Here is a 44,525-nt window from a genome sequence, read left to right as displayed (position 1 = left end):
ACGAGGGAATCGTCGAGCGCGTGAAGCACGACACGGGCCCGTACTTCCAGGCGCTGATGCGCGAAACCTTCGCGCGTCACCCGATCGTCGGCGAAGTGCACGGCCACGGGATGGTCGCGAGCCTGCAGCTCGCCGAATCGCCGGCCGAACGCCGCCGCTTCGCGAACGGCGGCGAGGTCGGCACGATCTGCCGCGACTTCTGCTTCAACGGCAACCTGATCATGCGCGCGACCGGCGACCGGATGCTGCTGTCGCCACCGCTCGTGATTTCGCGTCGGGAAATCGATGAACTCGTATCGAAGGCGAAGAAGGCCGTCGATGCGACCGCCCAGCAACTGGGCCTTTCGTAACGACTTTGCCTACAGGCGTGCGGCGGGTGCCGCGCGCCGCCATAACCCAGGGGAATTCCACCATGCGTGCCTGCTTTCTTCGCCAAGCCTGTTCCATTGCGGCCCTTGCCGCGGTGGCCGCGTTCACGTCGGTCGCCAGCCCGTCGGCGCATGCCGACGAGCTGAACGTCTACAACTGGTCCGACTACATCGCACCCGACACGATCCCGAACTTCCAGAAGCAGACGGGCATCCACGTCAAGTACGACAACTACGACAGCGACGACACGCTGCAGGCGAAGCTGCTGGCGGGCAGCTCGGGCTACGACATCGTCGTGCCGACCTCGAACTACATGGCCAAGCAGATCCAGGCCGGCGTGTACCAGAAGCTCGACAAGTCGAAGATCCCGAACCTCGCGAACCTCGACCCGCTGCTGATGAAGATGATCTCGGACGCCGATCCGGGCAACCAGTACGGCGTTCCCTGGGCCTACGGCACCGACGGCATTGGCTACAACGCGCAGGCGGTGAAGAAGGCGCTCGGCGACAAGGCGCCCGTCGACAGCTGGGCGCTGGTGTTCGACCCGGCCAACATGGAAAAGCTGAAGAGCTGCGGCGTGTCGTTCCTCGACCAGGCCGTCGACGTGTTCGCGGCCACGCTGCAGTACATGGGCAAGGATCCGAACAGCAAGAACCCCGGCGACTACCAGGCTGCGTTCGAAGTCCTGAAGAAAGTCCGCCCGTACATCACCCAGTTCAACTCGTCCGGCTACATCAACGACCTCGCGAACAACGACGTGTGCGTCGTGCTCGGCTGGTCGGGCGACGTCGGCATCGCGCACCGCCGCTCGTCGGAGGCGAAGCGCCCGTACGACATCAAGTTCTCGAATCCGAAGGAAGGCGGCCTGCTGTGGTTCGACGTGATGGTGATCCCGAAGGATGCACCGCACCCCGAGGCCGCGCTGAAGTGGATCAACTACGTGTCCGACCCGAAGGTCAACGCGGCGATCACCAACACGGTGTTCTACCCGACCGCGAACAAGGCCGCGCACCCGTTCGTCACGCCGGCCGTCGCGCAGGATCCGACCGTCTATCCGCCCGAGGACGTGCTGAAGAAGATGGTGCTGATGAAGCCGATGCCGGCCGACATCCTGCGCCTCGAGAACCGTCTGTGGGCGCAGCTGAAGACGGGCCACTGATCACGAACCATCACGGCGGCGCAGGCATCGGCTGAACGCCTGCCCGCCAGAGATCCGCGGACGCTTCGTCCGCCCGCGCGCACCGCGCGCTGTTCCATCCGGCACGAGCCGTTGTCCGCGAGTCGCGTTGTACGCCTCGCGCGGGGACGCTCACGCCTGCAATCCGTGAAGAACGAATGGTGACTCCCATGCAATCGATACCCTCTTCCGCTGCCGCACGCCACACCCAACCGGCCGCCGCGGCCCGCACGAAGAACGACGCGTTCGTGCGCATCGAAAACGTCGTGAAGAAGTTCGGCGACAGCACGGCCGTCGACAACGTGAACCTGACGATCGCGAAGAACGAGTTGTTCGCACTGCTCGGCAGCTCCGGCTGCGGCAAGTCGACGCTGTTGCGCATGCTCGCCGGGCTCGAGACGGCGACCTCCGGCAAGATCTTCGTCGACGGCGAGGACCTCGCGTCGCTGCCGCCGTACCGCCGCCCGGTCAACATGATGTTCCAGTCGTACGCGCTGTTCCCGCACATGTCGGTCGAGTCGAACGTCGCGTTCGGGCTGAAGCAGGAAGGCACGCCGAAAAACGAGATCAAGGAACGCGTGGCCGACGCGCTCGCGCTGGTGCAGATGAGCAAGTACGCGAAGCGCAAGCCGCACCAGTTGTCCGGCGGCCAGCAGCAGCGCGTCGCGCTCGCGCGCTCGCTGGTGAAGCGCCCGAAGCTGCTGCTGCTCGACGAGCCGATGTCCGCGCTCGACAAGAAGATCCGTCAGAAGACCCAGCTCGAACTGGTGAACATCATCGAGAAGGTCGACGTGACCTGCGTGATGGTCACGCACGACCAGGAAGAGTCGATGACGATGGCGAGCCGCCTCGCGGTGATGAGCGAAGGCAAGATCGTGCAGATCGGCACGCCGGGCGAAGTGTACGAGTACCCGAACAGCCGCTTCTCGGCCGAGTTCATCGGCTCGACGAACCTGTTCGAAGGCCGCGTGGTCGAGGACGAACCCGATCACATCTTCGTCGAAAGCGACGACCTCGAGGCACGCATGTACGTGAGCCACGGCGTGACCGGCCCGCTCGGGATGCCGGTGGGCATCTCGGTGCGGCCGGAGCGCGTGCACGTATCGCGCGAGAAGCCGGGTTCGCATCACAACTGGGCGCGCGGCGTGGTGACCGACATCGCGTACATGGGCGCCTACTCGCTGTACCACGTGCGTTTGCCGAGCGGCAAGACGGTCGTGTCGAACCTGTCGAGCTCGCACCTGATGCACGACAGCGCGCCGGCGTGGAACGACGACGTGTTCGTGTCGTGGTCGCCGGCCAGCGGCGTCGTGCTGACGCAGTGAGGACGACATGATGAGAACTTCCGCCTCCACTCCGTCCGCGCCGGTTTCGACCGGTGCCGCCGCAACGGCACAGGCTTCGAAGCGCCGCAGCCGCTTCGCCGCGCTGTCGCGCTTCCTGCCGTCGGGCCGCGGCGTCGCGATCGGCGTGCCGTTCCTGTGGCTCGTGATCTTCTTCGCGCTGCCGTTCGTGCTGGTGTTCAAGATCAGCTTCGCCGACCAGGTGATGGGGATCCCGCCGTACACGTCGCTCGTCGAGATCAAGGACGGCGTCGTGCACTTCGCGCTGCAGCTGTCGCACTACGCGTTCCTGCTGCAGGACGACCTGTACATCGCGACCTATCTCAGCTCGCTGAAGATGGCCGCCGTGTCGACGCTGCTGTGCCTGCTGATCGGATTCCCGATGGCGTACTACATCGCACGCTCGGAGCCGGGCCGGCGCAACGTGCTGATGATGGCCGTGATGCTGCCGTTCTGGACGTCGTTCCTGATCCGCGTGTACGCATGGATCGGGATCCTGAAGGATGACGGCCTCCTGAACCACACGCTGATCGCGCTCGGCATCATCCACACGCCGCTGCGCCTCTATCACAGCGACGCGGGCGTCTACATCGGGATGGTCTATTCGTACCTGCCGTTCATGGTGATGCCGCTCTACGCGCACCTCGTGAAGATGGACCTCACGCTGCTCGAGGCCGCCTACGACCTCGGCGCGAAGCCGTGGGTCGCGTTCACGCGCATCACGCTGCCGCTGTCGAAGAACGGGATCATCGCCGGCAGCCTGCTGGTGTTCATCCCGGCTGTCGGCGAGTACGTGATTCCGGAACTGCTCGGCGGCGCCGACACGCTGATGATCGGCCGCGTGATGTGGGATGAATTCTTCAACAACATGGACTGGCCGATGGCGTCCGCGGTGACGGTCGCGATGGTGCTGCTGTTGCTGGTGCCGATGGCGCTGTTCCAGTACTACCAGGTCAAGGAACTGGAGGAAGCGAAATGATCAAGCCAAGCAAACCGCTGTCGACGGGCGTTCTCGCCTTCGGCTTCCTGTTCCTGTACATCCCGATCATCAGCCTGGTCGTGTACTCGTTCAACGAGTCGAAGCTGGTGACGGTGTGGTCGGGCTTCTCGCTGAAGTGGTACGCGGCGCTGTGGCAGGACGACGAGCTGCTCACCGCCGCGTGGCTGTCGCTGAAGATCGGCCTTCTGACGGCCACCGCGTCGGTCGTGATCGGCACGTGGGCGGGTTTCGTGCTCGCGCGCTTCGGCCGCTTCAAGGGCTTCACGCTGTACACGGGAATGATCAACGCGCCGCTGGTGATTCCGGAGGTGATCCAGGGGATCTCGCTGCTGCTGCTGTTCGTTGCGCTGGAGCAGATGTTCGGCTGGCCGAAGGGCCGCGGGATGGTGACGATCTGGATCGGCCACGTGATGCTGTGCGTGTCGTACGTGGCGATCATCGTGCAGTCGCGCGTGAAGGAGATGAACAAGTCGCTGGAGGAAGCCGCGCTCGACCTGGGTGCGACGCCGCTGAAGGTGTTCTTCGTGGTGACGCTGCCGCTGATCTCGCAGGCGCTGCTGTCGGGCTGGCTGCTGTCGTTCACGCTGTCGATCGACGACCTGGTGCTGTCGGCGTTCCTGTCGGGGCCGGGCTCGACCACGCTGCCGCTGGTGGTGTTCTCGCGCGTGCGGCTCGGGCTGAACCCGGAAATGAACGCACTGGCGACGCTGTTCATCACCGCGGTGACGATCGGCGTGATCGTCGTGAACCAGATGATGATCGCGCGCGAACGGCGCCGGGTGGCCGACATGAAGGCGGCGTTCGCGGCGGCCTGACGCCCCGCTTCCCTTTTCATCGATAACAAGACCCGCGCGCCACGAGAAGCGGCGCGCGGGCCGATCACAGATTGACCAAGCGCACGACAAGGAGAATCCGCAATGAAGAAGAAACTGATCTGCCTGCTGGTGGCCGGCGCGTTGCCCGGCATCGCGCTGGCCGACTCGACCTCCGCCGAAATCAAGGCACTGCAGGCGCAGGTCGCCGCGCTGCAGAAGCAGATGAAGGCCATGCAGGCGCAGCTCGCCGCGAAGCCGGGCGGCGCCCCGGTCGCGCAGGCCGGCGCGACGACCGCGGCTAAGCCGGTGATCGTGGCCGCCGACCCGTCCTCGCCGGACTACGGCAAGGCTCAAGCCACGCTGACCAACGACGAAGTCAGTGAAATGAAGCAGCAGATCGCGAACCAGCAGCTGAAGGTCGACTCGCTGACGGACGCGGCCAGCACAGGGCCGCTCGCGGGCCTGTCGGTCACCGGCTACATCGACCCGACCTACATCTACAACCGCGCGGCCGGCACGTCGTCGTTCCTGTTCGCGAACCACGAGAACGCGTACAACTACTTCAACAGCACGTTCGGCGATCTCTACCTCGACATCAAGAAGACCTTCGGCGTCGGCCCGATGGCGCCGTCGGCGGAGATCACGCTGATGCCGAACCGCGGCAACGGCATCACGCTGCTGCAGAACTCGCGCGGCTCGATCACCGACAACCTGCTGAACACCGCGGTCGTCAACGTGCCGATCACCGCCGAGACGACACTCGTCGCCGGCCTGATCCCGAGCTTCGGCGGCTACGAGGTGCAGCAGTCGAACCAGATGCTCACGCTCACGCACAACCTGCTGTACGATTTCTCGGATCCGGGCAGCTACGTCGGTGTCGGCGCGAACTACACGAAGGGCGCCTGGGCGTGGAAGTTCTTCCTCGGCAACGAGCAGTACCGCACGTACGGTTCGGTCACGCAGACGGGCACCAACGCGCTCGGCGATCCGATCTCCACCAGCAACAAGGTGCCGACCTTCACCGCGCGCGCGGACTACACGTGGTCGAGCGCGCTCGACATCGGCGGTTCGTTCAACATCGGGCGGCAGACGCTGGCGAGCGCGATCGACGACCAGGGCAACGTCCACTACGGCCCGGGCGGCGCGGCACCGAGCGCCTACGGCTCGTTCTTCTTCGGCGAACTCGACGCGACCTACACGCTCGCCGACATTCAGTACAACGCCGAAGTCGACTACGGCCGGCAGCAGCATGCGGCGTTCAACGGCGGGCTCGCGCAGTGGTACGGCCTGTCGCTGCTCGCGCACCGCAAGTTCAACGCGCCGGTGGTCGGCCGCATGGGCGTGACGCTGCGCTACGACCTGCTCGCCAACTCGAAGAACGGCGGCGGCGGCGGCGGCATCGCGCTGAACGGCAACGGGATGGATCCGAGCAACGGCTTCGGCGTCGACGCGGACTGCCTCGCGCAGTCGAAGGCCGGCGGCGGCCTGGGCTTCGAGTGCAAGGGCGCGGTGCGCCAGGACGTCGCGCTCGACCTGCTGTTCTATCCGACCCAGCAGATCACCGTGAAGGTCGAATACCGGCACGACTGGGCGAACAACAAGGTGTTCCTGCGCAACGACGGTTCGTACGGCAAGTCCAACGACCTGCTCGCGACGCAGTTCATCTATTCGTTCTGATGCGGGCCGCGCGGGACGCCGTGCCGCGCGCATGGCGTCCCGCCTCGTTTCACCCGGCCGGATCGCGGTGCGTCGCGCACCGCCGCCGGCCGTCTTCGACGGAGTCGGTTTGATGACGCAGTCTTTCACCCGCCGCGCCGACGCGCTCGCGCGCGACTCGTACTACGAAGCAACCGCCACGCGCCCCGTGGCCGACGCCCCCGTGCTCGAGGATGCGATCGACGTCGACGTATGCGTGATCGGTGCGGGCTTCGCGGGCCTGTCGACGGCGCTCGATTGCCGTGCGCGCGGGCTGTCGGTCGCCGTGATCGATGCGCATCGGCCCGGCTGGGGCGCATCGGGCCGCAACGGCGGACAGGCGATCACGGGTTTCGCGAAAGACGAGGTGATCGAGCAGCAGCTCGGCGCCGCCGGTGCACGCGCCGCGTGGTCGCTGTCGCTCGACGGGCTCGCGCTGATCGCCGAGCGCATCGCGCGCCACGGCATCGACTGCGACTTCACGCGCGGCTACCTGACGGTCGCGACGAAGCCGCGCCGCATCGACGACCTGCGCGCCTGGATGGATGCCGCGAGCGCACGCTGGGGCCATCCGTCGCTGTCGTGGCTCGACACCGGCGAAATCCGCGCGCGCATCGCGTCGCCGCGCTATCTGGCGGGCGTCTACGACCCGCTGTCGGGCCACCTGCATCCGCTCAAGTATTGCCTCGGCCTCGCGGAGGCCGCGCGCCGCGAAGGCGTCGCGCTCCACGCGCACACGCCCGCGCTCGACGTCGTGCGCGGCGCGCGGCCGGTCGTGCGCACGCCGTCGGGCGAGGTGCGCTGCCGCTTCGTCGTGTCGTGCTGCAACGCGGGCCCCGGCGGCATCCTGCCGGCCGCGACCGCCGCGCGCATCGCGCCGATCGCGTCGTACATCATCGCGACCGAACCGCTCGGCCGCGCGCGCGCCGACGCGCTGATCGCGCAGCGCGAAGCCGTGTGCGACAACAACTTCTTCCTCGACTACTTCCGGCTGTCGGCCGACCACCGGATGCTGTTCGGCGGCCGTGCGAACTCCGCGGGCGCGTCGCCCGACACGCTCGCCGACACGATCCGGCAGCGCATGGTCGGCGTGTTCCCGCAGCTCGCCGACGTGCGCGTCGACCACGCGTGGGGCGGCTTCGTCGACGTCACGCGCAACCGCGCGCCGGATTTCGGCGCGCTCGACCCGAACTTCTTCTATGTCCAGGGCTTCAGCGGGCACGGCGTCGCGCTGACCGGCATCGCCGGACGCGCGATCGCCGGCGCGATCGCGGGCGACACGCGCGCGTTCGACCTGTTCGCGCAGCTGCGCCACCGGCGCTTTCCCGGCGGCGACGCATGGCGGCAGCCCGCGCTCGAACTCGGGATGCTGTACCACCGCGTGCGCGAGCTGTTCTGAGCCCCCTTCATTCGTTTTCCTGATCATGCAGACATTCGCCAACCAGCCGCACGTCGCGTCATACTACGCGGCGACCGCCAACGATACGACCCGCCATGCGCCGCTCGCCGGCGCAACCGACGCCGACGTGTGCGTGATCGGCGCGGGCCTCACCGGCTTGTCCGCCGCGCTCAACCTCGCCGAGCGCGGCCATTCCGTGACGGTACTCGAGGCGTCGCGGGTCGGATGGGCGGCGAGCGGGCGCAACGGCGGCCAGCTGATCGGCGGCTTTGCATGCGACATCGACACGTTCGGCAACTTCATGCCGGAAGGCGACGTGAAGCGGATCTGGGAGATGGGGCTCGAAACGCTGTCGCTCGTGAAGTCGCGCATCGCGAAGCACGACATCGACTGCGCGCTCGTGCCCGGCTACCTGACCGCCGCGAACACCGAGCGCGACGCGGATGCGCTGAAGCGCTGGCGCGACGAGGCCGCGAAGCGCTTCGGCCACGAGCGCTTTCATTTCGTCGAAGCGGACGAACTCGGCGACTACGTGCAATCGGCGCGCTATCGCGGCGGCCTGTACGACCCCGACAGCGGCCACCTGCATCCGCTGAACTACACGCTCGGGCTCGCGCGCGCGGCCGCCGACGCGGGCGTGCGGATCCACGAGGACAGCTGCGTGACGCGCGTGCGCGACGTGTCGGGCGGCCACGTCGTCGAGACCGGGCAGGGGCAGGTGCGCGCGCGCTTCGTGGTGCTCGCGTGCAACACGTACGTCGGCACGCTCGCGCCCGCGCTGTCGAAGAAGATCATGCCGGTCGGCACCTACGTGATCGCGACCGAGCCGCTCGGCGCGGCGCGCGCCGCCGCGCTGATGCCCGCGCGCGCGGCGATCTGCGACAGCCGCTTCGTGCTCGACTATTTCCGGCCGGCGCCCGACACGCGGCTCGTGTGGGGCGGCAAGGTCAGCTATTCGACGCGGGAGCCGCGCAATCTCGCCGACGCGATGCGCGCGGACATGCTGAAGACGTTCCCGCAGCTCGCGGACGTGAAGGTCGACTACGCATGGGGCGGCTTTGTCGACATCACGATGAACCGCGCGCCGCACTTCGGGCGCGTCGCGCCGACGCTGTATTTCGCGCAGGGTTTCTCGGGGCACGGCGTGAACACGACCGCGCTCGCGGGCAAGCTGATCGCCGAGGCGATCGACGGCCAGGCGAGCCGCTTCGACCTGTTCGGCAAGATCCGGCATCGCGACTTTCCCGGCGGCGCGACGCTGCGCACGCCGGCGCTGGTGCTCGCGATGAGCTGGTACCGGCTGCTCGACGCGTTCGGCATGCATTGAGCGGCGGCGCACGGCACGACGCACGCGGACGTACCGGCCACGCAAAACGGCCGCGCAAGCGCGGCCGTTTCATCGAATCTCGCGGCTTCGGCACGGCATGCAGGCGACCTTGCCTGCCCGACGCGCCGAAGCCGTGGTCCGCGCGCCGGTCAGTCGGTCCCGTACTTCGGCGAACGCGGCCCGTACAGCAGCCCGTTCGGCGGCCCCGCGGACAGCAGCCTGCTGCTCGTCAAACCGGCCACATCGTGCGCTTCGTCGGTCAGCGAATGCGCGACCTGCTTGACGGCTGCCTGCACCAGCATGCCGACGACCCCGAACGCGTTGACGCTCATGTTGTTGCCGACTTCCTTGCCGGTCGCACGGCCCTCGCCCTGCCACAGCACGTCGCCGGTCTTCAGGTCGACGAGCTTCGCCGACGCCGCGACCACCGTCGTGCTGTCCACCACCTGGTAGACGGAGCCGTATTGCGTGATCTTCGCGTACAGCGCGGCGTCCGCGCCGAAGATTTCGCGCAGCTTCGCCGGCGACGTGCCCTGGATTTCCGCGGCGTTCGTGAGGCCGTTCTGCTTGAACGTCTCGTCCATCACTGCGACCGGCACCACGTAGTAGCCCGACTCGGCCAGCGGCTGCGTCATCTGCGACAGCACACCGTAGGTCGCGCCGACATCGGTCGTCTCGTTGAGCGGCGGCAGCACGAGGATCGAGCGCGGCTGGCTCTTCTTGAAGGCCGTGTAGTCGGGGCGTTTGACGGGCTGCGCGCACGCGCTCAACAGCGCGACGATCGACAGCACGGACAGCAGCTTGAATGAAAGTGTCTTGATCATGGCAGGCACGTCACTGTTTGGCGGGAGTCGGATCGGCATTCTTCTGGCCGGCGATCGTCTGGCCGGCGGCCGACGGATTCGCGGCCTTCGCGGCCTTCGCATCGCCGGCTTTCTTCTTCATCAGGAAATCCATGAACGACGCGGATTCCGGAAAGAGCGCCTTCTCGGCCTGGAATTCCTGCCCGGCCTGCTGTTCGCCGCCGACGCTCGCGTAGAGCATCCCGAGATGCGCATGGAAGCCCGGCGGCGGCGTCTTGCCCTTCGCGCGGATCTCCTGCAGCGCCTTTTCGAGCGCGTCGATCTGCTCCTGCGGGGACTTCTGCCCCTTGAAGTATTCGTACACCTGCGGCTGATAGCCGTTCCATTGATAGAGCGGCGGCGTGGTCGGCGCCGCGCAGCCCGCGAGCAGCATGACGGCCGCCGTCGCCGGCAGCCAGATTCCCCGTTTCATGGTCTTGTCTCTTCTGGTTGATGAATGATTCGTCGCGCCGAACTGCGCACGGCGCCTATTGCGGCACCTTCAGCGTGCCCGCGTCGACCTGCTCGACGAGGTGGTTCACGGCCTCCTGGATCGCGAGGTCCAGCACCTTGCCGTTGAGCGTCGAGTCGTAACCAGCCGTGCCGCCGAAGCCGATCACTTCGCGGTTCGACAGGCTGAACTCGCCCGCGCCCTGGCTCGACGCGACGACTTCCGACGTCGTCGTGTCGACGATGTTCAGGTTGACCTTCGCATACGCGACCTGCGTCTTGCCGCGGCCGAGAATGCCGAACAGCTGGTGATCGCCGACGTCCTTGCGGCCGAACTCGGTCACGTCGCCGGTCACGACGTAGTTCGCGCCCTTCACCGCCTGCGCCTTCTTCATGAAGCCGGCTTCCTGCTTGATCTCGTCGAGGTTCTCGCGATCGAGCACGTTGAAGCGGCGGCTCTGCTGCAGGCGCGTGACGAGGATCGTCTTCGCCTGTCCGCCGAGGCGGTCGATGCCGTCCGAGAAGATGCCGCGCATGTAGCTCGAGCGGTTGTCGAACTTGCCGACGGCGATCGCGACGGGCTTGCCCGCATACGGTTTCTGCGCGCTGCTCACCGCCGGCACGTCGAGCGTGCGCGACGACTCGGTCGCGCAGCCGGACAGCGCCGCGACGAGCGCCGCCGCCACGAGAACGGTGCGTCGTGTCTGAATGTTCACTGCTGGTCTCCTTACGTGAAAAGATTGCCCGGAGCGGCACGCCGGCTTGCCGACGAACCGGCGGTCGATGCGGTGATCGAAGCGGCCGGGGCGCGCATCGGCGCGCGCGACTTCATCGCCCGGACGGCGATGGAGATGGCGGCATGCGAAGGGAAAGTGCACGCAACTGACGTGTTGCGGCGAGACGCGCACGCGCGGCGCATGGATCGACGACCCCGCTTGCGCCGGCTACCGCGTGATTCTGGTTACTGCGCTGTTGATCGCGCATGATCGGCCCCGTATATGATTTTGGCCGATCATACCAAGCCTGATTATCGAGACGGGGTTTCTTTAGAAGAATTGACGATCTTTACAAATCGCCGCGGGTCCATCGCGCGTCACACGCCAGCGGAGCGTGCGCGGCACGCCCGCGCCGGCCCGCGAGCCGGCGCGCCGCTGGCGGTCAGTCGGCCACCTTCTGCCGCATCGTCACGAACTCCTCGGCCGCGGTCGGGTGAATGCCGATCGTGTCGTCGAATTGCGCCTTCGTCGCGCCCGCGCGAATCGCGATCGCGATGCCCTGGATGATCTCGCCCGCGTCGCGGCCGACCATGTGCGCGCCGATCACGCGCTGGCTGTCGCGCGCGACCACCAGCTTCATCAGCGTGCGCTCGTCGCGGCCCGACAGCGTGTGGCGCAGCGCCTTGAAGGACGTGCGATAGATGTCGACTTCGCCGTGCACGCGACGCGCATCGGCCTCGGTCAGGCCGACCGTCGCGACCTCCGGCTGGCTGAACACGGCCGACGGGACGTAATCGTGATCGGCCGCGACGCGCGCGCCGCCGAACAGCGTGCGCGCGAGCAGCGCGCCGTCGCGCGTCGCCACCGGCGTGAGCTGCGGCCGCGACGTGACGTCGCCGAGCGCATGGATCGAAGGCACCGACGTCGCCGAATACGCATCGACCGCGATCGCGCCGCGCGCGTCGAGCAGCACGCCCGCGCGTTCGAGCCCGAGCCCTTCGACGTTCGGCACGCGGCCGGTCGCATAGAGCACCGCGTCGTACGGCCCGTGCTGCGCGTCGCCCACGTGCACGGAGAGCGTGCCGTCGTCCGCGCGCGCGATCGACTCGACCACCGCGCGCGCGTGGATCGCGACGCCCTGCTTCGTCATTTCGTCGGTGAGGAACTGGCGCACGTCGTCGTCGAAGCCGCGCAGGATCTTCTCGCCGCGATAGAACAGATCGACCTGGCTGCCGAAGCCGTTGAAGATGCCGGCGAACTCGACCGCGATATAGCCGCCGCCGACCACCGCGATGCGCTTGGGGCACGTCGGGAGCGACAGGGCCTCGCGCGACGTGATCGCATGCCCGATGCCGGGACGGTGCGGCAGCGCCGGCCGCGAGCCGGTCGCGATCGTGATGTGGCGCGCGCGGATGGTGCGCTCGCCGATCGCGACCGTATGCGCGTCGACGAGGGTCGCGCGTCCTGCGTGCATCGCGACGCCGGATTGCCGCAGCAGGTCGATGTAGATGTCGCTGAGCCGGTTGATCTCGCGATCCTTCGCGGCGATCAGCGCGGACCAGTCGAGCGTGCCGGCGCCGAAGGTCCAGCCGAAGCCCTTCGCATCCTCGAGTTCGTGCGGATAGTGCGAAGCGTAGACGAGCAGCTTCTTCGGGATGCAGCCGCGCAGCACGCAGGTGCCGCCGATCTGCTCTTGTTCCGCTATGCCGACGCGCGCACCGTATGACGCCGACATCCGGGCGAGCCTCACGCCGCCGGAGCCGGCCCCGATGACGAACAGGTCGTAGTCGAAATCCATCGCAAGCCCTCATCGCAGTTCGGATGACGGCACGATAGCAAGATTCGGGAATTCGTGCGGAACGTGGCGGCGCAGGACGCGCGCCATAAAAAACGGCGAGAGACGTCGCCTCTCGCCGGTCAAACCGGCTGCCGGGTGTGCCATGCGTCACCGATCGACCACATGCCCGGCCTGCCGGCCGCGCGGCACCGGTCCGCCCGGATGCGCGAACGGCGCACCCGCGGCGGGACCAGCCGCCTTGCTCAGGCCTGCGACGTGTCGCTGCCGTCCGTCGCCTGCGTATCGTCTGCCTGCTGCGGCTGCTCTTCCTTCTTCTCGAGCATGCCTTCGATCGCCTCGGCGCCCTTGAAGCCGGCGACGGCCGCCGCCGCCTTGGTCAGCAGGCCCGCATCCGGATCGAGCTTCTCCGCCGCCTCGACGGCTGCCACTGCGCCAGCGATTTCACCCACGGTGTTCAGGATACCCATCGTCATCCCCTTTCAAGAAAATCGTGAGCGCATCGTCCCACGAAAAAAAACCGGCGGACCGTGTTTGTCATCACCGGATACACAAGTTACGCACCAGGCCGGCCGCACGCGAAACGCGCGCCGGAACGACGCCCGCGCGTGCGTTTCGGCACGCGGCGGACCCTGCACGCAGCGTAGCGGAATCGCTTCGCGCGCACTGTCAAAGTATGTTCTGGAATGCCGACGGAACCCTTACGGGCGGCGCGTTCCCGATGGAGCAATCGCTGAATGGTCGTCCGCGCGCAGGAAGGCGCATGGCGAAAAAAAGAGGCTCCTTCCTGGAGCCTCTTCGATGCGCGCCGAACCGGGGCCGGCGCACGCGTTGACGATTTTCGTCAGAAGATATTGCGCAGGCCGATCGCGATGCCGGTCTGGTTGCTGCGACCCGGCAGCTCGACGTTCGCCGCGCCGTTCGTCTTGTTGAAGTCGACCGTGCCGTAGACTTCCGTGCGCTTGCTGAGCGCGTATTCGGCGATACCGACGATCGCGTAGCGGTTGCCGCTCGCGAGCGTGCCGTTCGCGGTCATCGCGTTGCGCATGTGGTCGTAGTAGAACGCGCCCGTCAGCGTCAGCGGCGTGCTGACCTGCCAGCTCACGCCTGCGAACGGACCGTCGTCGATCCGGCCCGTGCCCTTCGCGACCGGGATCGACTGCTGCGCGAGCAGGCTGTCGACGAAACCGGTGTCGTCCTTCGAGCGCAGGTAGCCCGCATAGATCTTCGCCTTGCTGAACGCATACACGACGTTCGCGTGGTAGATCGTCTGCTTGCGTGCGGAGTTGTCGCTGTTCTGCTGCGCGCCGGCCGCGATGCTGAGCGGGCCCATCACGTACGACAGCGACACGCCCCATGCATTGCCCTTGCCGAGCGAGCCCGGGATCTGGCCCGAGAAGCCGCCCGCGCCGGTCGATTCGTAGTTGGTGCCCGTCGAGTACATCGCCTTCGCGGTCAGGCCCGCGAACGTGCCCGTGTACTTGATCTGGTTGTCCGCATACAGGCCGCCGCCGAGTGCGACCGGCAGCCAGGCATTTTCGAGGTAGTTGCCGACCGTCAGCGGATCGTAGGTGTCCGACAGCAGGTCGAACAGCGGCGTCTTCTGGCGGCCGAGGGTCACCGTGCCGTACGGGCTGTCCAGGCCGACGTATGCCGCACGGTTGAACAGGCGGCCGCTGTCGGCGAATGCGCCGTTCTGCAGGTTCACGCCGCTTTCGAGCTTGAACACGGCCTTCAGGCCGCTGCCGAGGTCTTCCGTGCCGTAGATGCCGAAGCGGCTGTTGGTGATCGCGCCGTTGGACATCGACAGCAGGCCGTCGTTCTTGGCGTTCGCGTTGGTCAGGTAGCGAACGCTGACGTCGGCGACGCCCCACAGCGTGACCGAGCTTTGTGCTGCTGCGTACTGGCTGGCGAAGGCCAGCACCGCGCCCCCTGCGATGGCTGCGAGCCGGGTGGTCTGCTTCATGAGCTTTCCTTTTTGTAGGTGTCTCCATTCATGGCCGGCCGCGTGCGCAGCCGGGTGGCGATCGCGCACGCTCATGGCGCGCGCGATGTGGGCTGAATCATAAGACCAGTGCGCACGCTGAAAGAAATTGAAACGCGCGGTCGCGCGCGATTGTCGCCCTGGAACAACGTTTCCCGCGCCGGGGTTGCTGCCGTTGCTGCCGTGAGCGGCGGTGCCCCCGTTGCCGGCCTCCCCATCGCCACTGTCACGCCCGCCGCCCGCGCGCCGCCGCGCCCGCCGCACGATCTCCGCGAACGCACCGGCGAGCAGCAACACGGCGCCCCACAGCGCGACGTCCGGCATGAGCCGCGTCACGAGGCCGCCGACCACCGCGCCGGCCAGGAAGCAGAAGCTGATCGTCGCGAGCAGCGCCGAATCGTGCAGCGCGCCCGCGTTGTAGCGCGGAATCAGCCCGACGAACAGCTTCTGCGCGGCGCGCCGCAGGTTGCCGGTCGTCATCACCGACGTGTACGACAGTTCCTCGAGATGAGTGAACGACAGCGTCTGCAGCGTCGCGACGAACGAGATCCCGGGAATCAGCCACGCGCTCGACGCGCCGACGAGCCCGCTCGCGGCGACGCCGAGAAACGCGATCTCGACGATCAGGCTCGCGAACGCGGTGTGCCGCATCCAGCCGCGCTGCGCGGCGAGACCGAGCAGGTGCGCGACGAACACCGCGACCACGAAACCGCCGAGCGGCGGCACGTGATGCAGCGCGGCCGCCCATTCGCCGGCCGACACGTTGATGCCGAGCAGCGCGACGTTGCCGGTCATCGTGTTCGCGAACACGTGGCCGTGACCGACGTACGTGTACGCGTCGAGATAGCCGCCGGACAGCGTGAGCAGCGCGGCGACGGTGAGATTGCGGCTGGCGCCGTCGAGATCCATCAGGCCTCCCGTGAAGAGTCGCGCCAGTATCGCGCACGGGAGGCCGGTTGTGCGCCGCTCACTGGCCGATGCCGGTGAGCCCGATCAGCGCGCCGGCCGCGAGCAGCCACAGCGGATGGATGCGCGTGCGCCACGCGAGCACCGCGCATGCGGCGGTGATGCCCCACTGGATCGCGGTGCGGTTCGACGCTTCCGAGATCAGCACCGCGCTGGCCGCGACGAGCCCGGCCGTGACCGGCATCAGCCCCTGTTGCACGTAGCGGCGCCACGGCCGGTCGCGAAAGCGTTCCCACGCGTGCAGCGCGAGCACCGTGACGATCGACGACGGCCCGAACTTCGCGATCGATGCGACCAGCAGCCCGGCCCAGCCGGCCACATGCCAGCCGACCAGCGGCACGATCATCATGTTCGGCCCCGGCGCGGCCTGCGCGAGCGCGAACAGCGCGGTGAACGCGTGCGCGCTCATCCAGTGGTGCACGTCGACGACCTGCCGCTGCATCTCCGGCAGGATCGTGTTGCCGCCGCCGAATGCGAGCAGCGACAGCTGGCTGAAGATCGTCGCGATCGCGATCAGCGTGTCGTTCATGACCGGCCTCCGTCGCGCACGGCGGCGCGCCGCGGTGCCGGCGTCTCGCGGCGCCGCGACGCGAGCCAGATGCTCACCGGCGTCAGCACCAGCATCGCGCTCAGGAGCGGGATGCGCAGCACCGCGATCGCGGCGAACGCGAGGACCGCGATGCCCGCCGCCGTGCGCGGCGCGTGCAGCAGCGGCGTCGCGACCTTCACGGCCATCGCGACGAGCAGGCCCGCGGCCGCGGCGGCGAGCCCGCCGAACAGGTGCTGCACGCGCGGATCGCCCTGCGTCTTCGCATACAGCACGCCGAGCCCGACGACCACGAGCGTCGGGCCGGCGATCAGCCCGAGAATGCCGGCGAACGCGCCCGCGACGCCGCGAAAGCGCATGCCGACGGCGACCGACAGGTTGATCACGTTGCCGCCCGGCAGGAACTGGCACAGCCCGAGCAGATCGGTGAATTCGTCGGCGGTGAGCCATTTGCGGTCGTCGACGATCGTGCGCCGCGCGAACGGCAGCGCGCCGCCGAACGACATCAGGCCGAGCGACAGCAAGCCGGTGAACAGCTCGGCGAGGCCGACACGGCGTGGAGGCGCGGCAGGCGGCGGAGAAACGGATTGCATGGGGCTCCTCATCAAACGATGCCCCGAGGTTACCGCCGCGCGGCACGCCGGCAAAACGATTTTATCGGCGCGTCCTTGTGATCTAGAATCACAAGCATGGCACGCGATCTCCCGCCCTTTTCCGCGCTTCGGGCCTTTGAAGCAGCGGCACGACATGAAAGCTTCAGCGCCGCCGGCGACGAGCTGCATGTGACTCATGGTGCCATCAGCCGGCAGATCGCCGGGTTCGAGGCGTGGCTCGGCAAGCCGGTGTTCCACCGCTACGGCAAGCGCGTGAAGCTCACCGACGAAGGCCGCCGCTATCTGGATACCGTCCGCGCCGCGTTCGACAGCATCGCGCTCGCCACCGAGCAACTGCGCAACACCGGTGCCGCGCGCGTGCTGCGCATCAATGCGCTGCCGACCTTCGCGATGAAATGGCTGCTGCCGCGCCTGTCGCGGTTCCAGCGCGACGTGCCGAACGTCGAGCTGAAGCTGTCCACGTCGAACGCGCCGCTCGATGCGCTCGACGGTTTCGACGTCGCGATCCGCCGCGGCCCCGGCCACTGGCCGAACTGCACGAGCGGCCACTTCCTCGACGAAAGCGTGATTCCGGTCTGCAGCCCCGCGCTGCTCAAGCGCGCGCCGATCGCCCGCGCGGACGATCTCGCGCGGCACGTGCTGCTGCATTCGGACACGCGGCCGGAAGGCTGGCGCGACTGGTTCGCGGCGGCCGGCGTGACGATGAAGGGGCGCAAGCGGCAGTCGTTCGACCACTTCTACCTGGCGCTGCAGGCGGCCGTCGACGGGCTGGGCGTCGCGCTCGGCCCGCTGCCGCTGATCGACGACGAGCTCGCGAGCGGGCGTCTCGTGATGCCGCTCGACGGGCCGCGCATCGCGACACGCAGCTACTGGTGGATCGCGCCGCGCGCGCCGGCCGACGATCCGCTGGTCGCGCAGTTCTGCGCGTGGCTGGAAGCGCTGGGGAATGCGAACGGATGACGCGCGCCGCGTCGCCGCTACCCGATCGAAACGACGCGGCGTGCCGCCTCACGTCCCCGTCCGCGTTGCAGGAATGAAACCGATCCGCGCGCAACACCCGCGATTCCCCTGCGGAATCGATGTCGCGCGCCCCTGCGTTTCCCCGTCGTTCCCGTCACCGCACGTCAGGCCTGGCCTGCGGCCGACCGGCCCACCGCCGCGCGTTTCAGCGCTGAAACATTTTCGCGTGCGCCACCTTGCACCGGCGTCACGCGGCCCCCGCCGAGCCCCTGTTTGCGCGGAAGTCCGCGTGCTGGCCCGTTGCTTGCTGAGGGAGCCGTGCAGACAACGAACCCTGCACGGGCGAACGCCCCGATGCAGGTGACAAACATTCATCCAGCGGGTCGGGGGAAATCATGTCGAAACTCATATCGGCCGTTACACGGCTGCTGTCCTGCATCACTGCCGCTGTTGCGCATCCGCTGATGCCGACGGCGCGACTTCGCACCGTCGAGATCCGCTGCGCCGACACGGTCCACAACAGAACACGACGTCACGACACCGTGATCCGGTAAGCGAAATCCGCAGCCCCGGCGCCGCGGCTCACACCACCGGCCCCGGCTCCTTTTCCTTGCGCAGGATCGCGTACAGGATGATCGCGCCGAACGTCGCGGTACCGATCCCGCCGAGCCCGAAGCCGCCGATCTTCAGCGAGAAGTCGCCGGCGCCGAGCACCAGCGTGACGGCCGCGACGATCAGGTTGCGGTTGTCGGAGAAGTCGACCTTGTTGACGACCCAGATCCGCGCGCCCGTCACCGCGATCAGCCCGAACACGACGATCGACACGCCGCCGAGCACCGGGCCCGGAATCGTCTGGATCACCGCGCCGAACTTCGGCGAGAAGCCCAGCCCGATCGCGATCAGCGCGGCGACCGCGAACACGAGCGTCGAATAGATCCGCGTGACGGCCATCACGCCGATGTTCTCCGCATAGGTGGTCACGCCGGTGCCGCCGACGCTGCCCGACACGATCGTCGCGAGCCCGTCGCCGATGAACGCACGGCCGACGTAGCGGTCGAGGTTGGTGCCCGTCATCGCGCTGACGGCCTTGATGTGGCCGAGGTTTTCCGCGACCAGGATCACCGCGACCGGTGCGAGCATCAGCATCGCGTGCGGATCGAACACCGGCGCGCGAAAGCTCGGCACGCCGAACCACGCGGCATGCGCGACGATCGAGAAATCGACCGGCTTGCCGAGGCCCATCCCGTTGGTCGCGATCGCATAGATCACGTAGGCGATCACCAGCCCGACGAGGATCAGCAGGCGCTGCATCATCCCGCGCGCGAACACCGCGACGCCGCCGACGCACAGCACCGTGACGAGCGCCATCACCGAGTCGAAGGTCGATGCCGACACACCCTTGACCGCGATCGGCGCGAGGTTCAGCCCGATCACCGCGACCACCGCGCCGGTGACGACGGGCGGCATCAGCGTCTCGATCCAGCGCGTGCCGATGGCCTGCACCAGCGCGCCGAGCGCGACGTATACGACGCCGCACGCGACGATCCCGCCGAGCGCGACCGGGATGTTCGGGTTCGGGCCGCTGCCGCCGTAGCCCGTCACCGCGATCACGAGGCCGATGAACGCGAAGCTCGAGCCGAGGTAGCTCGGCACGCGGCCGCCGACCAGCACGAAGAACAGCAGCGTGCCGATACCCGACATGAAGATGCACAGGTTCGGGTCGAAGCCCATCAGCAGCGGCGCGAGCACGGTCGAGCCGAACATCGCGACGACGTGCTGCACGCCCATCGCGATCATCTGCGGCCACGCGAGGCGTTCGTCGGGGCCGACCACGCGCGAGACCGCGCCGGTCGGTTGCACCCGCCAGCGCGGGAAGTAGGAATCGGACATGGGGAAAAGGGCTCCTGTCGTACGCCGGCTGCGGGACGGTGCGCCGGTCTGAAATCTGGCGCGAGTTTACGGAGCGGAAATGGGGCTGGCAAGCGCGAACCGCCGGCGCGGCGGCCGTGCCTGCCGGACCGGTATCGGAGCGAGCATCGGAGCGGCGCGACCGCATCGGCGGCAGTCGGCCGGCGCACCGCGCGATGTAAGCGTGCGCTCACATCGCGGCGGGCGCCGCGGGGATCACGGATTGATGTACTGGAACAGCGACAGGTTCTGCAGCTGCACGTAGGCCTTCTGCGCGCCGGTCAGCGCGTTCTGGACCTGCAGGTACTGGCTGATCGTCGTGACCATGTTGGTGCTGGTGAGATCCGTCAGGTTGCTGGTCGTCTGCAGCGACGCGGTCTGATTGACGGCCTGCATCGCCTTGACCTCCTGCTCGCGGCCGCCGACCGACGCCTGGATCGTCGTCACGTTGCGCATCGTGTTGCCGAGCTTGATCGAGCCCGTCATCAGCGCGTTCGACAGTGACGCGCCCGCGACGGCGTTACCTGTGACCGGCGTCTTCAGCGCCGCGATCATCGAGTCGAGCGTGGAGAACACGTCGGCGCCGCCGGTCGCCTGCGGGCCGGGCGTCACGGCGAACGTGTCGCCGGCGGTCGGCGTACCCGACACGGCCACCGTCATCCCGCCGCCGAGCGCGATCGACGAGCCGGCCGTGTACGCCTGCGCGGGCGTGGTGGTCGGCGGCTTGGCCGAATTGTCGGTCACCGTGTAGGTCGGCGCGGCGGCGGTGCCGCCGAACGTGATCGAGAACTGGTGGCCGTTGGTCGCGGCCGCCGGGTTCGTGACCGTCACCGCGGTGATCGTGCCGGTGCCCAGGTTGCCGGCGCCGGCCGACGGCACCGGTGCGCTGCCGAGCGACGGCACCGACATGAACACCGCCGAACCGGTGTCGCCCTGCGACACGCTGCTCGAATCTGCGATCTGCACGTCGCGCGTGCCCGAGTCGCCGACGTAGCTGACGCTGCCGTTCGGACTGCTCGTGAACGGCGCCGACGAATTGTTCAGGCCGGCGAACAGGTAGTTGCCGGCACCGTCGTTCGAGTTCGCGAGCGTCATCAGCTGGTCGCGATAGCCTTGCAGCTGGGTCGCGAGCGCCGAGCGGTCGCTGTCGGCCAGCGAGCCGTCGCCCGCGCGCACGACGAGCGTCTGCACGCTGGTCAGCACGCTGCTCACGCTCTGCAGCGCCTGGTCCTCGGCCTGCAGCGACGCGAGCGCCGTGGTCTGGTTGGTCGCGTACTGCGACAGCGTCGCCGACGTCATCGACAGCTGCACGGCCTGCGCGGCGCCGACCGGGTTGTCGGCCGGCGTCTGCAGGCTCACGCCGCTCGAAATCTGCTGGTACAGCTGCGCGAGCTGCGCCTGCTGGTCGTTCATCTGTGAAACGTTCAGCTGGAAGAACTGGGCGCTGGAAATCCGCATCGCTTCTATCCCTCGAATCCGGTCAGTTGAACAGGCCGAGCACGGTCTGGAACAGCGTCGCCGCCGTCTGGATCACTTTCGCGTTCGCCTGGTAAAGCTGCTGGTACTGCATCAGGTTCGCCGCTTCCTCGTTCTGGTTCACGCCCGACACCGACTGCTGCGCGCTCGTGATCTGGCCGACGAGCGAAGTCTGCGCGGCGCTCGACGACTTCAGCTGACTCGCCGTATTGCCGATCGCGTTCACGTAGTTCGCATACGCGCCGGTCAGCGTCGTCGTGCCGCCGCCGAGCGACTTCGCGCTGACGAGCTGCGACAGCGCAAGCGCGTTGGAGCCGTCGCTGGTGCCGCCCGCGTACGGTCCGATCGTGAACGTGTCGCCGTCCGACGGCGCGCCGGACAGCGTGACGGTCACGCCGTTCATCACGCCCGACGGCGCCGGCTGCGTGGTGCTCATGATCGTCAGCTTCGCGCCGGCCGACGCGTCGTACGGCACGCTGTCGGTCGGGCTCGTGATCGTCACCGAGGTCGGCGGCGTACCCGCGATCGTCACCGTGGTGCCGGCCGGGAAGCCCGACAGCGACTTCGATGCCGCGTCGTAGCTCAGCTTGGTCGGCGTGGTCGGCACCTGATAGCCGGCGCTCACCGCGCCCTGCGCGATCTTGCCGGTGCCGATGTTGGTGCTCGATGCCGCCGCGACCACCGGCGACGCGGCCGCGATCGCCGAGCCGCTCGTCGTCGCGAGGCCGAAGCCGGTCAGCGCGCCGCGCGTCGGCAGCACGGTGAACTGGTCGCCGGCATTCATCGCGCCGGACGAGAACGAGAAGTTCAGCCCGCCGAGCGAGACCGGCATCGGCCCCGCCTTCTGGTCGACCACCGACCCGCTCGCGCGGTCGGTCAGCGTGTAGTTCGTGCCGTCGTACGACAGCGTGTAGTCGCTCGTCGTCGGCTGCGACGCGTTGGCGAACGAGACGGACAGCGCCGCGTTGCCGGTATTGCCCTGGTTCGAATAGACGGTCGGGTTCGCCACCGTGAACAGGTTGCCGCCCGGATTGCCCGCCAGGTCGACGCCGAGCGCGTTCTGCGCGTTGACCTGCGCGGCGAAGCTGGTCGCGAGCGCGCCGAGCTGCGCCTGCGCGGGGTCGAGCGTCTGGCGGCGGAACGCGAGCAGGCCGCCGAGCGTGCCGCCCGACAGCGACGCATCCGGCAGCGCCTGGTTCGGGCCCGGCGGATTCGCGCCGGCGATCCCCTGCGACACGACGGTCAGCTCGCTCGGATCGGACGACGACGTGACGGTCGCGAGCTGGTAGCTCTTGTCGGCGAGGACGAGCGGCTGGCCGCCCGCGAGGAACACGCTGTAGCCGCTGTCGTTGCGCACCACCTGCACGCCGGCGAGGCTCGACAGGTTCGACACCGCGAGGTCGCGCTGGTCCATCAGCTGGTTCGGCGGCTGCCCCTGGCTGCTCGCCGCCGAAATCTGCTGGTTCAGCTGCGCGATCTGCGCGGTGTACGTGTTGATCTGCGACACGGTGCTGGTGAGCTGCGTGTTGACGCTCTGGCGCAGCGCGTCGTATTGCTGGCCGGCCGCCTTCAGCTGGTCGCCGAGAATCTGCGCGTTGCTGACCGCGGTCTGCCGCACCGACGGATCGGACGCGTTGTTCGCGACGTTCTGCAGCCCGGTGAAATAGCTGGTGATCGCGGTCGAGATGCCGGCCGTCGGGCTGCCGACGTAGTTGTTCAGCTGCGCGACGAGCGAATACCACGTCGACAGCGCGCCGCCCTGCGACTGCGCGCTGTTCAGCTGGTCGTTCAGGTACTGGCTGTACTGCCGCTGCACGGTGACGGTGTTCACGCCCTGCGGCATGTAGCCGCTCGCCGTGTACTGGCCGCTCGCCTCGGCATAGACCGGGCGCTCGACCGAATAGCCGGGCGTCGCGGCGTTGCTGATGTTCTGGCCGGTCGTCGTGAGGCCCCAGAGCGCGGCATTGAGGCCGCTGACACCGAGGTTCATGAGTGAGTTGGACATGCGCGATCCTGATGAGCCGGCCGCGCTGCGGCCGCCGGGTTGCGTGACTCCCGTTATAACGGCCGCGGATCGGAAAAATTGAGGGAAAAATGCGCATGCGGCGCGCGCATGCGCGTCGTCTGGCGAGCGGCCCGGCGAACGCTGCCGGCGCCGGTGCGAAAGCGGCCCCGAGCGGAGCCGCGAACGGATGCGTCAGGCCCGCGCGAGCGAGCGGCGCTTCATCTCGAGCTGCGTGATCAGGCGCTGCAGCGTGTTCTCCGCGCTGCCCGGCAGCGACATGAAGCGAAAGCCGAGCTGGTAGCGGCGCGAGCCGTTCGGCATCTGGGTCGAACGCTGCGACACGAGCTGCAGGTCGAGCGACAGCTTGCCGTGGCCGTTCAGCTCGAGCTCGACGCCCGGCAGCAGCGTGCCGACATCGAGCGCCTCGACGCGCTCGTCGGCGGTCCGCAGGCCGACGCCGCCGAGCGACAGGTTATGCACCTCGAACATGAAGCCCTCGCCGTCCGGCAACCGGCCGCGGCACAGGAACGGATCGACGATCGGTGCATCGACGCGAAAATACTCGCGGCGCTGGATGCACATCAGCACGTCGGGGAAATCGGCGACGAACGCAGGCAGCCCCTCGTAGCGCGTCTCGCGCGGCGTGTTCGTGGTGAATTCGACGCGCACGCCTTCCGGCGCGGCCGCGAAGGTGCAGTGCGACGCGCCGAGGATGCCGGCGTTCTGCTCGGACAGCGCGCCCCAGTCGAACGTGAACGTGCGCGCGCCGACGTCGACCTCGAGCAGGCGCGTGACGAGCTGGCCGCCCGGGTACTGGACGGTCAGGAAGTCGCCCCGGTTCACGAGGTTGCGCAGCTGCACGCCGATCTCCAGCGGATTGCGGCGGGCGTAGTCGGGCCCGGAATGGCCCGCATCCAGGCTCGGATCGGTCGACGTTTCGATATTCATGGCTAGCCGGTTTTCTTTTCAGGGCGCCCGGGCGACCGGTGCGCAGTAAAACCGGGCCAGAACATGGCCCGGTTACAGGTCTCTCACACTTAGCGGCAGTGCTCACCGAAAGTTTAGATCGAAACGCCGGTATTTTTCGCGCAAACGTTGAAAACCGCGCGCGGCGGGATGCCGGGCGCGGTCCGTAAGGCAACAGAAATGTCGGCAGGCGGGCCGTTGCGCCCCTGCCCCGTCAGCCGATCTGCTGCATGATCGAGATCAGCTTCTTCGCGTAATTCGGGTCGGTCGCGTAACCGGCCTTCTGCATTCCGTGCGCGAAACCCTCGACGCTGCGGCTCGCGCTGAGCACGCCCGCGTAACGCGGGTTGTTCTTCAGCAGGTTCGCATAGTCGGTCATCGCGTGCTCGTACGAGTCGTACGCGCGGAATTTCGCGACCACGCGGCGCGGCGTGCCGTTCACGTATTCGGTCGTCAGCGCCGACACCGTGCGGCCCGTCCAGCCCTTGTTCGCCTTGATGCCGAACACGTTGTAGCTTGTCGAGCCGTCGCTCGCGCGGATCTCGCGCTTGCCCCAGCCCGATTCGAGCGCGGCCTGGCCGACGATGAAGCGCGCCGGGATGCCGGTGGTCGCGCTCGCCGCCTGCGCCGGGCCGGCGAGCCGGTCGACGAACGCGTCGGCATCCTGCACGCCGCTCGCGCCCTTCAGCGGCGGCGTCAGCGCGCTGCCGGCCGTGTAGCCGCGCGAGCCGGCGAGCCCGCCGTTGTTCGCCGCGTTCGCGTAGGCCCGCGCCATCGCGTTCATCGCGGCGAGGCTGCCTTCGTTGCCCGACGTGCCCGAGCCGGCCGCACCCAGGCCCGCCGCGGCGAGCCCGGCCGCGCCCGCGTCGGCCGCCGTGTCGCTGCCCGTGCCCTGCCCCGCGTTGCGCAGCAGCTGCTTCATCAGCGCGTCGGCCACGCCGATCCCGCGCTTCGACATCTGCTGCGCGAGCTGCTGGTCGAGCATCGACGTGTACATCTTCGACGTGTGCGAATCGAGCAGCCCGCCGTCGGGTGACGCGTCGCGCATGCTCTTGAGCATCATCTGCGTGAACATCGCGTCGAACTGGCCCGCGACCGCCTTCGCACCGGCCTGCGGCGATTGCTTCGCCTGCGCGCGCAGCGCGTCGAAGCCCTGCACGTCGAGGGCGAAGCGCTGCGTCAGGTCGTTCGCGTTCGGAAGATTCGCCGCCATTCAGATCACCTCCAGGTCCGCGCGCAGCGCGCCGGCCGCCTTCATCGCCTGCAGGATCGACATCAGGTCCGCCGGCGTCGCGCCGAGCGTGTTCAGCGCCTTCACGACGTCGGCCAGGTTCGCGCCGGCCGTCACCATCTTGAGCGCGCCGTTGTCCTGCTTCAGCTGGATCTGCGACTGCTGCGCGACCACCGTCTGCCCGTTCGAGAACGGCCCCGGCTGCGACACCACCGGCTGCGTGTTGACGACCACCGACAGGTTGCCGTGCGCGACCGCGCAGCTTTGCAGCGTGACCATCTGGTTCATCACGATCGAGCCGGTGCGCGCGTTCAGGATCACCTTCGCGGCGGCCTTGTCCGGGCTCACGTCGAGGTTCTGCAGGCGCGCCATGAACGCGACCTGCTGCGCGGAATCCGCCGGCGCGGCGAGCTGGATCGTGCGGCCGTCGAGCGCCGTCGCGGTGCCCGGGCCGAAGCTCGAATTGACCGCGGACACGATCCGCTGCGCGGTGCCGTAGTCCATGTCGTTCAGCTGCAGCTGCAGCACGCCGTTCATCTGCGCGATCGCGTTCGGCACCGCCCGCTCGACGATCGCGCCGCCGACGATCCGGCCGGCCGCGAGCTGGTTCACCTGCACGCGGCTGCCGTTCGCACTCGCGCCCGCGCCGCCGACCGCCATGTTGCCCTGCGCGAGCGCGTACACCTGCCCGTCCGCGCCCTTCAGCGGCGTGAGCAGCAGCGTGCCGCCGCGCAGGCTCTTCGCGTTGCCGAGCGACGACACGGTCACGTCGAGCGCCTCGCCCGGCCGCGCGAACGGCGGCAGCGTCGCGGTCACCATCACGGCCGCGACGTTCTTCAGCTGCATGTTGTTCAGCGACGACGGCCCGCCGTTGGCCGAGCCGTTGTTGATCGAGATGCCGAGGTTCGCGAGCATGTTCGCGAGCGTCTGCGTCGTGAACGGCGTCTGCATCGTCTGGTCGCCCGTGCCGTCGAGGCCGACGACGAGGCCATAGCCGATCAGCGGGTTGTCGCGCACGCCCTGGATCTGCGCGAGGTCCTTCAGGCGCTCCGCGTGCGCGGGTGCCGCGCCGAGCGCGCACGCCGCCAGCACGAACGCGGCGGCGATCCGCGCGACGGCACGCGCACGGGACGACAGGCGGTGGAAAAGAGGCTGCTGCATCGTCATCACCACGGTGCGATGTTGAGGAAGAAGCGCTGCAGCCAGCCCATCGTCTCGGCTTCGTTGATGTAGCCCTTCGACGAGTATTCGATCTTCGCGTCGGCGACCTGCGTCGAATAGACGGAGTTCGCGCCCGAGATCGTGTTCGGGTTGACGACCCCCGAGAAGCGCACGAATTCGTTGCCCTGGTTGATCAGCATCTGCTTCTCGCCGCTGACCACGAGGTTGCCGTTCGGCAGCACGTTGGTGACGGTCACCGTGATCGTGCCGTTGAACGTGTTCGCCGCGCTCGCGCCGCCGGTGGCCGCGAACTTGTTGGTGCCGGCCGCCGACAGGTTCGCCTTCGCGAACAGCCCGCCGAGGAAGCCGGCCGTCGGCACGTTGAAGTCGGTGTTGCCCTGGCGGTTGGTGTTCGCGCCCGACGACTTGGTCGCGTTGATGTTCTCCGCGATCATGATCGTCAGGATGTCGCCGACGTTGCGCGGCCGCTGATCCTCGAACAGCGGCCGCCCCGCATAGCCGGGGTTGTAGATCGAGCCGGGCGCCTGCATCGACATCGGCATCGGCGGCTGCGCCGTCATCGGCTGCTGGATGATCGGGTCGCGCGGAATCTGCGCGCAACCGGCGAGCGCGGCCACCGCGACCGCGCACGCGGCGCGGACGGGGGCTGACGGGAGGAGGCGAACCTGCTTCATGGCGACGACGGGACGTTCCGGTTAGCTCTTCATCTGCGTGACGGTCTGCAGCATCTGGTCGGACGTCGTCACGGCCTTGCTGTTGATCTCGTAGGCACGCTGCGTCTGGATCATGTTGACGAGCTCCTGCACGACGTTCACGTTCGACGCCTCGACATAGCCCTGGTTGAGCACGCCCGCGCCGTTCAGGCCCGGCTGCGACACGTTCGGCGCGCCCGACGACGTGGTCTCGGCGAACAGGTTCTCGCCCTTCGCCTCGAGGCCGGCCGGGTTGATGAAGGTCGCGATCTGCAGCGAGCCGATCTGCACCGCGTTGCTCGAGCCCGGCTGCGTGACCGACACGACGCCGTCCTTGCCGATCGTCAGCGACTGCGCGTTCTGCGGCACCGTGATCGCCGGCAGGATCTGGTAGCCGCTCGACGTGACGAGCTGGCCCTGCGCGTTGGTCTGGAACGAGCCGTCGCGCGTGTACGCGTTCGTGCCGTCCGGCATCAGCACCTGGAAGAAGCCGGCGCCGTTGATCGCGACGTCCTTCGAATTGCCGGTCTGCGTGAGGCCGCCCTGCGTGTACAGGCGTTCGGTCGCGACCTGCTGCACGCCGGTGCCGAGCTGCAGGCCCGACGGCAGCTCGGTCTGCTGCGTCGAGTTCGCGCCGGGCTGGCGGATGGTCTGGTACAGCAGATCCTCGAACACCGCGCGCGACGCCTTGAAGCCGTTCGTGCTGGTGTTCGCGAGGTTGTTCGAGATCACGTCCATCTGCGCCTGCTGCGCATTCATGCCGGTGGCGGCAATGTAGAGCGAACGGTTCATGTTGAATCTTCTCCTGGGTGCGAGGGCCGGGCCGCTCAGCTGAAGTTGAGCAGCTGGTTCGCCGACTGCTCGTTCTGGTCGGCCGTCTGGATCAGCTTCGACTGCAGCTGGAACGCCCGTGCGTTGTCGATCATCGCGACCATCGCGGTCACCGGGTTCACGTTGCTGCCTTCGAGCGAATTCGGCGTGACGACCACGCTCGGGTCCGCGTCGGCCGGATTGCCGTCGGCGGTGCGGAACAGCCCGTCGTTGCCGCGCGCGAGCGTGGCCGGGTCGGGGTTCACGAGCTTCATCTGGTCGACGATCGCGACCGCCGTCGGCGGGTCGCCCGGCATCAGCGCGGACACCGTGCCGTCCTTGCCGATCGTCACTTCCGCGTTCGGCGGCACCGAGATCGGGCCGCCGTTGCCGAGCACCGGCAGGTTGCTCGCGTTGACGAGCTGGCCGTTTTCATCGACGTGCAGGTTGCCGGCGCGCGTGTACGCCTCGCTGCCGTCGGCGGTCTGCACCGACAGCCAGCCGGCGCCCTGCACGGCGACGTCGAGCGGGTTGCCGGTGCGCGTGATCGGACCCGGCGCGTAATCCGCGCCGGGCGTCGACGCGAGCACGTAGGTGCGCGTCGTCGTCGGGTCGATATTGCTGCCGTCGCCGAAATTCATCGGCACCGCGCGGTAGGTCGCGAGCTGCGCGCGAAAACCCGTCGTCGACGCGTTCGCGAGGTTGTTCGCGACGATCGCCTGCTGGTCGAGCGACTGCGACGCGCCCGTCATCGCCGTGTAGATCAGTCGGTCCATGGCTGCCGGTTATCCGCGCGTTACAGGTTGATGAGCGTCTGGTCGACGGTCTGCTGCGTCTTGATCGTCTGCGCGTTCGCCTGGTAGTTGCGCTGCGCGGTGATCAGGTTGACGAGCTGCGACGTCAGGTCGACGTTCGAGTTTTCGAGCGCGCTGCCCTGCAGCGTGCCGTGGTTCGTGCTGCCCGGCGCGGAGATCTGCGGCACGCCCGACGCGGCCGTCTCGGCGTACTGGTTGCCGCCGAGGCTGGTCAGCCCGTTCGGGTTGTTGAAGTTCGCGATCGCGATCTGGCCGAGCACCGCCGTCTGGCCGTTCGAATAGTTGCCGGTCAGCTTGCCGTCCGAGCCGATCGAGAAGGTCGTCAGCGTGCCGCTCGCGTAGCCGTCCTGCGCGAGGTTGTTCACGCCGTCCTTGCCGCCGTACTGCGTGGTGCCGGTCAGGTCGAGCGTGAGGTTCTGCGGCGTCGCCGAGCCGTCGGTGGTCGGCACGCTGAACTGGAACTGGCCGAGCGATGCGGTCGGCGCGGCCGGCGTGCCCGTCGTCGTGCTCTGGATCGCGCCCGACGTGTCGAACGTGACCGTGCCGAGGTCGGTCGCGGTGCCGCCCTGCACGCCCGCATACGCTTCCCACGTGCCGGCCGCCGACTTCACGAAGTACATGTTGACCGCCTGCGAGCCGCCGAGCGAATCGTACACCTGGACCGACGTCGAATAGTTGTAGGTCGTGGTGTCGGTCGGGTCGAACGGCGTCTTGGCCGGCACCGTGTCCTGCGAGTTCAGGTTGAACTGGCCGGTGATCCTGGTCGTCGGGGTCGGCGCGATGTTGGTCGTCGGCGCCTGCAGCGGCACGGTCTGCGCGGTGTTCACCACGCCGTTCTTGCCGGCCGCGTAGCCCATCAGGTTCGCGCCCGCCGAGTTGACGATGAAGCCGTTCTTGTCGCGCTGGAACGTGCCGTCGCGCGAGTACGTCGTCACGCCGTTGTTCGACATCTGGAAGAAGCCGTTGCCGTTGATCGCGACGTCGAGCGACGAGTTCGTCGTGTTGATCGTGCCCTGGCCGAACTGCTGCTGCACCGATGCGAGCGTCGTGCCGATCCCGATCTGCGTGTTGACCGACGTCGCGATCGAGTTCGCGTACATGTCGGAGAACTGCGCGGTGCTCGACTTGAAGCCGACCGTGTTCGCGTTCGCGATGTTGTTGCCGATCACGTCGAGCGCGTTCGATGCGCCGGCGAGGCCGCTCAGACCCTGTTGATAACCCATTTCGGTCTCCGTTTTCGAGAAAGCTGGATCAGTTGCTGGTGGTCGTGCCGCCGGACGACGACGACGCGGTGTTCGGGAAAATCGACGCGACCTGGGTCAAGCCCACCGTCGTGCCGTTCGACAGCACGAGCCCCGCCGTGCCGTCGGCCTGCTTGATCACGCTCTGTACCTGCGCGGCCGCGAGCACGGTCGGCGCGTACGTCTTGCCGTCGCTGCCCGTGTACTGCGCGCTCACGGTGTACTTGCCGTCCGGCAGCGCGTTGCCGGCCGTATCCGTCGGCGTCCAGTTGAACGGCACCGTGCCGGCCGACTGCTGGCCCGCGTTGATCGTGTTCACGACGGCGCCCGCGCTGTTCTTCACGGTGATCGTCAGGTTCGACACGTCGCTCGTGAGCGACACGCCGAACGGCGACGCCGCGCCGCTCTTCACCGCGACGCTGTTGCCCGGCGCGAGCACGTTCGTGCCGATCAGCAGCGCGGCCTGCGTCTGCTGGCCGGCCGCGAGCTGCGTCGACAGCGACGTGAGCGACGTATTCAGCTGCGCGATGCCGCTCACGGTGTTGATCTGCGCGAGCTGCGACGTCATCTGCGAGCTGTCGACCGGGCTCGTCGGATCCTGGTTCTGCAGCTGCGTGACGAGCAGCTTCAGGAACGTCGCCTGCAGGTCGCTCGCCGAGGTGCCGGTCGTCGACACGTTGTTGGTGTTCATCGTGTCGGTCGGCAGGGTCGACACGTTGGTGCCGCTGCTGCCGATCGTCGTGCTGGAGGAAGTCATCCTGGGTAGCCTTGTGTCGAAACGGTCGGGTCTGGGCCCGGGTGTGGAAGGTCGCTCGGCGCGCGGCTTACGTGCCGATCGTCAGCGTCTTGAGCATCAGCGTCTTCGCGGTGTTCAGCGTCTCGACGTTGGCCTGGTACGAGCGCGACGCCGAGATCATGTTCACCATCTCCTGCACCGGATCGACGTTCGGCATCTGCACGTAGCCGTTCGCGTCGGCGGCCGGGTTCGCCGGGTCGTAGGTCGACTTCATCGGCGACGGATCGTCGACGACCTTCGTCACGCGCACGCCGCCCACGCCCTGGCCGGACGCGGTGCGCGCGCCGCCCATCGGGTCGGTCGCGAACACGACCTGCTTGGCCTTGTACGGCTTGCCGTCGGGGCCGGTCGCGCTGTCGGCGTTCGCGAGGTTCGACGCGGTGACGTTCAGGCGCTGCGATTGCGCGGACAGCGCCGAACCGGCGACGCCGAAGATGTTCATCAACGAGGGCATGGAGGCTCCTGGTGCTTGTGCTCGGGTTCGGTTGCGCTTACGAGTTCGTCGAGATCGCGGCGATCATCGCCTTGATCTGCTGGGTCATCACGGTCATCCCGGTTTCGTAGTGCAGCGCGTTGTTCGCGAACTGCACGCGCTCGACGTCGAGATCGACCGTGTTGCCGTCGAGCGACGGCTGCAGCGGCATCCGGTACTGCGCGCGGCCGTAGTCGTCGGCCGGGCCGCCGGTCGGCATCAGCTTCGCGGTGCCGGCCATGTGGCCGGGTGCCGTCGACACCATCGTCATCCCGCTCGTCACGCCGGCCGGCTGCGCCATCGGCAGCTGTGCGGCGTTGCTCGGCGCGAGGCCGCCGCCGGCCTGCTTCAGCGAGCGCGCGAGGGTCGACGCGAAATCGGTGTCGCGGGCCTGGTAGCCGGGCGTGTCGGCGTTCGCGATGTTCGACGACAGCAATTCCTGCCGATAGGCGCGCACGTCGAGCGCCTGTCGGCCGAACGCGAATTCGGCATCGAGTTTGTCCAGCATGTGTGCGTCTCTCCGTATGAAGCGCTGCACGCCCGTTGCGCCGGATGGCGACCCAAGGGGCTTTTTTCCATGACAGCGATGGTAGGCGCCGGGCGCAACCGGCAATCGGACGAATAACGCGGCAAAGGCCCCCTCTATTCATCGTTTGCGCGACGGCCCGGCTCCCTAGAATGCGAATCGGATCAACGGCTTCGAGGACACGGCGATGACAGGCAGCGCACTTCGCGGCAACCACGGACGCGGCACGCGCAGGTCGCGTGCGTTCGCGCTCGCCGCGGCGCTGTGGCTCGCGGTGCCGGCCGCGCACGCGGACGACGGGATGATCGTGATTCCCGGCCGCGGTGAAACGGCCGAGACCGCGCTCGCGCAGGCGAACGCGGCGAGCGGTGGTCAGTTCGGCGGGCATGCGGGGACGGCTTCGGGGACGGGCGTGGTCATGACGGGTGGTGCGGGTGGTTATGGTGCCCGGCGCGCCGCCGATCCGGGCGCCGTCGCGACCGTCGTCGCCGGCGCGGCCGACCCGGCATCGAATTCCGCGCGACCGGCCATCGCCGCGGCCCGCGTCGCTTCAACGGCGCCGGCCCCGCGCGCACCGGCGGCTGCCGCCAACCCGCCCCAGGTAGCCGCCGCGCCCCAGCCGGCGACACCGCCCGGCCAGCAGGACCCCGACACGATCCGGCGCACGGCGCTCGCATTCCTGCAGCAGCAGGTCGCGGGCCTGCCGGGCAAGACGACCGCGACCGTCGCGGCCGCGTTTCCGCGCGGGCTCGCCGCGTGCACGACGCTCGAGCCGTTCCTGCCGACCGGCGCGCGCCTGTGGGGCCGCACGACGGTCGGCGTGCGCTGCGCGGGCGAGCGGCCGTGGACCGTCTACCTGCAGGCGAAGGTCGCCGTGCAGGCCACCTATTACGTCGCCGCGCGCCAGATCGCGCCCGGCGAGCCGCTCACCGCGGCCGACCTCGTCGCACGCGACGGCGACCTGACGGTGCTGCCGCTCGCGGTGATCACCGATCCCGCGCAGGCGGTCGGCGCGACCGCGCTGGCGCGGATCTCGGCCGGGCTGCCGCTGCGCCAGGACATGCTGAAGAGCGCCGCGTCGGTGTCGGCCGGCCAGACGGTACGGGTCGTCGCGGCCGGGCCCGGCTTCACGATCTCGGCCGAGGGCAGCGCGCTCGCGAATGCGGCGCCGGGACAGTCGGTGCGGGTCCGGATGGCCGCGGGGCAAATCGTCACGGCGATCGTCAAGGATGCCGGGACCGTCGAAATTCCGCTGTAGGGCCGGATCGCACCGCAAGATTGTAAAGAATTGTTTATTCGGAGAATTTCGGGCTCACGATGCTAAAGTTCGGGCCGACCCGGCCGTTATCTGGGTCATACCGTCCAGGAAACCCCCATCGTGAAGATCGATTCCACTCCGAACCCGAGCCCACTCGCGTCGACCGGCAACGGCGCGGCCCGCGCGCAATCCGGCGCGGCTTCGTCGTCGTCCGCGCAGGCGGCCGACGCAGGATCGACCGGCGGCGACACGAGCGTGAACCTGTCGGGTCTGTCCGGCCAGCTGCGTTCGCTGTCGGCCTCCGGCAGCGCCGACATCGACACGGCCCTCGTCCAGTCGATCAAGGACGCGCTGAACAACGGCACGTTGACGATCGACGTGAACAAGATCGCCGACGGCGTATTGAATACCGCCCGCGACCTGCTGCAACAGCAGCGCTCGCAGGGCAACTGAGCCGGCCCGGGGCCCGTCACGCCCTGACCGGTCCCCTGGTTTGCCGGCATGCGGACCCGCGTGCCGGCGCGACGAGCATGACGCGATGAGAGAAGAGCTGCTGGCCACGGTCAACGACGAACACGCGACGGTCGAAGCGTTCGCGTCCCTGCTCGCCTACGAGGAAAAGGCGCTGACGACGCCGGAGCCGCTTGAAATGCTGCCCGGCATCGTCGAGAAGAAGAGCGCGCTGATCGACCGGCTCGCGCAGCTCGAGCGCACGCGCGACACGCAGCTGTCCGCGCTCGGCTTTCCGGCCGGCAAGAAAGGGATGGACCAGGCCGCCGAGCGCGACGCACGCCTCGCCGGCCGCTGGCAGTTGCTGCTGCAGGCCGCCGAACGCGCGCGCCAGGCCAATGCGACCAACGGGATGCTGATCCGGATCCGGATGGACTACAACGAGCGCGCGCTCGCGGTGCTGCGCTCGGCGCCCGCGCCGGCCGGTGTGTACGGGCCCGACGGGCGGGTATCGGCGCTGATGCGCTGATTCTCCGACGTACTGATTCCCTGACGCACCGATTCCCTGACGTACCGATTCTCTGACGTACCGATTCTCTGACGTACCGATTCTCTGACGTACCGATTCTCTGACGTACCGATTCTCTGACGTACCGTTTCACTGACGCACCGATTCACTGACGTACCGATTCCCGACGGACCCGGTCACGCCAGCGCATCGACGCGCTGCGCGTGCGTCGCGCGGCCCGCCTGCGGCCGCGCGTCCCTTCCCCGCCTTACAGCAGCGGACACGCGGTGACTTGCGTACCGCGCTCCACGCAAAGCCGTTCGTAGTCGCGCAGGTACGCGCGCTCGTCGTCGTTCAGCAGTTCGACGTCGATCAGGTCCCAGTCGTAGCCGACCGTGACGATGTTCTCGAACGCGACGGTGTCCGATGCGTCGTCGTCCGCGCGCACGATCACGATGTTCTCGATCCGCACGCCGCCCTTGCCCGGCACGTAGATGCCGGGCTCGACCGAAATCACCGCGTTCGGCACCAGCCCGTACTGCGCGCCCGGCGCGAACCGCACGCCGCCCTCGTGCACGTGGATCCCGACGCCGTGCCCGGTGCCGTGACCGAAATCGTAGCCGTGGTCGCGGCAGACCTGGCGCACCGCCGCGTCGACGTCGCCGCCCGTCGCCGTCTTCGGGAAGCGCGTGACGAGCCCCTTGATGCAGGCCTTCAGCGCGACCGTGTAGATCTCGCGCTGCCACGGCTGCGCGACCGTCTCCGGCCGCGTGCGGCGCAGCACGACGCGCGTGCAGTCCGTCGCGAAACCGGCGTCGTAGTATGCGCCGCTGTCGAGCAGCACGAGTTCGCCTTCGGTCAGCTCGACGTCGGCGCTCGCCGCCGTGTAGTGCGCGAACGCGCTGTTCGCGCCGTTCGCCGCGATCGACGGGAAGGTCAGCGCGACCGCCGAGCGGGCGCCGTACGCGTCGTTGATCGTGCGGGCCAGGTCGTACTCGGTATGGCGCTGCCCCGGCTCGCCGGCCTTCGCCCAGCGCATCGTTTCGGCGATCGCCGCCGAACTGCGCGCGAACGCGTCGCGGAACCGGTCGAGCACCGCCGGCGTCTTGCCGGCCCGCAGCGCCTCGACCGGGTTGAAGTCGGCGTGCCGCGCGTGCGGCCACACGCGGCGCACCGACTCGACGAGCGCGCAGTTGACCGACTCGAACCCGTAACACACGTGCTCGACCGCGAACCGCGCGAGGAAGCGCTCGAGTTCGGCGAAGTCGCGCCGGATCACGTGCAGCGCCGGATACGACGCCAGTTCGACCGGGCAGCGGTCGCAGCCCTCCGGCAGGAACAGCGCGACCTGCTCGCCGACCGTGAACAGGAAGCCCAGGTGCGACGACGCATTCGGGATGTGATAGCCGCGGCTGTTCAGCAGGTACGCGAGGTCGTCCGACGCGCACGTGAAGAACGCGGTCGTGCCGGGCGCGGCGCCCGTGTGCGCGGCGAGCCGCCGGTTCAGCGCGTCGAGGTTCTGCGCGACGCTCGCGCCCGTCATCGCTTCCGGCAGCTCGAAGATCGGCCGCTCGACCACCCAGCCCGGCAGCGCGATCGCGCGGTCGATCTCGCGCTCGACGAGGCTCGTCCAGTCGAGCGATGCCGCCTGCGTCTGCTCGACCAGCCGGTCGCGCTGCGCGACGCTGATCCGCAGCGCGTCGTAGCCGACCCGCGCGAGCCGGCTCGCGTGCGCGAGCAGCCAGTCGGCCAGCGCCTGCCAGATCGTCACGTTCATGCCGAGCTTCTCGATGCGCACGCGCGCCGGGTCGCACTGCTGTTCGGCCTGCAGGTGATAGCGGCCGTCGACGAACAGCACGAACGGCGGCACGCCGAGCGCCTCGGCGGTCGCCGCGCTCAGGAAGATGCCGCAGCCGGCCGAGCCGTCGAAGCCCGACAGCGCGTAGCGCGGGTTGTTGCGGCGCGGCAGGTATTCGGTGATGTACTCGTCCTGCGACGTGACCACGACCGCGTCGAGCCGGGCGGCGTCGAGCAGGCGCGACAGGCCGGCCTGGGTGTCGGCGACGGACGCGTCGTACGGGGGAAGGCCGGAGAAGCTGTATTTCAGTCGATCGATCATCGGATACCCGTTATGGATTGTTGTCGGCGGCCGGCGGCGTCACGCGGCATGGCGCACGCCTCACGCGGCACGCTGCCCGCGCGCGGACGACGCACGGCCCGGCTGGCAGCCGGGCCGTGGTGCCGTTCCAGCAGCAGGCTCTCGGGAAAATTTTTGTCTCACTTAACTTTGTTTGATGCGTGCGACAGAATCTAGAGCACGGTGAAATTGAGGTCAAGCTAAAATTTTCGTAGGGCTAAAATTACCGGTGCGTGCGGTGCGTGCGGTGCGTGCGGTGCGTGCGGTGGGCGGCGTGGCGGCGGACCGGCGCGACTGCGCGGTACAATGCGCGCGCATCGTCGTCCCGACGGCCGTGCTTCGTGCAATTCGCGGAACAGCAACGTCCGGCGACTGCGCCGCCCCCCTCGCTCGCCTCCCGACTCGTTGCCACGAAAGAGATCCATGGATTCAGACATCATGCGTATCGGCCAGCGCATTCGCCGCCTGCGCCGGGAAGCGAAGAAGACGCTGCTGGAAGTCGCGACCGAAGCGAACCTGTCGGTCGGGTTCCTGTCGCAGGTCGAGCGCCATCTGACCGGCATCTCGCTGTCATCGCTCGTCAACGTCGCGAAGGCGCTCGGCGTGCCGCTCGGCACGCTGATCGACCAGCCGCGCCAGGCGCAGCCCGACTCGCACGCGGGCCGCCGCGAACCGTACGCGGTCGACGCCGCGTCGCAGTGGTACGAGCGGCTGTCCACCACCTTCCACGGCAGCCAGATCAACGCGCTCAAGGTCCGGATGATGGAGGGCTACCGGTCGGAATGGGTCGCGCACGGCGGCGACGAGTTCGTGTACGTGCTGACCGGCCGGCTCTGCTACACGATCGGCAAGAAGGATTACCCGCTGTCGCCCGGTGATTCGCTGCACTTCGACGCGAGGAAGCGCCATCGCGTCGCGAACGTCGGCGACGGGCCCGCGGAGCTGATCGCGGTCGGCACGCTGCCCCTCTTCGACGACAACTGCGCCGAGTTGGGATCCGCGGCGATGAAAATCAGGCTGCTCGCGCGCGATGCCGGCGCGACGCCGGGCGAGCCGCGCGTGAGCCGCCGCGAACCGGCACCGACGCGGGAGCGCGACGCGGACGCCGCGCCGCCCGCCGACAAGCCGGCCCGCGCCGCGGCCAAGCCGGCTGCCGGGAAGTCCCGCGCGGCCACCGGCAAGCGCCCGGCTGCCGCCACGCCGGCGCGCCGCACCGCCGAGCGCATGAAGAAATGACGGCTGGCGGCCGGGCGGCGCACCGCTCGGCGCGGTCCGCACGATTTGCGGAATCGATTCACGGCCTGATTCGCAACCCGATTCCCCCGCCTATTCCGCGATCGCCAGCGCCTGTTTGACGGCCTCGACCCGCGCGCGATGCACGGCGTCCTTGATCTGCATCGCATCGTTGCCGACACCGCGCGCGATCGCGCCCGCGTCGACGCTGCGCGCCGCCACCAGCGCCACGCGCAGCCGCTCGGCCTGCGGATACGGCTGCGTGTCGAGCCCGAGCCGGCCGCGCGCATCCGCTTCGCACGCCTGCAGCATCTCGGCGAAGCGCGCCGGCTTGCGCAGCGCGTCGCTGCGCTCGAAGAAGCGCACCAGCGCGGCCGCGCCCATTTCCATCACGCGATGCAGGTTGCCGTGCTCGCGCGCGACCACCAGCGCGAGATCGCGGCAATCGTTCGGCACGCGCAGCCGCTCGCACAGCGGCTTGATGAGGTCGACGCTGCGGCCTTCGTGGCCGACATGGCGCGGCAGCACGTCGGCGGGCGTCGTCGCCTTGCCGAGATCGTGCGTGAGCGCCGCGAAGCGCACCGGCAGCGAATAGCCCTGCTTCGCCGCGTAGTCGACGACCATCATCACGTGCACGCCGGTGTCGACTTCCGGGTGGTAGTCGGCGCGCTGCGGCACGCCCCACAGCGCGTCGACCTCGGGCAGGATGCGCGCGAGCGCGCCACAGTCGCGCAGCACCGCGAACATCCGCGACGGTTTCACCTCCATCAGCCCGCGCGCGATCTCCTGCCACACGCGCTCGGGCACTAGCGCATCCGCTTCGCCCGCGTCGACCATCCGCCGCATCAGCGCGAGCGTGTCGTCCGCGACCGTGAAATCGGCGAAGCGCGCGGCAAAGCGCGCGATCCGCAGGATCCGCACCGGATCCTCGACGAACGCGTCGCCCACGTGCCGAAACACGCGTGCGCGCAGGTCGGCCTGCCCGTCGAACGGATCGATCACCGGGCCGACCAGCGCACCCTCCGGGCTCACTTCGCGCGCCATCGCGTTGATCGTCAGGTCACGCCGCGCGAGATCCTCTTCGAGCGTCACGTCCGGCGCATAGTAGAACTGGAAGCCGTGATAACCGGCTGCCGTCTTGCGCTCGGTGCGCGCGAGCGCGTATTCCTCCTGCGTGTCCGGATGCAGGAACACGGGGAAATCCTTGCCGACCGGACGGAAGCCCTGCGCGGCCATCTGCTCGGGCGTCGCGCCCACCACCACGTAGTCGCGGTCCTGCACCGGCTCGCCGAGCAATTCGTCGCGGATCGCTCCGCCTACTGCGTAGATGTTCATGGCGTCGGTTCGTATTCGGCGATCACGTTGGTTTCGCGGCGCGCGCCATCGATCCAGCGCTGCACCGCCGGCAGTGCCGTCACGCGCGCGGCATACCCGGCCGCTTCCGGCGACAGCGCCGGCGCATACGTGTTGAAGCGCATCACGACGGGCGCATACATCGCATCGGCGATGCCGAATTCGCCGAACAGGAACGGGCCGCCCGAGGCCTCGATGCACGCGCTCCACAGCGCGTCGATGCGCGCGACGTCGGCGAGCGCCTCGGGCGTCGCGCCGCGCCCCGGCATCGACGCGCGCACGCTCATTCCCATCTGCGTGCGCAGCGCGGCGAAGCCCGAATGCATCTCGGCCGAGATGCAGCGCGCATGCGCGCGATCGAGCGGATCGGCCGGCCACATCGGGAACTGCGGATAGCGCTCGGCGAGGGTCTCGGCGATCGCGAGCGAATCCCAGATCGCGACGCCGTGGTCGTCGACCAGGCACGGCACCTTGCCGGTCGGCGAATACTCGCGGATGCGCGCGGCCGTGTCGTCGCGGCGCAGTTCGATCACGATCTCGTCGAACGGGATGCCGAAATGCGCGAGCAGCAGCCACGGCCGCATCGACCACGACGAGTAATTCTTGTCTCCAATGACGAGTTTCATGGCGGTGTTCCGGAAAACGCGAAAGTGAATGACGGAAGCGACGGTCCGCGGCGCCTAGCGGCGGCGCGAGCGGAACCAGTCGAAGCGGGAGCGCCGCGCGGCGTGGCCCAGATACGCGGGCGCGATACTCTCGAGACTCGCGGGCGAGATCCCGAGTTCCGGTGCGAGCGGCCCGGACAGCACGTTCGGCACCGACATCGACGCGAGATTGTCGCGCGTGATCACCGGCTCGCCGGGCAGGCATTCGAACACGCTCGCCTGCAGCCGCGCGAGCGCGTCGGGCAGCCGCACGATGCGTGCCTGCCTGCCGACCAGCGTGCCGCAATAGCGCACCAGCTGCTCGAGCGTGTAGACGGTCGGCCCGCCGAGTTCGTAGGTCTTGCCGTGCGCGGCCGCGAGATCCAGCGTGTTGACGAACGCGCGCACGACGTCGCCGACGAACACCGGCTGGAAGCGCGCGTCGGGCATCGCGAGCGGCAGCACCGGCAGCGTGCGCTGCAGGTTCGCGAACGTGTTCAGGAACGCGTCGCCGGGGCCGAACACGACCGACGGGCGGAAGATCGTCAGCGCGAGCGAATCGGTCGCCGCGACCGCATGCAGCGCGGCCTCGCCGTCGCCCTTCGAGCGCTGGTACATGCTCGGGCCGTGCGAATCGGCGCCGAGCGCGCTCATGTGCAGCACGCGCCGCACGCCGACTTCGACGCACGCGGCGGCCAGCGCGGCCGGCAGCGCGACGTGCGCGCGCTCGAACCCGGGCCCGTACGGCGTGCCGCGGCCGCCGTGCAGCACGCCGACGAGATTGACGGCCGCATGCGCGCCGGCGACGAACCGGGCGAGCGTGCGCGTATCGAGCGCGTCGAGCTCGACGATCTCGACCGGCAGCATCTGCAGGTGGCGTGCGTGCTCGCGCCGCCGCGTGCCGATCCGCACCTGCTTGCCGGCGTCGATCAGCGCGTTGACGAGCCGGCTGCCGATGAAGCCGGTGCCGCCCAGCAGCGCGACGGTCTGGCGATCCATTGTTCGGCTCCTCAAAAGAACACTGCCGCGTCTCGCGCGGCAGTATGAAGATTGCGGATCAGGGCGAGATCATGCCTAGGCGTTTCTTCAACGACTGCGGTTTGCCCTCGAAGAGCGCCGCGTAGTAGACGGTGTTCGACAGCACGTTCTTCACGTAGTCGCGCGTCTCGTTGAACGGAATCGTCTCCGCGAAGATCGCGCCTTCGACCGGCTGCGTCAACACCTGGCGCCACTGGCGCGGCCGGCCCGGGCCCGCGTTGTAGCCGGCGGTTGCCAGCACCGGCGAGCTGTCGAAGTTGTTGTAGATGTCCGCCAGATACCAGGTGCCGAGCTGGATGTTGGTATTGATGTCGTGCATCTGCGCACGCGTGATCGTGCCCATCCCGAGCTTCTTCGCGACGAGCTGCGCGGTAGCCGGCATCAGCTGCATCAGGCCGCCCGCGCCGACCGACGAACGCGCGTTCGTGATGAAGCGCGACTCCTGGCGGATCAGCCCGTATGCCCATTCGATGTCGAGGCCCGACGACTGCGCGTAGCGCTCGACGATGTCACGGTACGGCGACGGGTAGCGCAGCGTGAAGTCGTGCTCGGCCTTCGTGCGGTCGGCCGTGTTGACGGTGCGGTCGAGCAGGTCGATGCGCTTGCCGTATTCTGCGGCCGCGAGCAGCTGGCGATCGGTCATCCCGCGCAGCGGCCAGTTCCATTCGCGGTTGCCTTCGAGACGCAGGTTCAGCCCGTAGAAGCGCTGCGCGAGCGCGAAGCCCGGGATCTTGCTCATCGCGTCGACGTCGCCATCGCTCACCTTCGTGCGCGGCGGGATCGACGTGCGCTGGCCGAGCTCTTCGCCGGCGAGCTGCCCGTAGAAGTTGTACTGGCCCGCGACCTGCTCGAATTCCTGGTTCGCCTGCAGCGTGTCGCCGCTCTGCTTGAGCGCGCGCGCATGCCAGTAGATCCATGCCGGATCGTCGCGCAGCGACGGCGGCATCTGTTCGATCGACCAGCGCACCATCGGCCAGTTGCCGGCGAGCAGCGCGGCGCGCGTGCGCCATTCGTAGCCCGGGTTCGACAGCGGCGCGTTCGCGGATTTCGCATACCAGACCGACGCGAGCGCCGAGCGCTTGATCGCGCCCTGGTAGCCGATCGCGCCCCACGCGATCGCCTGCTCCTGCTTCGTCAGCGAGCCGGCGATCGACGTCAGCATCCCGGCCGCCGCGTCCGGATCGTTGCGCGCCATGCGGCCGAGCGCGATCAGCGCGAGCTGGTGCGATGCCGCGTCGGGGCCGACGCCGCGCGCGAGATACAGCGGCGGCGCGCTGGTCGCCTGGTCGAAACCGACCGGGCGCGCGCCGAGCGCGTCGACGATCTTGCCGCCGAGCGTCGTGTAGTTCTGCTCGTACGCGAGGCGCGCCTGCTGCCACACGTCGTCGCTCGTGAACTGCTGATTGACGGTGAGCGCCGTAATCAGGTCGACACAGGCGTCGCCGTAGTATTTCGGCTCGACGAGCAGCGCACGCGCCGCCTCTGCGACGCTCTCGCCGCGCGCCGCGCGCGATTCGAGCGCGTAGCACTTGACCTGCGTGTCGTCGTCGAGCACGAAGCGCTTGTACTGGTCGTCGAAGTTGCGCCAGTCGTGACGCGCGCCGAGCACGAGCAGGTAGTCGTTGCGCAGGCGATCGGCGATCGCCTGGCCGTCGTAGCGCTGCAGGAACGACTGCACCGGTGCGTCCGGTGCGTCGACGCGTGCGCGGCCGGTCGAATCGAACAGCTGCGGCTTGATCTGGAAATACTCGACGTAGGACGGGACCGGATAGTTCGGGATCATCGCCGCGAGCTGCGCGGCCTTCGCGGCGTCGTTGCGGCGCGCGGCTTCGCGCAGCTGCGCGAAGATCTGGTCGTCCCCGGCGAGCGTGTCGTCACCCGGTGCGGCGCACGCGGCCGTGCCCGCGACGAGCGCGGCGGCCGAAAGCGTGAGCGCGACCGCGCGATATACTCGGAAAAGGCTGTTCGACATCGTTATGAATGGAGCACGAAGTGAGCGAAAGCATAGCATGCAACCCTGTGCCGAACCCGAAGGTTGCGCTGCGCAAAACGCTGTCCGGCGCGCGTCGCGACGCCGCGTCGCAGCCCGCCGCGAATGCCGCGCTCGACGCGCGGCTGCGTCTGTTGCTCGAGCGCCTCGCGCCCGCGACGGTCGGCTTCTACTGGCCGCTGCCGGGCGAATTCGACGCACGCGACGCGGTGCTCGCGTGGGCCGCGGCCGGCACGGGCCGCCGCGCCGCGCTGCCGGTGATCGGCGAGCGTCACACGCCGCTCGCGTTCCATGCGTGGGATGCGGATACGCCGATGCGCGAAGGCCATCACCGGATTCCGGAGCCGGCGTCGGGCGTCGTCGTCGTGCCCGACCTGCTGCTGATTCCGTGCGTGGGATTCGATCTGCAGCGCTACCGGCTCGGCTATGGCGGCGGCTACTACGACCGCACGCTCGCGGTGTGGCCCGGCGACACGCTGCCGGTGACGGTCGGCATCGCGTATGAAGCGTGCCGCGTCGATGCGCTGCCGGCCGAGGCGCACGATCTCGCGATGCGCTGGATCGTGACCGACGGCGCGCTGTACCCGGCCGCCTGATGACGCGGCGCGCGCTGCTGCGTGAGCGGCATGCCGCGCGTCACCGCGCTCACCCTCCCGTCCGCAATCGTTTACAGCGACGCCGCCGCGCGCGCGGCCGTGTCGTAGAGGCCCGATGCGTGGCGCAGCAACTGCGCCGCGTCGCCGATCTGCTCGTTGGTAAGGCCGCTGTCCTTCAGCGTCTCGATCAGGCAGTGCTCGCGCACCTCCCGGTACTTCAGGCACAGCTCGCGGCCCGCGTCGGTCGCGAAGAAGAACACCTCCTTGCCGCTCTTCTCGCTCTTCACATAGCCGCGCGCGATCAGTTTTTTCAGCGCATAGGTCGCGACGTGCGTATCCTCGATATTGAGCACGAAGCAGATGTCGGCGAGCTTCTTCTTGCGTTCGCGGTGGCTCACGTGATGCAGCAGCGACACCTCGACCGCCGTCATGTCCTTCGCGCCAGCCGCCGACATGCAGCGCACCATCCACCGGTTGAACGCGTTGCCGGCCATGATGAGCCCGTATTCGAGTTCCGACAGCTCCGCGCTCGAATCGGAAACGAGGTGTTCGGATGACACGATCTTGGTCGCAGGACGCTTCATGGAAAGGCGGGGCAAGCCGGATGACAGGGTGTGCCGAGTGTACGCCAGAAGCCCGGACATACGGGCTAGGCGAAAACGCTTATTGGGAAGTTGTCGATATTTTATTGACAATGTGCGCTAACATTGCCGTCCGAACCGTGCCAGTCCGATGACGCAACCCCGCATTTATCCGCTCGGCGATGCCGCCCTCGTCTGCGAGGTGCCGCCGCCCGCCACGCTCGATTGCCAGCGCCGCGTCTGGGCCGTCGCCGAGGTCGCACGCGCGTGGCCCGACGTGATCGACGTCGTGCCGGGCATGAACAACCTGACGATCGTGTTCGACGCGCTCGCCACGACGGCCGACTCGCTCACGCCGGCGCTGCGCGACGCGTGGGAAACCGCCGACGTCGAGCACGCGGACGGCCGGGAAATCGACATCCCGGTCGAATACGGCGGCGCCGCCGGTCCCGACCTCGCGGCCGTCGCCGCGCACACCGGGCTGTCGGCCGACGAAGTCGTCGCACGCCACGCGGCCGGCGCCTACGTCGTGTTCTTCGTCGGCTTCCAGCCGGGCTTCGCGTATCTCGGCGGCCTCGATGCGTCGCTGCACACGCCGCGCCGCGCGGCCCCGCGCCT

The 44,525-nt window shown here is 68.5% G+C and carries 41 protein-coding genes and 2 pseudogenes (1 of these 43 cut by a window edge); 15 read left to right on the top strand and 28 right to left on the bottom strand.

All coding sequences use genetic code 11. The features are described 5' to 3' along the window. The 8 genes and pseudogenes from NQV17_RS23280 to NQV17_RS23245 all read left to right on the top strand — a co-directional run. A pseudogene (locus NQV17_RS23280) lies at nucleotides 1-350 on the top strand (aspartate aminotransferase family protein); the annotation flags it as partial. 62 nt (nucleotides 351-412) lie between these two features. Continuing rightward, complete coding sequence (locus NQV17_RS23275; RefSeq protein ID WP_124486634.1) at nucleotides 413-1,528, top strand: polyamine ABC transporter substrate-binding protein; 1,116 nt, start codon at nucleotides 413-415, stop codon at nucleotides 1,526-1,528. Nucleotides 1,529-1,716: 188 nt separating this feature from the next. Then, entirely contained in the window at nucleotides 1,717-2,871 is a 1,155-nt protein-coding gene (locus tag NQV17_RS23270) for an ABC transporter ATP-binding protein (RefSeq protein WP_257774033.1), read from the top strand. Between the two features lie 10 nt (nucleotides 2,872-2,881). After that, on the top strand, nucleotides 2,882-3,868 hold the full coding sequence (locus NQV17_RS23265; RefSeq protein WP_257774036.1) for an ABC transporter permease subunit: 987 nt from the start codon (nucleotides 2,882-2,884) through the stop codon (nucleotides 3,866-3,868). Further along, entirely contained in the window at nucleotides 3,865-4,704 is an 840-nt protein-coding gene (locus NQV17_RS23260) for an ABC transporter permease subunit (RefSeq protein ID WP_044847895.1), read from the top strand. Before NQV17_RS23265 ends, NQV17_RS23260 begins: the two co-directional genes overlap by 4 nt. Nucleotides 4,705-4,806: 102 nt before the next feature. Continuing rightward, on the top strand, nucleotides 4,807-6,381 hold the full coding sequence (locus NQV17_RS23255) for a DUF3138 family protein (protein ID WP_257774031.1): 1,575 nt from the start codon (nucleotides 4,807-4,809) through the stop codon (nucleotides 6,379-6,381). Nucleotides 6,382-6,493: 112 nt separating this feature from the next. Continuing rightward, nucleotides 6,494-7,798, top strand: a complete 1,305-nt coding sequence (locus tag NQV17_RS23250; RefSeq protein WP_257774030.1) for an FAD-binding oxidoreductase — start codon at nucleotides 6,494-6,496, stop codon at nucleotides 7,796-7,798. Nucleotides 7,799-7,823: 25 nt separating this feature from the next. Next, nucleotides 7,824-9,125 carry an FAD-binding oxidoreductase gene (locus NQV17_RS23245; protein WP_257774029.1) on the top strand — a complete coding sequence of 434 codons (1,302 nt, stop codon included), beginning with the start codon at nucleotides 7,824-7,826 and terminating at the stop codon, nucleotides 9,123-9,125. A gap of 149 nt (nucleotides 9,126-9,274) precedes the next feature. Here NQV17_RS23245 and NQV17_RS23240 read toward each other — a convergent pair whose 3' ends face one another. From NQV17_RS23240 to NQV17_RS23200, 9 genes and pseudogenes are all read right to left on the bottom strand, one after another. Next, nucleotides 9,275-9,949: a DUF799 domain-containing protein gene (locus tag NQV17_RS23240; protein ID WP_044847891.1), complete on the bottom strand. Its 675-nt coding sequence runs from the start codon at nucleotides 9,947-9,949 to the stop codon at nucleotides 9,275-9,277. Nucleotides 9,950-9,959: 10 nt separating this feature from the next. Beyond that, nucleotides 9,960-10,400, bottom strand: coding sequence for a DUF4810 domain-containing protein (locus NQV17_RS23235; protein ID WP_257774028.1), 441 nt, complete (start codon nucleotides 10,398-10,400; stop codon nucleotides 9,960-9,962). Nucleotides 10,401-10,455: 55 nt separating this feature from the next. Further along, nucleotides 10,456-11,127 carry a CsgG/HfaB family protein gene (locus NQV17_RS23230; RefSeq protein WP_257774035.1) on the bottom strand — a complete coding sequence of 224 codons (672 nt, stop codon included), beginning with the start codon at nucleotides 11,125-11,127 and terminating at the stop codon, nucleotides 10,456-10,458. 448 nt (nucleotides 11,128-11,575) lie between these two features. Continuing rightward, the gene (gor, locus tag NQV17_RS23225; RefSeq protein ID WP_257774027.1) at nucleotides 11,576-12,931 is read right to left on the bottom strand and encodes a glutathione-disulfide reductase; all 1,356 of its coding nucleotides are present in this window, start codon (nucleotides 12,929-12,931) and stop codon (nucleotides 11,576-11,578) included. Nucleotides 12,932-13,173: 242 nt separating this feature from the next. Continuing rightward, the gene (locus tag NQV17_RS23220) at nucleotides 13,174-13,398 is read right to left on the bottom strand and encodes a hypothetical protein (protein ID WP_121861342.1); all 225 of its coding nucleotides are present in this window, start codon (nucleotides 13,396-13,398) and stop codon (nucleotides 13,174-13,176) included. A 374-nt stretch (nucleotides 13,399-13,772) separates the two neighbouring features. Further along, nucleotides 13,773-14,894 (bottom strand): porin, encoded by a 1,122-nt coding sequence (locus NQV17_RS23215; protein ID WP_257774034.1) that lies wholly within the window; start codon nucleotides 14,892-14,894, stop codon nucleotides 13,773-13,775. Nucleotides 14,895-15,089: 195 nt separating this feature from the next. Beyond that, nucleotides 15,090-15,821 (bottom strand): annotated as a pseudogene (locus NQV17_RS23210) (YoaK family protein); the annotation flags it as partial. A gap of 58 nt (nucleotides 15,822-15,879) precedes the next feature. Then, nucleotides 15,880-16,407 (bottom strand): chromate transporter, encoded by a 528-nt coding sequence (locus tag NQV17_RS23205; RefSeq protein WP_044847886.1) that lies wholly within the window; start codon nucleotides 16,405-16,407, stop codon nucleotides 15,880-15,882. Continuing rightward, on the bottom strand, nucleotides 16,404-17,018 hold the full coding sequence (locus NQV17_RS23200) for a chromate transporter (protein ID WP_257774026.1): 615 nt from the start codon (nucleotides 17,016-17,018) through the stop codon (nucleotides 16,404-16,406). The genes NQV17_RS23205 and NQV17_RS23200 overlap by 4 nt, the downstream gene beginning before the upstream one ends. Before the next feature lie 96 nt (nucleotides 17,019-17,114). Between NQV17_RS23200 and NQV17_RS23195 the strand changes: the two genes are divergently transcribed. Beyond that, nucleotides 17,115-17,999: a transcriptional regulator GcvA gene (locus NQV17_RS23195; protein WP_257774025.1), complete on the top strand. Its 885-nt coding sequence runs from the start codon at nucleotides 17,115-17,117 to the stop codon at nucleotides 17,997-17,999. A 582-nt stretch (nucleotides 18,000-18,581) separates the two neighbouring features. Here NQV17_RS23195 and NQV17_RS23190 read toward each other — a convergent pair. The 13 genes from NQV17_RS23190 to NQV17_RS23130 form a co-directional block, all read right to left on the bottom strand. Continuing rightward, a complete protein-coding gene (locus NQV17_RS23190) occupies nucleotides 18,582-19,889 on the bottom strand; it encodes a solute carrier family 23 protein (RefSeq protein ID WP_257774024.1) in 1,308 nt (435 codons plus the stop codon). Nucleotides 19,890-20,123: 234 nt separating this feature from the next. After that, nucleotides 20,124-21,365, bottom strand: a complete 1,242-nt coding sequence (flgL, locus tag NQV17_RS23185; RefSeq protein WP_257774023.1) for a flagellar hook-associated protein FlgL — start codon at nucleotides 21,363-21,365, stop codon at nucleotides 20,124-20,126. A gap of 22 nt (nucleotides 21,366-21,387) precedes the next feature. Continuing rightward, a complete protein-coding gene (gene flgK / locus NQV17_RS23180; RefSeq protein ID WP_257774022.1) occupies nucleotides 21,388-23,388 on the bottom strand; it encodes a flagellar hook-associated protein FlgK in 2,001 nt (666 codons plus the stop codon). A 192-nt stretch (nucleotides 23,389-23,580) separates the two neighbouring features. Beyond that, nucleotides 23,581-24,336, bottom strand: coding sequence for a flagellar brake protein (locus NQV17_RS23175; protein ID WP_044847880.1), 756 nt, complete (start codon nucleotides 24,334-24,336; stop codon nucleotides 23,581-23,583). A 232-nt stretch (nucleotides 24,337-24,568) separates the two neighbouring features. Next, complete coding sequence (gene flgJ, locus NQV17_RS23170; protein ID WP_044847879.1) at nucleotides 24,569-25,567, bottom strand: flagellar assembly peptidoglycan hydrolase FlgJ; 999 nt, start codon at nucleotides 25,565-25,567, stop codon at nucleotides 24,569-24,571. Next, entirely contained in the window at nucleotides 25,568-26,746 is a 1,179-nt protein-coding gene (locus NQV17_RS23165; RefSeq protein WP_124486647.1) for a flagellar basal body P-ring protein FlgI, read from the bottom strand. A gap of 5 nt (nucleotides 26,747-26,751) precedes the next feature. After that, nucleotides 26,752-27,441: a flagellar basal body L-ring protein FlgH gene (flgH, locus tag NQV17_RS23160; protein ID WP_044847878.1), complete on the bottom strand. Its 690-nt coding sequence runs from the start codon at nucleotides 27,439-27,441 to the stop codon at nucleotides 26,752-26,754. Nucleotides 27,442-27,462: 21 nt separating this feature from the next. Then, entirely contained in the window at nucleotides 27,463-28,251 is a 789-nt protein-coding gene (gene flgG / locus NQV17_RS23155) for a flagellar basal-body rod protein FlgG (RefSeq protein WP_014895799.1), read from the bottom strand. Nucleotides 28,252-28,286: 35 nt separating this feature from the next. Beyond that, the gene (flgF, locus tag NQV17_RS23150) at nucleotides 28,287-29,045 is read right to left on the bottom strand and encodes a flagellar basal-body rod protein FlgF (RefSeq protein WP_257774021.1); all 759 of its coding nucleotides are present in this window, start codon (nucleotides 29,043-29,045) and stop codon (nucleotides 28,287-28,289) included. Between the two features lie 20 nt (nucleotides 29,046-29,065). Next, a complete protein-coding gene (flgE, locus tag NQV17_RS23145; protein ID WP_257774020.1) occupies nucleotides 29,066-30,307 on the bottom strand; it encodes a flagellar hook protein FlgE in 1,242 nt (413 codons plus the stop codon). A 28-nt stretch (nucleotides 30,308-30,335) separates the two neighbouring features. Further along, the gene (locus NQV17_RS23140; RefSeq protein WP_257774019.1) at nucleotides 30,336-31,082 is read right to left on the bottom strand and encodes a flagellar hook assembly protein FlgD; all 747 of its coding nucleotides are present in this window, start codon (nucleotides 31,080-31,082) and stop codon (nucleotides 30,336-30,338) included. Between the two features lie 67 nt (nucleotides 31,083-31,149). Further along, the gene (gene flgC / locus NQV17_RS23135) at nucleotides 31,150-31,575 is read right to left on the bottom strand and encodes a flagellar basal body rod protein FlgC (RefSeq protein ID WP_044847874.1); all 426 of its coding nucleotides are present in this window, start codon (nucleotides 31,573-31,575) and stop codon (nucleotides 31,150-31,152) included. Between the two features lie 37 nt (nucleotides 31,576-31,612). Then, a complete protein-coding gene (locus NQV17_RS23130; RefSeq protein WP_257774018.1) occupies nucleotides 31,613-32,101 on the bottom strand; it encodes a flagellar basal body rod protein FlgB in 489 nt (162 codons plus the stop codon). A 205-nt stretch (nucleotides 32,102-32,306) separates the two neighbouring features. Here NQV17_RS23130 and flgA point away from each other — a divergent pair, with 205 nt between their 5' ends. From flgA to NQV17_RS23115, 3 genes are all read left to right on the top strand, one after another. Next, a complete protein-coding gene (gene flgA / locus NQV17_RS23125; protein WP_257774017.1) occupies nucleotides 32,307-33,377 on the top strand; it encodes a flagellar basal body P-ring formation chaperone FlgA in 1,071 nt (356 codons plus the stop codon). Between the two features lie 120 nt (nucleotides 33,378-33,497). Next, the gene (flgM, locus tag NQV17_RS23120; RefSeq protein WP_044847871.1) at nucleotides 33,498-33,830 is read left to right on the top strand and encodes a flagellar biosynthesis anti-sigma factor FlgM; all 333 of its coding nucleotides are present in this window, start codon (nucleotides 33,498-33,500) and stop codon (nucleotides 33,828-33,830) included. Nucleotides 33,831-33,915: 85 nt separating this feature from the next. After that, a complete protein-coding gene (locus NQV17_RS23115; RefSeq protein ID WP_039317824.1) occupies nucleotides 33,916-34,356 on the top strand; it encodes a flagella synthesis protein FlgN in 441 nt (146 codons plus the stop codon). A 247-nt stretch (nucleotides 34,357-34,603) separates the two neighbouring features. Here NQV17_RS23115 and NQV17_RS23110 read toward each other — a convergent pair whose 3' ends face one another. Further along, nucleotides 34,604-36,454 (bottom strand): M24 family metallopeptidase, encoded by a 1,851-nt coding sequence (locus tag NQV17_RS23110; protein WP_257774016.1) that lies wholly within the window; start codon nucleotides 36,452-36,454, stop codon nucleotides 34,604-34,606. Nucleotides 36,455-36,895: 441 nt separating this feature from the next. Here NQV17_RS23110 and NQV17_RS23105 point away from each other — a divergent pair, with 441 nt between their 5' ends. Continuing rightward, entirely contained in the window at nucleotides 36,896-37,708 is an 813-nt protein-coding gene (locus NQV17_RS23105; protein WP_257774015.1) for a helix-turn-helix domain-containing protein, read from the top strand. A gap of 90 nt (nucleotides 37,709-37,798) precedes the next feature. Here the strand turns inward: NQV17_RS23105 and NQV17_RS23100 are convergent, their stop codons facing one another. From NQV17_RS23100 to NQV17_RS23085, 4 genes are read right to left on the bottom strand one after another with little or no spacing between them, the layout of a single operon-like run. Next, nucleotides 37,799-39,040 (bottom strand): multifunctional CCA addition/repair protein, encoded by a 1,242-nt coding sequence (locus NQV17_RS23100; RefSeq protein WP_257774014.1) that lies wholly within the window; start codon nucleotides 39,038-39,040, stop codon nucleotides 37,799-37,801. Further along, nucleotides 39,037-39,684, bottom strand: coding sequence for a glutathione S-transferase family protein (locus NQV17_RS23095; RefSeq protein WP_257774013.1), 648 nt, complete (start codon nucleotides 39,682-39,684; stop codon nucleotides 39,037-39,039). Before NQV17_RS23095 ends, NQV17_RS23100 begins: the two co-directional genes overlap by 4 nt. A gap of 54 nt (nucleotides 39,685-39,738) precedes the next feature. Next, nucleotides 39,739-40,701, bottom strand: a complete 963-nt coding sequence (locus NQV17_RS23090) for a complex I NDUFA9 subunit family protein (protein ID WP_044847866.1) — start codon at nucleotides 40,699-40,701, stop codon at nucleotides 39,739-39,741. A 58-nt stretch (nucleotides 40,702-40,759) separates the two neighbouring features. Further along, complete coding sequence (locus NQV17_RS23085; protein ID WP_257774012.1) at nucleotides 40,760-42,712, bottom strand: lytic transglycosylase domain-containing protein; 1,953 nt, start codon at nucleotides 42,710-42,712, stop codon at nucleotides 40,760-40,762. 8 nt (nucleotides 42,713-42,720) lie between these two features. On the opposite strand from NQV17_RS23085, the gene NQV17_RS23080 reads away from it, so the two are divergent. Then, nucleotides 42,721-43,326 carry a 5-formyltetrahydrofolate cyclo-ligase gene (locus tag NQV17_RS23080; RefSeq protein ID WP_044847864.1) on the top strand — a complete coding sequence of 202 codons (606 nt, stop codon included), beginning with the start codon at nucleotides 42,721-42,723 and terminating at the stop codon, nucleotides 43,324-43,326. Nucleotides 43,327-43,397: 71 nt separating this feature from the next. Here the strand turns inward: NQV17_RS23080 and NQV17_RS23075 are convergent, their stop codons facing one another. After that, the gene (locus tag NQV17_RS23075; RefSeq protein WP_044847863.1) at nucleotides 43,398-43,910 is read right to left on the bottom strand and encodes a winged helix DNA-binding protein; all 513 of its coding nucleotides are present in this window, start codon (nucleotides 43,908-43,910) and stop codon (nucleotides 43,398-43,400) included. A 148-nt stretch (nucleotides 43,911-44,058) separates the two neighbouring features. Here NQV17_RS23075 and pxpB point away from each other — a divergent pair, with 148 nt between their 5' ends. Continuing rightward, on the top strand, nucleotides 44,059-44,525 hold the 5' portion of the coding sequence (gene pxpB / locus NQV17_RS23070; RefSeq protein ID WP_044847862.1) for a 5-oxoprolinase subunit PxpB. It continues 190 nt past the right edge of the window; 467 of the gene's 657 nt are visible here — the first part of the coding sequence; the start codon lies at nucleotides 44,059-44,061; the stop codon falls past the right edge of the window.

The sequence above is a fragment of the Burkholderia sp. SCN-KJ genome (genome assembly GCF_024656005.1).
Taxonomy (GTDB): Bacteria; Pseudomonadota; Gammaproteobacteria; order Burkholderiales; family Burkholderiaceae; genus Burkholderia.
Note: the sequence above shows the minus strand (reverse complement) of the source record. Positions and strands in the feature narration are given on the sequence as shown.

What these genes read in the sequence shown, in the direction of transcription:
- NQV17_RS23275 (WP_124486634.1), top strand. Translation starts at nt 413, where the DNA reads ATGCGTGCCTGCTTTCTTCGCCAAGCCTGTTCCATTGCGGCCCTTGCC.
- NQV17_RS23270 (WP_257774033.1), top strand. Translation starts at nt 1,717, where the DNA reads ATGCAATCGATACCCTCTTCCGCTGCCGCACGCCACACCCAACCGGCC.
- NQV17_RS23265 (WP_257774036.1), top strand. Translation starts at nt 2,882, where the DNA reads ATGAGAACTTCCGCCTCCACTCCGTCCGCGCCGGTTTCGACCGGTGCC.
- NQV17_RS23260 (WP_044847895.1), top strand. Translation starts at nt 3,865, where the DNA reads ATGATCAAGCCAAGCAAACCGCTGTCGACGGGCGTTCTCGCCTTCGGC.
- NQV17_RS23255 (WP_257774031.1), top strand. Translation starts at nt 4,807, where the DNA reads ATGAAGAAGAAACTGATCTGCCTGCTGGTGGCCGGCGCGTTGCCCGGC.
- NQV17_RS23250 (WP_257774030.1), top strand. Translation starts at nt 6,494, where the DNA reads ATGACGCAGTCTTTCACCCGCCGCGCCGACGCGCTCGCGCGCGACTCG.
- NQV17_RS23245 (WP_257774029.1), top strand. Translation starts at nt 7,824, where the DNA reads ATGCAGACATTCGCCAACCAGCCGCACGTCGCGTCATACTACGCGGCG.
- NQV17_RS23240 (WP_044847891.1), bottom strand. Translation starts at nt 9,949, where the DNA reads ATGATCAAGACACTTTCATTCAAGCTGCTGTCCGTGCTGTCGATCGTC.
- NQV17_RS23235 (WP_257774028.1), bottom strand. Translation starts at nt 10,400, where the DNA reads ATGAAACGGGGAATCTGGCTGCCGGCGACGGCGGCCGTCATGCTGCTC.
- gor (WP_257774027.1), bottom strand. Translation starts at nt 12,931, where the DNA reads ATGGATTTCGACTACGACCTGTTCGTCATCGGGGCCGGCTCCGGCGGC.
- NQV17_RS23220 (WP_121861342.1), bottom strand. Translation starts at nt 13,398, where the DNA reads ATGGGTATCCTGAACACCGTGGGTGAAATCGCTGGCGCAGTGGCAGCC.
- NQV17_RS23215 (WP_257774034.1), bottom strand. Translation starts at nt 14,894, where the DNA reads ATGAAGCAGACCACCCGGCTCGCAGCCATCGCAGGGGGCGCGGTGCTG.
- NQV17_RS23205 (WP_044847886.1), bottom strand. Translation starts at nt 16,407, where the DNA reads ATGAACGACACGCTGATCGCGATCGCGACGATCTTCAGCCAGCTGTCG.
- NQV17_RS23200 (WP_257774026.1), bottom strand. Translation starts at nt 17,018, where the DNA reads ATGCAATCCGTTTCTCCGCCGCCTGCCGCGCCTCCACGCCGTGTCGGC.
- NQV17_RS23195 (WP_257774025.1), top strand. Translation starts at nt 17,115, where the DNA reads ATGGCACGCGATCTCCCGCCCTTTTCCGCGCTTCGGGCCTTTGAAGCA.
- NQV17_RS23190 (WP_257774024.1), bottom strand. Translation starts at nt 19,889, where the DNA reads ATGTCCGATTCCTACTTCCCGCGCTGGCGGGTGCAACCGACCGGCGCG.
- flgL (WP_257774023.1), bottom strand. Translation starts at nt 21,365, where the DNA reads ATGCGGATTTCCAGCGCCCAGTTCTTCCAGCTGAACGTTTCACAGATG.
- flgK (WP_257774022.1), bottom strand. Translation starts at nt 23,388, where the DNA reads ATGTCCAACTCACTCATGAACCTCGGTGTCAGCGGCCTCAATGCCGCG.
- NQV17_RS23175 (WP_044847880.1), bottom strand. Translation starts at nt 24,336, where the DNA reads ATGAATATCGAAACGTCGACCGATCCGAGCCTGGATGCGGGCCATTCC.
- flgJ (WP_044847879.1), bottom strand. Translation starts at nt 25,567, where the DNA reads ATGGCGGCGAATCTTCCGAACGCGAACGACCTGACGCAGCGCTTCGCC.
- NQV17_RS23165 (WP_124486647.1), bottom strand. Translation starts at nt 26,746, where the DNA reads ATGCAGCAGCCTCTTTTCCACCGCCTGTCGTCCCGTGCGCGTGCCGTC.
- flgH (WP_044847878.1), bottom strand. Translation starts at nt 27,441, where the DNA reads ATGAAGCAGGTTCGCCTCCTCCCGTCAGCCCCCGTCCGCGCCGCGTGC.
- flgG (WP_014895799.1), bottom strand. Translation starts at nt 28,251, where the DNA reads ATGAACCGTTCGCTCTACATTGCCGCCACCGGCATGAATGCGCAGCAG.
- flgF (WP_257774021.1), bottom strand. Translation starts at nt 29,045, where the DNA reads ATGGACCGACTGATCTACACGGCGATGACGGGCGCGTCGCAGTCGCTC.
- flgE (WP_257774020.1), bottom strand. Translation starts at nt 30,307, where the DNA reads ATGGGTTATCAACAGGGTCTGAGCGGCCTCGCCGGCGCATCGAACGCG.
- NQV17_RS23140 (WP_257774019.1), bottom strand. Translation starts at nt 31,082, where the DNA reads ATGACTTCCTCCAGCACGACGATCGGCAGCAGCGGCACCAACGTGTCG.
- flgC (WP_044847874.1), bottom strand. Translation starts at nt 31,575, where the DNA reads ATGCCCTCGTTGATGAACATCTTCGGCGTCGCCGGTTCGGCGCTGTCC.
- NQV17_RS23130 (WP_257774018.1), bottom strand. Translation starts at nt 32,101, where the DNA reads ATGCTGGACAAACTCGATGCCGAATTCGCGTTCGGCCGACAGGCGCTC.
- flgA (WP_257774017.1), top strand. Translation starts at nt 32,307, where the DNA reads ATGACAGGCAGCGCACTTCGCGGCAACCACGGACGCGGCACGCGCAGG.
- NQV17_RS23115 (WP_039317824.1), top strand. Translation starts at nt 33,916, where the DNA reads ATGAGAGAAGAGCTGCTGGCCACGGTCAACGACGAACACGCGACGGTC.
- NQV17_RS23110 (WP_257774016.1), bottom strand. Translation starts at nt 36,454, where the DNA reads ATGATCGATCGACTGAAATACAGCTTCTCCGGCCTTCCCCCGTACGAC.
- NQV17_RS23105 (WP_257774015.1), top strand. Translation starts at nt 36,896, where the DNA reads ATGGATTCAGACATCATGCGTATCGGCCAGCGCATTCGCCGCCTGCGC.
- NQV17_RS23100 (WP_257774014.1), bottom strand. Translation starts at nt 39,040, where the DNA reads ATGAACATCTACGCAGTAGGCGGAGCGATCCGCGACGAATTGCTCGGC.
- NQV17_RS23095 (WP_257774013.1), bottom strand. Translation starts at nt 39,684, where the DNA reads ATGAAACTCGTCATTGGAGACAAGAATTACTCGTCGTGGTCGATGCGG.
- NQV17_RS23090 (WP_044847866.1), bottom strand. Translation starts at nt 40,701, where the DNA reads ATGGATCGCCAGACCGTCGCGCTGCTGGGCGGCACCGGCTTCATCGGC.
- NQV17_RS23085 (WP_257774012.1), bottom strand. Translation starts at nt 42,712, where the DNA reads ATGTCGAACAGCCTTTTCCGAGTATATCGCGCGGTCGCGCTCACGCTT.
- NQV17_RS23080 (WP_044847864.1), top strand. Translation starts at nt 42,721, where the DNA reads ATGGAGCACGAAGTGAGCGAAAGCATAGCATGCAACCCTGTGCCGAAC.
- NQV17_RS23075 (WP_044847863.1), bottom strand. Translation starts at nt 43,910, where the DNA reads ATGAAGCGTCCTGCGACCAAGATCGTGTCATCCGAACACCTCGTTTCC.